Consider the following 57,671-nt stretch of genomic DNA (forward strand, 5'->3'; position numbering starts at 1 on the left):
ATAACAGAATACCCCGCCGCTTGGCTTCTCTGTGTGAAGCCGGAGCGGCGGGGTATTTTTCAATCGTATTATTTTTCTCCCATGAGACGCTGGAACCAGTTTTTCTTTTTCGGGGTTTTGTCCAGCGAACCGCGGATGCCGCGGACATCTGTGATGTAGAGGCCGCTGATGGTGGCTTTTACCTCTTTTTTCACAGGGATGATATTGAAGACATCCTTGTCTGCCACCAGGGTCATAACCTTTGGTCCTACTTTTGCTTTGACGATGGGAACTTTGAAGATTTTGCCGTACCAAGGGGTCTCTTTGGTAACGATATCCGGCAAACCGGAATCCTTCAGCTTCAGCATCTTCTTATCAATGACCAGCATGTTTACCTGCTGTTTGTACTGTTCGATCTGTGACTGCTGCTCGGCCTGTCTTTTCTCTGCTCTTTTGTTCAGCCGCCACATGATAATGGCTACGGCTGCTACGACTGCGGCTGCTATGATGATAGATATGATCCACCCCGGCATCGCATACTCCTCCTTTGATCCGCTTATTCGGTTAATAACTCAGATATTGTAGCATTTCTGGCTGTAAAACACAAGATAAACCAGGACATTTCACTTTCCATTCTTGGGGGAATATGGTATATTAGGACACAGTAATACTTACAGGAGACAATCATTATGAAAAAGAAGATAGCAGCAATCATGATCGCTGCGCTGGCCGGCACCATGCTTCTGGGCGGCTGCGGCAGCAAAAGCGCCGAAACCGGCAGCTCTTCCAGCGAAAGCTCGCTGAAAGAGGAGAACCGTACGATTAAAACCAGAGAACTTCTGAAGCTGGTGGACTATGATCCGGAAGATTATGTCAAGCTTCCGGAAGACTATATGAAGATGAAGGTTACCCTTTATAAGGATGATTACAAGGTGACCTCTTCTGATGTGAAGGACTACATCAAGTCCAATATTCTGACCCAGTATCCCAGCTATAATGTCAAGACCGGCAAAAAGACCGTGGCAAAGAAGGATGTGGTCAACATCGACTATACCGGCAAAATCAACGGAAAGACATTTGACGGCGGCAGTGCAAAGGATAAGTATGTTACCATCGGTTCCGGCACCATGATCGACGGGTTCGAAGACGGTTTAATCGGCAAGAAAGTAGGCAGCACCGTCAAGCTGAACTTAAAATTCCCCAGCGATTATTCCGTTAATAAGAGCCTGCAGGGCAAGAAGGCAGTATTTTCCGTGAAGATCAATTATATCGCCAAGGCCAAAAAAGTGACCTACAAAACGATGAATGATGCCTATGTAAAACAGAACTTCACTTCCTACGGATGCAGCACGGTAGAAGAACTGAAGAAATATGTCCAGCAGATACTGGAAACGAATACCACTTCCCAGGAGAGCTCCGACAAACAAAACAAAGTGCTAGAAAAACTGGTGGACGGCAGCGAAGTGGAAGTGCCGGCAGATCTGCTGAACAAGCGGATCGAACAAGAAATAAAAGCGCAAGAAGCTTACGCCAAGTCCGCGGATCAGACGCTGGAGGAGTTCCTGAAGCAGAATTACAGCATGACGGAGGAGCAGTACAAAAAACAGCTGAAATCTTCACTCCCGGATTATATCAAGAAGGAGCTGATCCTTCAGGCCGTAATCAAAGACCAGAAAATCACGGTGAATGGCAGCGATTACAATTCCTGGGTAACCAATTTCATGAGCAGCAACTATATTTCCTCTCTGTCCAAATTCTACAAAGAATATGAGGTATATGGCGGCAGGAACTATATCCTGATGCAGTACGCGGAGAGTCAGGCGTTATCCAAAGTAGTGGATTCCACCAGTTTTGTGGAAAAATTAGGATCTTCCAAGGATGATAAGAGCCAGTCTTCCGACAAGAAAACATCAGACAGCAGTTCCGCGAAGACAGAGTAAGGAGTGAGAAAGGAAATGGATTTCATCAATATCAGAACACTGTATCGTCATCCGGAGGATTATCTGGATAAAGAAGTCAGAATCGGCGGATGGGTCAGAAGCATCCGCAATTCCAAGACCTTCGGTTTTATTGTAGTAAATGACGGCACATTTTTTGAACCGCTGCAGGTCGTATATTCCGACAAGCTGGACAATTTCGCGGATATCGAAAAGATCAACGTAGGCGCTGCGATTATTGTCTCCGGCCGCCTGGTTGCCACACCGAAGGCAAAACAGCCCTTTGAAATTCAGGCTGAGCAGGTGCTTGTGGAAGGCCCTTCCTCTCCGGAATATCCGCTGCAGAAGAAGCGCCATTCCTTCGAATATCTGCGTACGATTTCCCATCTGCGGCCCCGCACCAATACCTTTGAGGCGGTGTTTCGGGTGAGATCACTGATTGCCTACGCGATCCACCGTTTTTTCCAGGAGCGGGATTTTGTCTATGTGCATACCCCGATTATCACGTCCAGTGATGCGGAAGGCGCAGGCGAGATGTTCCGTGTGACTACCATTGATCCGGATCAGGTGCCCCTGACCGACCAGGGAACCTGTGACTATTCCAAAGATTTCTTCGGCAAGCCCACGAATCTGACCGTCAGCGGACAGCTCAACGGTGAGACGTTCGCCATGGCCTTCAAGAATATCTATACTTTCGGCCCCACGTTCCGGGCAGAAAATTCCAACACGACCCGTCATGCGGCGGAATTCTGGATGATTGAACCGGAGATCGCCTTCGCTGATCTGGAGGATGACATGATTTTAGCAGAGCATATGCTGAAATATGTGATCCGATACGTTCTGGAGAACGCGCCGGAAGAGATGGAATTTTTCAATAAATTTGTGGACAAGGGTCTGCTGGAACGCCTGCACCATGTGCTGGATTCCGATTTTGCCCGTGTGACCTATACAGAAGCCGTGGAAATCCTGGAAAAACACAACGACAAATTCCAGTACAAAGTTTCCTGGGGCTGTGATCTGCAGACCGAACATGAGCGCTACCTGACTGAAGAGATCTACAAGCGGCCGGTATTTGTGACAGATTATCCGAAAGAGATCAAGGCGTTCTATATGAAGCTGAATGAAGACGGTAAGACCGTTGCAGCAATGGACTGCCTCGTACCGGGAATCGGGGAGATCATCGGCGGAAGCCAGCGTGAGGATGATTATGACAAACTGCTGGAACGTATCCGCGAGCTGGGACTGAAGGAGGAAGACTACGAATTCTACCTGGATCTGCGCAGATACGGATCTGCCCGCCATGCGGGATTCGGTCTCGGATTTGAACGGTGTGTCATGTATCTGACCGGAATGGGCAACATCAGGGATGTGCTTCCGTTCCCGCGCACCGTAAACAACTGTGAATTATAATTCAGACGTGACAAAACGGAAGGGGCTGTGTCTTTGCACAGTCCCTTTTTTTGAGGAGGACGGCAGCCGGACCGGACGGTTGGTCCCGGTCCGGCCGGCGAAGCCCGCAGGATAACCGGGCAGAGACAAAAAGGAGCTGGAGCAGCATGAAGGAAAAGTGGATACTCAGAAGAAAAGGGGCGGATTACGCCGCTTTGTCAGAAGCCCTGGGGGTGGATCCGGTGATTGTGCGTATTCTGGTGAACAAGGGACTTTCCAACACGGAGGAAATGAAACGGTATCTCTATGGAACCAGGGCAGACCTGTACGATCCGCATCAGATGACTGACATGGATCTGGCGGCAGACATCCTGGCGGAGAAGATAGAGGAGAAACAGCCGATTCGGATTATCGGCGATTACGATATCGACGGCATCATGTCCAGCTATATTCTGCAGCAGGCGCTGTCCCGCTGCGGCGCCCGGGCGGATGTGGCGATTCCGGACAGAAAAACAGACGGTTACGGGCTGAATCAGCATCTGATTGACCGGGCGGTCCGGGACAGAATCGATACGATTCTGACCTGTGACAACGGAATATCTGCCATGGAACCGATTGCGTACGCGAAACAGGCGGGAATGACGGTGGTGGTGACAGACCATCATCAGATCCCTTACAAAGAAACAGATGGACAGCGGGTGGAGCTCAGCAGTGAGGCGGATGCCATTGTAAATCCCCACCAGGCAGGGGATCCCTATCCCTTTGACGGGTTATGCGGCGCCGGCGTGGCATTCAAACTGGTGCAGGTATTGTATGAGCGAATGGGAATCCCAGTGGAAGAGGCGGATGAGTTTCTGGAAAATGCGGGATTTGCCACCATCGGAGACGTGATGGATCTGCGGGATGAAAACCGGATTCTGGCGAAAACCGGTCTGGAAGCACTGTCCCATACGTCAAATCTGGGTATGCAGGCATTGATTGCCCAGAATGAACTGGAGCATACGGAGCTGAAAGCGCATCATGTGGGTTTCCGGCTGGGCCCCTGCCTCAATGCCAGCGGGAGGCTGGATACGGCGGAACTGTCCGTCCGGCTTCTGACGAGCCGGAAAACAGCGGATGCGGTCCGGCTGGCGACAGAAATTGTCTCACTGAACAATGCCAGAAAATCCCTGACGGAACAGGCCGTGGAGCAGGCGGTGCAGATCATGGAACAGGAGGGGTATACGGAGGATCGGGTGCTGGTGATCTTCCTCCCGGACTGTGATGAAAGCCTGGCGGGGATCGTGGCCGGCAGGCTGCGGGAGCGGTATTTCCGGCCGGTACTGGTGATTACCAGAGGAGAAGAGTCGGCAAAAGGATCTGCCCGGTCCATTGAAGCCTACTCCATGTATGAGGAAATGAACCGGTGCCGGGAGCTGTTCCTGAAGTTCGGCGGGCATCCCATGGCGGCCGGATTTTCGATGGAAGAAGACAGGATCCCCGAGCTGCGCAGCCGCCTGAATGAACTGTGCACATTGACGCAGGAGGATCTGGTGCCGAAAATCTATATCGATGTGGATATGCCGGTGGACTATGTCAGCGAAGAGCTGGTGCAGCAGCTGGAACTGCTGGAACCCTTTGGAAAGGGCAACGAAAAGCCGGTTTTTGCGGATCGGAATCTGCGGGTCTGCTCGCTGCGGGTGCTGGGAGAAGCGCGCCGGGTCAATAAGCTGGTGATGGAATCTGCCGGACACAGAAAAATCAACGCGGTTTATTTCGGTGAAGAAGCGGAACTGCTGGAACCGATTCGTGAAAAATACGGCGAGGAGGCAGTTCGGGAACTGCAGAGCGGAAGCGTGCAGCGTGACATTCGCCTGCATATCTGCTATTATCCTTCTGTGAATGAATTCAGAGGGAACCGTACCCTGGAACTGATCCTGCAGTCCGTTTGCTAGATGAGCGGAGGATCCGACGGAAAGGAAGGAAAGCGATGGCGGCCTATGAGATTTTTTCTCATGTCTACGATACATTTATGGAGGATGTGCCCTATGATGCCTGGTGCAGACAGCTGCACCGGAAGATGCTGCAGTACGGCATCGATTCCGGACTGGTGCTGGACCTGGGCTGCGGTACAGGACAGATGACCCGGCGTTTTCGGGATCTCGGTTATGATATGATCGGCGCGGACCGGTCCGCGGATATGCTGGAAATCGCCATGGAGCAGGAGTACCGGAATCCGTCACAGGGGATACAGGAGAATCCGGCGGCAGCAGGCAGGATTCTGTATCTGAATCAGGATATGCGCGCCTTTGAGCTGTACGGTACGGTGCGGGCAGTGATTTCCGTCTGTGACTGCATGAACTACGTCACGGATCCGGAAGATCTGCTGCAGGTGTTCCGGCTGGTGAACAACTACCTGGATCCCGGCGGAATTGTGCTGTTTGATATGAATACCCCATATAAATACAGGCAGATCATCGGCAATGCCACAATCGCGGAAAATCGCGAACATGAGAGTTTTATCTGGGAGAATCATTTCGATCCGGCTGCGGGGATCAATCAGTACGATGTGACCTTTTTTATTGAAGAAGAGGAAGGGTGGTACCGCAGATATGAGGAGCAGCATATACAGAGAGCTTATGAAACAGCGGAAGTAGAGGCGCTTCTGACCAGGGCGGGGCTGGCGGTCCGGGAGGTTCTGGACGCGGAGGGTCTGAAGCCGGTTACCGCAGAGACGCAGCGCATTCTTTATCTTGCGCAGGAACAGCAGAAATAAATAGATAGATATAGAGAGGAACCAGAGGATGACAGAATACAGACACACAGATGCAGATTATATTGTGAGAGCCGTGGCATCCAATGACGAGATCCGGGCCTTTGCCATGCGGTCCACCGGTATCGTCGAAGAGGCAAAACAGCGGCATCAGACCCATCCCACCGTTACGGCGGCGCTGGGACGGCTTCTGACAGGCGGCGCCATGATGGGCGTTATGATGAAAGGGGAGAAGGATCTCCTGACACTGCAGATCAAGTCGGCGGGTCCCATCAAAGGCATGACAGTAACAGCAGATTCCCGGGGCCATGTGAAGGGATACGCGAATGTGCCGGATGTGGATGTGCCCCCAAGCCCGCAGGGCAAGCTGGACGTGGGATATGCCGTAGGTCCCGGCGAGCTGCAGGTTGTGAAAGATCTGGGACTGAAGGATCCCTATGTGAGTACGGTGCTGCTGCAGTCCGGTGAAATCGGCGATGATCTCACCTATTATTTCGCGGCTTCCGAACAGACCCCTTCTGCGGTAGGCCTGGGCGTGCTGATGAATACAGACAATACGGTAAAGACAGCCGGCGGTTTTATTGTGCAGCTGATGCCATCGGCCAGCGAAGAGACAGTGGCGGAGCTGGAGAAACGGATCAGCCGGGTGACGTCGGTGACAGACCTGCTGGACCGGCTGGGCACACCCGAGGCAATGCTTGAGGATATTCTGGGCGGCATGGGCCTTCAGATTACAGATACCGTGCCCGCGGCATTTACCTGCAGCTGTTCCCGGGCACGGGTGGAAAAAGTGCTGTACAGCCTGCCGAAGGAAGAGATTCGTGAGATGATTCAGGACGGTGAGAGTATTGAGATAAAATGCCATTTCTGCAATACGGCCTATGAATTTACAGTAGACGAGTTAAGTGAGGTGCTGGATCACCGGAAGGAATAGAGGCGGAAGCGGTCAGGACATCAGCATCTGGACCGCCTGATGAATCGGCAGCGCGTATCTGGAGTCTGAAAAACAGGAAGAATGAGAAACAAACCCGTGGGGCTCTTTCAGCACCATGGGTTTTTGCATGGAAAAAGAAGTCCCCGCATCTGTCTGGCTCAGCTGTCTGCCGGGAAGAATGCACAGGCGCCGGGCATCCACACGGAGAGAATTTTCAATTTCGGACACGGTGCAGCTGGCGGAAAAATCGTAGTCGCAGATCAGACAGAGACAGTTATAGCGCCGGACAAAGGCCTGGGCAAAGAAGGTCTGCAGCACCTGGCGGTCCTGCGGCAGCAGAACAAGGATTAAGTCTGCCTGGGCCAGCAGAGCATGGGTATGGGCAGAATTGCCGAAGCGGCAGTCCATACAGACGCAGTCCGTATAATCCTGAAGCAGACGAAAAACATAGTCCGTGTATTTCCGATAGGCAAAAAACGGTACCGGACTCCATAGGGCAAGCAGTTTTCTGCCGGATTCGATTGTATGAAAATGCATTGATGCAGCCTGAGATTGTCAGAAGAAAGAAAAAAGATAGGTGTATTGTAAAACGAAACCGGGAGAAAGTAAAGAAAAAACAGGTGTACTGCTTTGGAAAATCTGCCGGAATGGCAGAAACGTGCAGCGCACCTGTTTTGCGCGGATGTTCAGGCATCTGATGTCCGGGTGAGGGTTTTCGGAAGTTTGATGTGTACCTGATCAATCCTGTGGTTGGTCTTGGCGTTCACCTGAAGGAAGACGCCGTCCTTGTCGTAGAAGGCTTCGCGAATCCGGGGAATCCGGTCAAAATGCTCGATCATATAACCGCCGATGGAGTCATAATTTTCGGAAGAAAAATCGGTGCCCAGTGCTTCGTTGATGTCATCCAGGGAAACCGCGCCTTCGATGAGGTACTCATTTTCGGCAATCTGCTGGATCGGAACCGCTTCCTCCGCGTCATATTCATCCCGGATGTCTCCGACAATCTCCTCCAGCAGGTCCTCTAAGGTGATCAGTCCTGCGGTGGCGCCGTAGTCATCCAGAACAATGGCCATGTTGGTGGAGCGGGCCCGCATCTCAATCAGAAGATCAGAGGTGGATTTGTGCTCGAAGGTGAAGTAAGCGTCCCGGAGAAGCTGTTTTATGGAAAAATGGGTTTTGTCACAGAGCAGCAGATCCTTGACATTCAGGATACCTACTACGTTATCGGTGGAATCCTCGTATACCGGGATCCGGGTGTGCCGGCATTCCTTGTAGGTTTCCAGAATCTCGTCATAACTTGCGTCAATCTTAAGAAACGTCATGTCAATCCGCGGAATCATTACTTCCCGGGCTGTGGTATCTCCGAAATCGAACACATTGTTGATGAGTTCTTTTTCCTCTGTTTCGATGACGCCGTCTTCGTGGCCCACATTCATGATGGTGCGGATCTCGCTTTCCGTCAGGGCGCGTCTGCCTGCGCTGGTGTCTACGCCGAGGAGACGGAGGATTCCCTGGGACAGGGCGTTGATTACGAAGATAACCGGCGTGAGAATCCGCATCAGCGCGTAAATAATGGAAGCGACACGCATGGACAGACGCTCCGCCCGGTAGGTGGCGATGGTCTTAGGGGTGATTTCGCCGAAGATCAGGACCAGTATGGTCAGGATACCTGTGGCGATGCTGACGGCGACGCTGCCGAAAAGGCTCATGGCAATGGAAGTTGCCAGAGAGGAAGCGCTCAGATTGGCCACGTTATTGCCGATCAGGATGGCGCTCAGCATCTTTGACTGATGCTCCAGGAGCTTCAGGGTCAGGGCGGCCCGCCGATTGCCTTCTTCGGCCAGTGTGCGCAGCCGGATCCGGCTGACACTGATCAGCGCCGTCTCGGAAGCGGAAAAAAAAGCGGAGCAGCCGAGGAGGCAGATCAGGATAATGATTTTAAGTACCACGGTGGGGTCCAAAATAAATACACCTCGCTATGTAAAGTCAACAACAATATAGACCAATCCCCCTTGTTTTTCAAGTGGAAAGGGGTTTCTTTCTCAAAAAGAGTATGCTATACTTTCTAAGAATATGTAAGGAAAGGAGTTCCAATCGCATGAAACATATCAAAACACTGAACACCAGAAATCTCCAGAAATCAGTTAAAAAAGGCGGATGCGGCGAGTGCCAGACATCCTGTCAGTCTGCATGCAAGACTTCCTGCACAGTGGGAAATCAGAGCTGTGAGAATGTAAAATAATTCGTATGAACGGCAGACCGGCGCGCAGCGCCGGCCGATTCATGCATGGATTCTGTATCAGCAGAGGCAAGACTGCCAGTATGGCAGTCTTGAATTATTTTTAAGGAGGACGTTTGTTTGGTTCACCAGTACAGGAACAACGGATATAACATTGTCCTGGATGTACACAGCGGCTCGGTCCATGTTGTGGATGACGTCACTTATGATGTCCTGGCAATGTTTGAAGAATATACATATGAAGAAATCACGCAGGAACTGAAAGAGTCCTATCCGGAGGACGCGGTCCGGGAAAGCTATGAAGAGCTTCAGGCGCTGAAGGAAGAGGGCCTGTTATTTACCGAAGACGAATATGTGGATTATGCGGAGCGTCTGAAAGACCGTCCGACCGTAGTCAAGGCACTGTGCCTGCACATTGCCCATGACTGCAATCTGGCCTGCCGTTACTGCTTCGCGGAAGAAGGCGAATATCACGGCCGCCGGGCGCTGATGACAGAGGAAGTCGGCAGAAAGGCACTGGACTTTCTGGTGGCGAATTCCGGCATGCGGCGCAATCTGGAAGTAGACTTTTTCGGCGGCGAACCCACTATGAACTGGGATGTGGTCAAGGCGCTGGTGCGTTACGGCAGAGAGCTGGAGCAGACGCATGACAAGAAGTTCCGCTTTACACTGACCACAAACGGCGTACTGCTGAATGACGAAATCATGGACTTCTGCAACCGGGAGATGAGCAATGTGGTCATGAGCATTGACGGCCGTCCGGAAGTCAATGACAGAATGCGCCCCTTCCGCAACGGAAAGGGCAGCTATGAGCTGATTGTCCCGAAATTCCAGAAATTTGCGGACAGCCGGCAGCAGACCAATTATTACGTCCGGGGAACTTTTACCCACAACAACCTGGACTTTTCCAAAGATGTGCTGCACATGGCAGACCTGGGCTTCAAACAGATTTCCATTGAGCCGGTAGTGGCTTCCCCGGAAGATGACTACGCGATTCGGCCGGAAGATCTTCCGCAGCTTTTCAAGGAGTATGACAGCCTGGCCGCGGAAATGGTAAAACGAAACAAAGAGGGCCGCGGATTCAATTTCTTCCATTTCATGATTGATCTGGAAGGAGGCCCCTGTGTGGCGAAGCGCCTGTCCGGCTGCGGATCCGGCACAGAATACCTGGCGGTGACTCCCTGGGGAGATCTTTATCCCTGCCATCAGTTTGTGGGCAATGAGAAGTTCCGTATGGGCAATGTATGGGACGGCATCGAACGGACAGACCTGCAGTCGGAGTTCAAGGACTGCAATGTGTATTCCAAGGAAGCCTGTCAGAACTGTTTCGCGCGCTATTACTGCAGCGGCGGATGCGCCGCCAATTCCTATAATTTCCATCACACCATCAATGATGTCTATGAAGTTGGATGCGAATTAGAGCGCAAACGTGTGGAATGCGCCATTATGATCAAAGCCGCCATGGCGGATGCAGAGGAAATACAGGAACAGCACAATCCGTGAGCCGGGATCGCTCCGGACACCGGAAACAGCAGAAACAGAAGGAGAAAGTTATGAAAAAACGCGGCAGAAGTGTCGTTGTCTTTGCGATTTTCCTGGCGATTGTAGTCCTGTTAGGCTATTACGCCTTCGGGATCGTAAAAGGCACCAAAAACAAAAACACTGACGCTGGGGTTAAGCTGGGCCTGGATCTGGCAGGCGGTGTCAGCATCACCTACCAGGTCAAGGGAGACAGCAAGCCTTCCAGCGAAGACATGTCCGACACGATCTACAAGCTTCAGAAACGTGTGCAGAACTACAGCACGGAAGCACAGGTCTATCAGGTGGGGGATGACCGTATTACGGCAGAGATCCCCGGGGTATCCAATGCCACAGAGATTCTGGAAGAGCTGGGATCTCCCGGCAGCCTGAATTTTATGACCGAAGACGAAAAGGTCGTAATGACCGGCTCGGATGTGACGGATGCCCAGGCAGCCACCACGACCAACTCCAGCACAGGAGCCAAGGAATATGTGGTGGAACTGAAGCTGAGCAAAAACGCGGCCAAAACCTGGGCAAAAGTTACCAAGGAGAATGTGGGCAAAAGGATCATGATTGTCTATGATAAGGAGATTTTAAGCCAGCCCACAGTAGAAAATGAGATCACCGGCGGAGAATGCCAGATTACCGGCATGTCCAGTTATGAGGAAGCGGAAAACCTGGCATCCCAGATCCGCATCGGTTCCCTTTCCCTGGAACTGCAGGAACTGCAGTCCGAGGTGGTAGGCGCGCAGCTTGGTACCAATGCCATTTCCACCAGTATTATCGCGGCGGCCATCGGTATCCTGTGCATCATGATCTTCATGATTGCCGTATACTGGATTCCGGGACTGGCTTCTTCCATTGCGCTGCTGATATACACGGGCATCATCCTGGCGCTGCTGCATTTGTATGATATTACGCTGACGCTTCCGGGCATCGCGGGCATTATACTGTCCATCGGCATGGCGGTGGATGCCAATGTCATCATATTTGCCAGAATCCGGGAAGAGACGGCCGCGGGAAGGACCGTGGAACAGGCCACAAAGACCGGATTTAAGAAAGCCCAGTCGGCTATCATCGACAGCAACATCACCACGCTGATCGCGGCAGTGGTACTGGCAATCCGCGGATCCGGCAGTGTCCGGGGATTTGCGGCAACCCTCGCCCTTGGTGTAGTGGTGTCCATGTTTACCGCGCTGTTTGTTACCCGGTGGATTCTGAAAGCGCTCTACGGCATGGGCTTTCAGGATGTGAAGTTCTACGGAAAGAAGAAAGAGCGGAAACCCATCCGCTTTGTACAGAAGCGGGTCCTGTTCCTGGCGATCCCGATCTGCATTGTGGTATGCGGCATTGCGGGCATGGGCGTCCACAATGCCAAAAACGGCCATCCGTTTAATTACAGTCTGGAATTTATGGGCGGTACATCTACGACAGTGGCGTTTGACAAGGATTACACCCTGGCGCAGCTGGATGAGCAGATTGTTCCGCAGATTGAAAAAATCACCGGAGACGCCAATGTACAGGCACAGAAGGTGGAGAAAAGCAACTCCGTGGTATTTAAGACACGAACCCTGAGCCTGGACGAGCGCAACCAGTTCAATTCCATGGTGGAAAAGAACTACGGAGTCAAAGAAGCAGATATCACCTATAACAATATCAGTTCCACTGTCAGCAAGGAAATGCGTTCCGATGCGGTGTGGGCGGTTGTGATCGCGGTAATCTGCATGCTGCTGTACATCTGGTTCCGGTTTAAAGACGTGCGTTTCGCGTCTTCTGCCGTGATTGCACTGCTGCACGATGTATTCCTGCTGATTACGTTCTATGCCCTGTCCTGGACCACCGTCGGCACCACCTTTATCGCCTGCCTGCTGACGATTCTCGGCTACTCGATCAACTCCACCATTGTCATCTTTGACCGAATCCGGGAACATCTGAAAACAGACCGGATACGCACCAGACAGGATCTGGAATACATGGTGAACAACAGCATCACCCAGACCCTGTCCCGAAGCATCAACACCAATGTGACTTCGGTGATTACCCTGATTCTGCTGTGTATTATCGGCGTGTCCTCGATCCGGGAGTTTGCCCTGCCGCTGATCGTCGGGCTGGCAGCCGGCGCCTACTCCTCAGTGTTTGTCACAGGCGGACTCTGGTATACCTTCCGCGCCTTTACCGGCAAACACAGATACCCGTCCGGTAAGCTGACCTTGGGGCAGACAGAAGGGGCGTCTGCGGAAAGCGGAGCGAAACCGTCAGAATCGGATCCTTTGCCGAAATCGCCGAAAAAGAAAAAGAAGAAAAAGAAAAAGACACCGGAAGAAAAAACGGTAGTATAAGCATGGAGGTAATATATGCAGATCGAAGCAATTAAGAAAACTGATCCGGAAGTGGCGCAGGCCATCAGTGATGAGCTGAAGCGCCAGAATGAGCACATCGAGCTGATCGCGTCAGAAAACTGGGTCAGCGAAGCCGTTCGCGAGGCACAGGGCAGCATCCTGACCAACAAATACGCGGAAGGCTATCCCGGCAAACGGTATTACGGCGGCTGCGTGAATGTGGACGTGGTGGAAACACTGGCCATCGAACGCGCCAAAAAGCTGTTTGACGCCGGATATGTCAATGTACAGCCCCATTCCGGCGCACAGGCCAATATGGCGGTACAGTTTGCGCTGCTGCAGCCGGGAGATACGGTGCTGGGCATGAACTTAAACGACGGCGGTCACCTGACCCACGGAAGCCCGGTGAATTTCTCCGGAACCTATTTCAATATTATCCCTTACGGCGTAAACGAAGACGGTATTGTGGATTATGACGAACTGGAAAAACTGGCCCGGGAGCATCAGCCGAAACTGGTGATTGCGGGTGCCAGCGCCTACTCCAGAGTCCTCGACTGGAAGCGTTTCGCGGAAATCGCCCACAGCGTAGGGGCGCTTCTGATGGTAGATATTGCCCATGTGGCAGGCATGGTGGCAGCCGGCCTGTTCCCGAATCCGATCCACGATGCGGACGTGGTGACCACCACCACACATAAAACTCTGCGCGGTCCCCGGGGCGGCATGATTATGTGCTCGGAAGAATCCATGGAGAAGAACAAATTTAACTTCAACAAAGCGGTCTTCCCCGGAATTCAGGGTGGCCCGCTGATGCATGTCATTGCGGCAAAGGCAGTATGCTTCAAAGAAGCGATGAGCGATGAGTTTGTTACTTATCAGAAAAATGTGCTGGCCAATGCACAGGCACTGAGCAAAGGACTGATCAGCCGGGGAATCAAGCTGGTGTCCGGCGGCACAGAGACCCATCTGATGCTGATCGATCTGCGGGATCTGGACAAATCCGGAAAAGACGTGGAAAAACTGCTGGATCAGGCCAACATTACCGCTAACAAGAATACGATCCCGAATGAACCGCGTTCCCCGTTTGTGACAAGCGGAATCCGTCTCGGATCCCCTGCGGTTACATCCAGGGGCATGAATGAGGCAGACATGGATCAGATCGCAGAAGCAATCGCCATCGTGATCAAAGAAGGAGAAGCCGGTATCGACAAAGCAAAGGCGATTGTAAAGACTCTGACAGACAAATATCCGTTAGTATAGTGAGTAGAGTATAAGATACCGGGAAGAAGACAATGATTGATATCAAATTTTTAAGAGAGAATCCGGAGGCCGTAAAACAGAACATCCGCAACAAATTTCAGGATCATAAGCTGCCTCTGGTGGATGAAGTAATCGAATATGACAAAAAGGCCCGCGCCGCGCAGCAGGAGGCAGACGCGCTCCGAGCCAGACGGAACAAACTTTCCAAAGAGATCGGCGCGCTGATGGGCCAGGGAAAAAAAGAGGAAGCCCAGGAAATCAAGGCACAGGTGGCCCGGGACGCGGACCGCTTAAAGGAGCTTGAGGCAGAGGAATCCGAACTGCAGGCACAGGTAAAGGAACGGATGATGAAGATCCCGAATATCATCGATCCTTCGGTGCCCATCGGCAAGGATGATTCCGAAAATGTGGAACTGGAACGCTTCGGCGAACCGGTGGTTCCGGACTTTGAGATTCCGTATCACACAGAAATCATGGAGCGTTTCAACGGAATTGACCTGGATGCGGCCAGAAGAGTGGCCGGCAACGGATTTTACTATCTGCAGGGGGATATTGCCCGGCTGCATTCCGCGGTAATTTCCTATGCCAGGGACTTTATGATCGACCGCGGATTCACATACTGTGTTCCGCCGTTTATGATCCGGTCCAGTGTGGTCACCGGCGTTATGAGCTTTGAAGAGATGGATGCCATGATGTACAAGATCGAAGGCGAGGATCTGTATCTGATCGGTACCAGCGAACATTCCATGATCGGCAAATTTATCGACCAGATGCTGGAGGAAGACAGCCTGCCCCGTACCCTGACCAGCTATTCTCCCTGCTTCCGCAAGGAGAAGGGCGCCCACGGCATCGAAGAGCGCGGCGTGTACAGAATCCATCAGTTTGAGAAGCAGGAAATGATCGTTGTATGCAAACCGGAAGAATCCGCCATGTGGTATGACCGTCTCTGGAAGAATACCGTGGATCTGTTCCGGTCCATGGATATTCCGGTACGTACGCTGGAATGCTGCTCCGGTGATCTGGCGGACCTGAAGGTGAAGTCTCTGGATGTGGAGGCATGGTCCCCGCGCCAGAAGAAATATTTTGAAGTAGGCAGCTGCTCCAATCTGGGCGATGCCCAGGCAAGACGTCTCCGGATCCGTGTCAAAGGCAAAGACGGCAAATATTTCGCCCACACACTGAACAACACGGTGGTTGCGCCTCCGCGCATGCTGATTGCATTCCTGGAGAACAACCTGAACGCAGACGGAACCGTAAACATTCCGAAAGCCCTTCAGCCGTATATGGGCGGCAAAACCAAAATTGAGTAGCAAAGAAGCTGACAGCCCTGCCGCTCTCCTTCGGGAGAACGGTGCGCTGCCGGCTTCTTTTTTCGCGGAAAAGGATCCGGAAGTTTTTCTAAAAGAAAAAACCTCTGCGGAATGCGGCGGAAGAGATAAAAACTCGAGAATATAATTATTGAAAAAGCGTGTTGATTGTGGTAAACTTTCTTAGAAAATTTAAGAGGCGACCACTTCAAAAAAGAGAATTCCCTCTTTTTTTTTGCAAACTTATAAATAAAACATGCATAAAATGCGAATTCTTGTATAATTATGCAATGAGATCCTGGGCTAATGCATGTCTGCAGAAAGGAAAGGACGTTAAGCATCCATGAAAGCATTTCTAATCCTCGAAGATGGAACAGTGTTTACCGGTACGAGCATCGGATCCACCAGAGAAGTGATCAGCGAGATTGTATTTAATACATCCATGACTGGTTACCTGGAGGTTCTGACCGACCCGTCCTATGCAGGACAGGCGGTAATGATGACCTATCCGCTGATCGGCAATTACGGCATCACACCGGACATGGAGTCAGAACGTCCGTGGCCGGATGGGTTTATTGTACGGGAACTTTCCCGCATGCCGAGCAATTTTCGCTGTGAAGGGACGATTCAGGACTTCCTGGTGAAGTATGACATACCCGGAATCAGCGGAATTGATACCCGGGCACTGACAAAGATCCTGCGGGAAAAAGGCACCATGAACGGAATGATCACCACCGCGCTTCCGGAAGATGTGTCTGCCGTTCTTCCTGCGATACAGGCTTACCGTACCGGCAGGGAGGTAGATAAGGTCACCTGCAGGGGAAAAAGCGTGCTGAAAGGCAGCGGACACAAAGTAGCCCTGATGGATTTCGGCGCTAAGAAAAATATTGCGGCCTCCTTAAACCGGCGCGGCTGTGAAGTGACGATTTACCCCGCCCATACTTCCGCGGAAGAAATTCTGGCATCGCATCCGGACGGAATTATGCTTTCCAACGGACCGGGCGATCCGAAAGACTGCGCGGATATCATTGAGGAAATCCGCAAACTCTACGAATCGGATGTGCCGATTTTCGCCATCTGTCTGGGGCATCAGCTGATGGCTCTGGCGACAGGGGCGGATACCCACAAGCTGAAGTACGGACACCGGGGCGGCAACCATCCGGTGAAGGATCTATCCACCGGACGGGTATACATCTCTTCACAGAACCACGGATATGTAGTGGATACCGACACACTGGATCCGGCGGTCTGTGTTCCTGCTTTTACGAATGTGAATGATGGAACCAACGAAGGCGTACGCTACATCGGCAAAAATATTTTTACCGTGCAGTTCCATCCGGAAGCAAATCCGGGACCGCAGGATTCTGAATATCTGTTTGACCAGTTTATTGAAATGATGGGAGGAAACAAATAATGCCAAAAAATCCGGAGATTAAAAAGGTCTTAGTCATTGGTTCCGGCCCGATCATTATCGGACAGGCAGCAGAGTTTGATTACGCGGGCACCCAGGCCTGCCGGTCGCTGAAGGAAGAAGGCGTGGAAGTATGCCTAGTCAATTCCAATCCGGCGACAATTATGACAGATAAGCAGATCGCGGATCAGGTCTACATTGAGCCGCTTACCGTGGATGTATTGAAACAGATCATCTTAAAGGAAAAACCGGACAGCGTTCTGCCGACCCTGGGCGGCCAGGCGGGACTGAATCTGGGCATGGAGCTGGCGGAATCCGGCTTCCTGGAAGAAAACGGCGTAAAACTGATCGGAACTACGGCCGAGACCATCCGCCGGGCGGAAGACCGTCTGGAATTTAAGCAGACCATGGAAAAACTGAACGAGCCGGTGGCCGCCTCCCAGGTCGTGCACAATGTGGAGGATGGAATCCGGTTTACAAACACCATCGGCTATCCGGTTGTGCTTCGCCCCGCGTTTACCTTAGGCGGCAGCGGCGGCGGAATTGCCCACAATGAGACCGAACTGGTGAAAATCCTGGAAAACGGCCTGCGGTTAAGCCGTGTGGGCGAAGTGCTGGTAGAGCGCTGCATTGCCGGCTGGAAAGAAATCGAATATGAAGTGATGCGGGACGCGGCAGGAAACTGTATCACGGTCTGCAATATGGAAAATATCGACCCGGTGGGCGTACACACAGGCGACTCCATCGTAGTGGCGCCGTCCCAGACCCTGGGCAACCCGGAATACCAGATGCTGCGTACTTCCGCGCTGAATATTATCAGTGAGTTAAAGATCACCGGCGGCTGCAATGTACAGTATGCCTTGAACCCGGACAGCTTTGAATACTGCGTCATCGAGGTGAATCCCCGTGTCAGCCGTTCTTCGGCGCTGGCATCCAAGGCAACGGGCTATCCCATTGCGAAAGTGGCAGCCAAGATTGCCCTGGGTTACACACTGGATGAGATCAAGAACGCGATCACAGATAAAACCTACGCAAGCTTTGAGCCCATGCTGGATTACTGCGTGGTAAAGATTCCCCGCCTGCCCTTTGATAAATTCATTACCGCGAAACGGACCCTGACCACACAGATGAAGGCCACCGGCGAGGTAATGAGCATATGCACTAATTTTGAAGGCGCGCTGATGAAGGCCATTCGTTCGCTGGAACAGCATGTGGATTCCCTGGTAACCGATGAGTATTCCGGCCTGTCATATGAAAAACTCATGGAACGGCTGGCAGTGGTGGATGACAGGAGAATCTGGGTGATCGCGGAAGCAGTCCGCCGCGGGGTTTCCTACGACAAAATCTACGAGATTACAAAAATCGACCGCTGGTTCATCGATAAAATAGCCATCCTGGTGGAGATGGAAGGCCGTCTGCGCAGCGAAGAGCTGACACCGGAACTGCTCCGGGAAGCGAAACGCATCGAATTCCCGGACGGCGTCATTGCCTCCCTGACAGGCAAATCAGAAGAAGAAGTCAGACAGATGCGCCATGCCAACGGCATCACTGCATCCTTCAAAATGGTGGATACCTGCGCAGCGGAATTTGAGGCAGCCACACCCTACTACTATTCCTGCTATGACGGTGAGAATGAGGCCATGGAAACGCATCCGAAAAAGAAAGTGCTGATTCTGGGATCCGGCCCCATCCGCATCGGCCAGGGAATTGAGTTTGATTTCTGCTCGGTTCACTGTACCTGGGCTTTTGCGAAACGCGGCTATGAGACCATTATCATCAACAACAATCCGGAGACGGTATCCACAGATTTTGACATTGCGGACAAGCTGTATTTTGAGCCGCTGACCCCGGAAGATGTGGAAAATGTGGTAAATATCGAAAAACCGGATGGCGCTGTCGTGCAGTTCGGCGGACAGACTGCCATTAAACTGACCGAAAGCCTGATGAAAATGGGCGTGCCGATTCTGGGGACCCGGGCAGAGGATGTGGATGCAGCGGAAGACCGGGAGCTCTTCGATCAGATTCTGCAGAAAACCGGTATCCCACGGGCGGCCGGCGGTACGGTATTTACTTCCGCGGAGGCAAAAGAAGTAGCAAACCGTCTGGGTTATCCGGTATTGGTGCGGCCTTCCTATGTACTGGGCGGCCAGGGCATGCACATTGCCTTTAACGATGGTGAAATCGTGGAATTTATTGATGAGATCAACAAGATCGCCCAGGATCACCCGATTTTGATTGATAAATATCTGATGGGAAAGGAAATTGAAGTAGATGCCGTCTGCGACGGCACCGATATCCTGATTCCGGGTATTATGGAGCATATCGAGCGTACCGGCGTGCATTCCGGAGACAGTATTTCCGTATATCCGGCGCCCACCATCAGCGAAGAAGTCAAAAAAACACTGGTGGACTATACCGGACGCCTGGCACAGGCGCTCCACGTGGTGGGACTGATCAACATCCAGTTTATCGTGATGCATGACGAGGTATATGTGATCGAGGTAAATCCCCGTTCTTCCAGAACGGTACCTTATATCAGCAAGGTAACCGGTATTCCCATCGTCGATCTGGCAGCACGTGTCATTATGGGTGAGACCATACGCGGCATGGGATATGAGCCGGGACTGGCACCGGAGGCGGATTATATTGCCATCAAGATGCCCGTCTTCTCCACAGAGAAGCTGCGGGGCGCAGAGATCAGCCTGGGACCGGAGATGAAATCCACCGGCGAATGTCTGGGCATTGCAAAGAATTTCAACGAAGCGCTGTACAAGGCATTTCTCGGCGCCGGCGTCCGTCTGCCGAAATACAAGCAGATGATTATGACGGTCAGAGACGCGGACAAACCGGAGGCAGTGGGAGTCGCAAAGCGGTTTGAAAAGCTTGGCTACCGGATCTACGCCACCAGGAGTACGGCCCGTTATCTGCAGGAGCACGGCGTGGATGCCCGTCAGGTAAACAAGATCTCACAGGAATCTCCTACGGTAATGGACCTTCTGCTGGGACATAAAATCGATCTTGTCATCGACACACCGACCCAGGGACGGGACAAGAGCCGGGACGGATTCCTGATCCGGCGTACGGCTATTGAGACGGGAATTAACTGCCTGACTTCCATGGATACCGCGAACGCCCTGGCCCGCAGCCTGGAGACCGCGCAGGATTCCATGACCATGATTGATATCGCAAAAGTAAAAAATCTGTAAGCAGAGCGCAGCAGAGCCGCCGGAGTTTCCCCGGTGTCTCTGCTGTATTTTTTATGGCCCGCTGCGGCATCTGACTGCAAAATATAAGAATCTTCTCATTTCATATAAAGAAACACTCAGCGAAAGTAAAAAAGCAGGTCTGGCACACATATTGCAAATGCGCTTAAACACTGGAAAAATCGATTTTGTACAGGATTAAGTTCAATAAAATCATCTTGTACAATTGCAATAAGATAGGGAAAGTGGTATTATTATTTCCAGATAGAATGTTAAATAATTATCAGAGTTTGCATGTGATCTCTTGAAACTAGTTAACAAAAAGCAGGCAGAATATTGCCGTTTCTTATTCGATTTTGCCAAAAGTCGAGTTGCATATTTGCGGTTGAAGTGGTAGTATTTATATGTCTAGCGTTGGTCTGTGCTGCAAAGTGCGGATCAGGTAAAAAGTTCAAAAAGGAGAGAAGAATAATGGCAAACAAAGTTGTATTAGCAGGCGCATGCCGTACTGCTATCGGTAAAATGGGTGGACAGTTTGGTAATACTCCGGCAGTAGAGCTGGGATCTGTTGTTATCAAAGAAGCAGTGAACCGCGCCGGCATCAAACCTACCGATGTAGATGAGGTAATGATGGGCTGTGTTATCCAGGCTACCCTGGGACAGAACCCGGCACGTCAGGCGTCCGTAAAAGCCGGTATCCCGGTTGAGACACCTGCATTTACCCTGAATGTAGTTTGCGGTTCCGGTCTGAAATGTGTGAACGAAGCAGCCAACATGATCATGGCTGGCCAGGCAGACGTAGTTGTTGCAGGCGGTATGGAGAGCATGTCCATGGCACCTTTCGCACTGCCGAAAGCACGTTTCGGATACAGAATGTTCAACAATACCTTAGTTGACTGCATGGTTAACGATGCACTGTGGGATGCATTTAACAACTATCATATGATGATTACCGCAGAGAATATCTGCGATCAGTGGAAACTGACCCGTGAGGAACTGGATGAGTTCGCAGCAGCTTCTCAGCAGAAAGCAGTAGCAGCTCAGGAGAACGGCGCATTCAAAGATGAGATCGTTCCGGTTCCGGTTAAGAAGAAAAAAGAAACCGTTATGGTAGATACCGATGAGGGACCTCGTCCGGGCACAACCGCAGAAAGCCTCAGCAAGTTAAAATGCTGCTCCGGCAAAGAAGGCGGACTGGTTACAGCAGGTAACGCTTCCGGTATCAACGACGGCGCTGCTGCAGTCGTTCTGATGAGCGAAGAGAAAGCAAAAGAGCTCGGCGTAAAACCGATGGCTACTTTCGTAGCAGGCGCACTGGCTGGCTGCGATCCTAAGATCATGGGTATCGGACCTGTTCCGGCTACCAAGAAAGCATTAAAGATCGCCGGCCTTACAATGGATGACCTGGGACTGTATGAAGCAAACGAAGCATTCGCTGCTCAGTCTGTTGCAGTAGGCAAAGAGCTTGGCTTTGACCCTGCAAAATTAAACGTAAACGGCGGCGCAATCGCGCTCGGACATCCGGTTGGAGCTTCCGGATGCCGTATCCTTGTAACACTGCTGCATGCGATGGCTAAGAGACCGGAAGTAAAATACGGTCTGGCTACTCTGTGCATCGGCGGCGGCATGGGCTGCGCTACCATCGTAGAAAGAGCATAATTTCATTCGAATCAGAATGTAAGATACGATTCAGATGACAGAACGGGGGAGTCCTGACCCGGGCTCCCCTTACTCTGAATCCTGCAAAGTATACAGGATCAGCGCTTGTTCGGTGAGGATAAGAATTTATTCTGTCATAGGACGGAATCCTGCGGGATTCCGTATTATGAGAGCGTAGGTTTGTTCCGGTTGCATTTAACTGCCTCCGCAGTTAATGATATATGACTTTAAAAAAATTTATATTTTAAGGAGGACTTCAGAATGAAAGTTGGAGTAATTGGCGCAGGAACAATGGGCAGTGGTATTGCTCAGGCATTTGCAACAACCGAAGGATATGAAGTATATCTGTGTGACATCAATGATGAATTTGCGGCAAATGGCAAGAAAAAGATTGAGAAATCTCTTACCAAATTAGTAAGCAAAGGAAAAATGGAAGAAGCTGCAAAAGATGCAGTTCTTGCAAAAATCACTACAGGTACCAAAGATATTTGTACAGAGGCTGACCTGATCGTTGAGGCAGCTCTGGAAGTAATGGAAATCAAACAGCAGACATTCAAAGAGCTGCAGGACATCGTTCCGAAGACCTGTATGTTCGCAACCAACACCTCTTCCCTGTCCATCACAGAGATCGGCGCTGGTCTGGACCGTCCGGTAATCGGCATGCATTTCTTCAATCCGGCTCCTGTAATGAAACTGATTGAGGTTATCCAGGGCGGAAACACACCGGATGAGATGAAAGACAAGATTGTTGAAATCGCAAAGGCAATCGGCAAGACTCCGGTAGAAGTAAAAGAGGCTCCGGGCTTTGTAGTTAACCGTATCCTGATCCCTATGATCAACGAGGCAGTTGGCATCTACGCAGAAGGCATCGCTTCCGTAGAGGGTATTGATACCGCTATGAAACTGGGCGCAAACCATCCGATGGGCCCGCTGGCTCTGGGCGATCTGATAGGTCTGGATATCTGCCTGGCTATCATGGATGTTCTGTACAATGAGACCCATGATTCCAAATACCGCGCACATGTACTGCTTCGTAAGATGGTACGTGCCGGCAAGCTGGGCCGCAAGACCGGAATCGGTTTCTACGATTACAGCAAATAAAACCGCAGACACGGTGGATACACAGGACAGAGGGTTTTCCCTCTGTCCTTTTTTACGTGCGCCCGCCAGGGAATCTGAAGCAATCAGCCGCCTCCAACCCCTATTTACGCAGAATTTACATACACTATAGACAGACGGAAGAGCTGTTTTGTACAATTGATCCATAGCAGAGAAATGAATGAAGCAGAGCCGGCAAGAAGCCCGTGTGCTGACGGACTGTGGATGCTGCCGGAGAAAGAACAGTGGGAGATTGCAAATGAGTCTGATCTATATTGTGGAAGATGATACCAATATCCTGGAGATTGAAGAATTCGCGCTGACCAGCAGCGGCTATGAAGTCCGCGGCTTCGGAAATGCCAATGATTTTTATGAAGCACTGAAGGAAGACCGGCCTTCTCTGGTGCTTCTGGATGTGATGCTGCCGGATGAAGACGGACTTGAGATCCTGGAGAAATTAAGAAAATCCAGGGAAACGGTCATGATACCGGTGATTATGGTGACCGCCAAAACCACAGAAATCGACAAAGTCCGAGGGCTGGATATGGGGGCGGACGATTATATCAGCAAACCCTTCGGCGTCCTGGAACTGATCGCCAGGGTAAAGGCCCTGCTTCGCCGCAGTTCCGATGTGCTGGACACTTCGTACTATGAGTTTGAGGATATTGTCCTGGATGACAAAAAACATGAAGTACAGACCGCAGAGGGAAAAGTGGAACTGACCTTTAAAGAGTATCAGCTGCTGAAAATGCTGATGCAGTATCAGGGCATGGTGGTGAAACGCAGCCACCTGATGGATGAAATCTGGGGCACGGATTTTACCGGTGAGTCCAGGACTCTGGACATGCATATTCGTACCCTGCGAAAAAAACTGGGAGATTCCGGCAGGTTTATTCAGACCGTGCGGAATGTGGGATATGCGTTAAATCACACCGATGAGGCATAGGATGGACCGATGAAAACAAACAGAAGATACCGACAGGAAAATCACAGCGTGGGACTGAAGCGGAGGATCAACCGCAGATTTATCGGCATCGCGCTGCTGGCGATTGTGCTGACACTTTGCATGTCTTCGGTGGTGTATTTTCGCTATATCAGAAATCTGGAAATCTCCAATCTGCGCAATCAGATGGAAATTCTTTTGCAGTCCGGAAAACTGGATCACGGGATTCAGGCGGAAGAACTGAACAAACTTTACGGGATGGAGACCAGAAACCTGCGCCTGACCATTATCAAGCAGGACGGCACCGTACTTTATGACAGTGAGGCGGACTCCGCCAAACTGGAAAACCATCTGACCCGTCCGGAGATCCGGCAGGCAATTTCCAGCGGTTCCGGTTCCGATGCCCGCCGTTCAAATACAGTGGGGGCGATTTCTTTTTATTACGCGAAACGCATGAGCAATGGCAATATTGTGCGGATTGCCACGGAGATCGGATATCTGTGGAATATTCTTGTGATTCTCATGCCCAGTATGTTTATTATTTTTGTTGTGATCTGGCTGATCTGCCTGTTTCTGGGATATGGGATGACGAACCGGATTCTTCGTCCCATCCGGACACTGGCGTCGGACCTGGACGATGCGGAAAAGATTGAAACCTATGAAGAAATCCAGCCTCTGATTGAAAAAATTTCCACACAGCATCAGCAGCTGAAAAAAAGCGCGCGAATGCGTCAGGAATTTACCGCAAATGTTTCCCATGAGCTGAAGACACCGCTGACTTCCATTTCCGGATATGCGGAGCTGATTGAGACTGGATTGGCTTCCGGAAAAGATATCAAACGGTTTTCCCGGGAGATCTGCAAAAATTCCGAGCGTATGCAGGGACTGATTACAGACATTCTGCATCTGTCCGAACTAGATTCTTCGGATGGAGAGATTGAAAAGACGCCGCTGGATCTGAAAAAGCTGGCGGAAGATACCAGAGATCTGCTGCAGATGACTGCCGAGCAGTATCAGGTGGATGTCATCGTAGACGGAAAGCCGCAGATCGTTGCCTGCAACCGACGTATGATGGACGAATTGGTCTACAATCTGTGCGACAATGCCATTCGCTATAATGAGCCCGGTGGAAAAGTGTGGATTCACACGGGAGAGACAGACGGAAGGGCCTATCTCGCGGTGCAGGATACAGGCATCGGGATTCGCGAGGAAGAACAGGACCGGATTTTTGAGCGGTTTTACCGGGTGGATAAGAGCCGTTCCCGTCAGACCGGCGGCACGGGCCTGGGGCTTGCGATCGTCAAACATATCGCGGCCCTGCATCGGGCAGAGATATTGATTGACAGCAAACTGGGCGTTGGAACCACGATAGAGATTCGTTTCCCCTCACAAAAAGAAGGGAGAAAGAGCTGAAAGATACAGAGAAAAGGCATGCAGCTTCTGGCCGGCAGGGATCAGGGATCCCGGGTCAGATACAGCATGCCTTTTTCTTCATCGATCCGGCCTTCCGGAAAGAGTCCTCGCTGTATCATGCGGCGAAGCTGTCGGCAGGTGTTTGCGGCGGGTTCCCCGCAGGATTCTGCCAGTTCTGCTATGGGCAGACAGACGCGGGGGCCGATTTTGCTGATATAGGTATAAAATCGAATGTACCAGCGAAAGCGCCGCCAGCCCAGGACAAAGAGCAGGATACCGACCGGAAGCAATACCGCCAAGATCCGGACCGCGGTAAGGGCATAGGCGTTGAGGGGATGAGAAATCTGAAACACCGCCAGAAAGACCAGACCGGCAGCGGAGACGCAGGCGGCGGTCAGGCCGGTGGCAACCAGCAGAGAGACAAATACACTCTTTTCCGGTGCAATCGGGTAGGGCAGCGTACTGCGCAGATCCGGCTCCCGGGGCTCAGCTTCGTCGGCTTCCGGCCGGGGACTTTTATATGGAAAAAACGGGTGAAATTTCATGACAGTTCCTCCTTCGGGCACCTTCTGCAGGCGCGACTGCTGAACAGTTTACTCATTATAGATGTTTTTTGTGAAAAATACAATGGACATCCCGGCCGGTGATCGTGTTCATCCCGGAGGATTTGTGCTAAACTGTTGGTGTAGATTGATGAAACAAAAGAGAGGTTGCAGAGGTATGTATCGAGATATTGCAAAACTGATTATGTACGGAGATATCAGCAAGGATACGGTTTTGTATCAGATGGGGGAAATCTTCAGAAAATTCGAGACCCGGGAGGTGTCCAACGCGGCGCTGACCCGGGAAGTCTATACGGCCGTCAAGCATCTGCTGACGGTGGCCACGGATTATGGTTTTGATAAAAATCTGTGGCACAACTACCTGACCTATTTCCTGATTATGAATGAAAATCCCTTCAGCATTACCTGTGAAAAAGTAGGGGCAAACGACGGCAGCGTGAATCATTTCGCGAAAAATGATTTCCAGGTGTTCCGCCGGCTGTTTGACTATGACTTTTCCGAAATCGAGCAGGAACTGCAGATCGACTGCTTTTCACAGATTTCTGACTACCATGCCATTGAGAAAAAGGAACTGATGTACAACCGCAACGTCAGCGAAAAAGTCCAGGCACTCAGCCACCGGCTGGAGCAGGCAGCGGACGACGAGGCATTTTTCCGTGAAATGACAGGATTCTATCATGATTTCGGCGTGGGAATGTTTGGCTTGAACAAGGCATTCCGGATTCAGGACCGCCAGGATGGCGCCCTGGAATTTCTGCCCATCAACAATATGGATACGGTTATGCTGGATGACCTGATCGGCTACGAAATCCAGAAAAAGAAGCTTACCGACAATACAGAAGCCTTTGTGGAAGGCCGCAAAGCCAATAATGTGCTGCTGTTTGGCGACAGCGGCACCGGCAAGTCCACCAGCATCAAAGCCATTGTAAATGAATACTATCCCCGGGGTCTGCGTATGGTGGAGATCTACAAGCATCAGTTCAAGGATCTCTCCAACGTGATCGCGGCGTTAAAAAACCGCAACTACCGGTTTATTATCTATATGGATGACCTGTCCTTTGAGGACTTTGAAATTGAATACAAGTTTTTAAAGGCAGTGATCGAAGGCGGCGTGGAAACCAAGCCGGACAACATCCTGATCTATGCCACATCCAACCGCCGGCATCTGATCAAGGAGAGCTGGAACGACCGGGACGATATGGAGAACACCGGCGGCGGCATGCACCGTTCCGATACCATGCAGGAGAAGCTGTCACTGGTGAACCGGTTTGGCGTGACCATCAATTACTCCAAACCATCCCAGAAGGAATATTTCCAGATCGTTACGGAGCTGGCGCGCAAACAGGGCGTGCATATGGAGGAAAAAGAGCTCTGCGCGGAAGCCAACAAGTGGGAACTGTCCCACGGAGGCATTTCCGGCCGTACGGCACAGCAGTTTGTCAACTATCTGCTGGGACAGCAGAAATAGCATAAAAAACACAAGACAAGGAGAGGGTGACTATGAAGATCGAATTTCTCGGCGCGGCGCATGAAGTGACGGGCAGCTGCCATTACCTGAGTATTGGGGATTACAATGTACTGGTAGACTGCGGCATGGAACAGGGGCCGGATATTTATGAGAATCAGGATATCCCGGTGAATCCGTCATCGATTGACTATATCTTTGTAACCCATGCCCATATTGACCATTCCGGCCTGCTGCCGCTGATTACACAGCGGGGCTTCCGAGGCAGGATTTTTGCGTCGACCGCTACCGCGCAGCTGTGCAATATCATGCTGAAAGACAGCGCCCACATTCAGGAGACAGAGGCGGAATGGAAGAACCGCAGGGCAAGACGTGCCGGCAAACCGGAAGTTGTGCCGATGTACACCCTTCAGGACGCGGAGGCAGCTCTTCGGCTGTTTGTTCCCTGCTCGTATGATCAGAAAATCGAGGTTTGCGACAGCATTACCATCCGTTTCCGGGACGCGGGGCATCTGCTGGGATCGTCTTTTATTGAAATCTGGGCGAAAGAGAACGGCGAGGAAGTCAAGCTGGTCTTCTCCGGCGATCTGGGCAACGGCAACCGAGCCCTGATCCGTGACCCGGAAGTGCCGGAATCCGCAGATTATCTGGTGATAGAATCCACTTACGGAGACCGGATCCATGATACGCCGCCGGACTATGCGGTGGAACTTGCCAAAGTCATGAGCAGTACTTTCAGCAGAGGCGGCAATCTTGTGATTCCCGCGTTTTCTGTGGGACGTACCCAGGAGATGCTTTATTATCTGAGGGAAATCAAACAGAAGGATCTGCTGCCGGGATATAGAAATTTTGAAGCATACGTGGACAGTCCGCTGGCCATTGAAGCTACACATATTTTTAATGAAAACGTGCTGGAATGCTTCCGGGAGGAAGACAAGGCCATGATTCAGCAGGGTGTGAACCCGATTATGTTCAAGGGGCTGAATACAGCCGTGACCAGTCAGGACTCCATGGCCATCAATATGGTGCAGAAACCCCACGTCATCATTTCCGCTTCCGGCATGTGCGAAGCCGGCCGGATCCGTCACCATCTGAAGCACAATCTGTGGCGGCCGGAGTGCACGATTCTGTTTGTGGGATATCAGGTGCCCGGTACACTGGGTTACAACCTTCTGCATGGAGCAAAGGAAGTCAAGTTGTTCGGCGAGAAAATCCACGTAGCCGCCCAGATTGTCAACCTGCCCGGAATCAGCGGACACGCGGACCGCAATCACCTGACGGAATGGGTGCGCGAGATCGGACAGAAGCCGAAGCATATCTTTGTGGTCCACGGGGAAGACAAAGTCACGGACAGTTTTGCCGAGTATCTGGCAGGAGTGACCGGCATTCCGTGTACAGCGCCTTACAGCGGCGATGCCTATGATCTGCTGACGGATACCTGTATCGCGGTAGGCGACCGCAAACGGATCGAAAAGAAGAAAAAGAAACGCAGCACTGCGGTACAGGATCGTCTGCTGGCAGCTGCCGAGCGCCTGCTGGCCATTGCGGGCCGATCCAGTGAACTGGCAAACAAAGACCAGGCCAAATTCGCGGATCAGATCAATGCGCTATGCGATAAGTGGGATAAGTAAAATGTAACAAAGCGTAAGGAATTTTTAACATATTATTCATACTAAAATGGTACACTATTCAATATGCAGCAGATTGTTAGAAAGGATTCATGAGAGGTAGAGAGTTTTGAAACACACAGAAAGGAAAGATGTGCTCCGTCTGGCAGTGATTGTGGCGGCTGTGGTGGTAATCTGCGTGATTTTTCATGCAGCCGGCAAACGTCTGAGCCGGACACCGGTCATCAAACTGTCCGGGAAAAAGACTGTGCAGATTACAATGGGTACGGATTATGATGATGATGGAGCCACTGCGACTCTGGGAGACAAAAACATTACCGGCCGCATTATAAAGACTGACAATCTGAATACAGACAAAGTCGGAACTTACCAGATCACCTATACGGTAAAACGTTTCAAGCAAAGCTATTCCGTGACCCGGACCGTGAAAGTGATCGATAAGGAAAAACCGGTGCTTACGCTGAAGGGATCCGCCAGCCAGACGGTGACACTGGGGGAAAAATACGAAGACCCGGGGTATACCGCCACGGATGATTCCGACGGTGATGTGACAGCGAAGGTGAAGGTCAGCGGATATGTGGATCCCTATCTGGCAGGGGACTACCGGCTGAAGTATCAGGTCTCGGACCGTTCCGGCAATACGGCCACCGCGGTGCGCAGGATCAAAGTCAAAGGACCGGCGAAAAAAGACGGAAAGAGCATCATATATCTGACCTTTGATGACGGACCCAGCACCAAGGTTACGCCGAAAATCCTGAATACACTGAAAAAATATAACGTAAAGGCCACCTTTTTTGTGATTAATTACGACAAGGAGACGCTGCCGATCCTGAAACAGGAGGTTTCTGACGGCCATACGGTGGCTGTGCACAGCTATACCCATGATTACGCGAAGATTTACCAGTCGGTGTCCGCGTTTATGGAAGACAACCACAAGCTGCGGGACAAGCTCACAAAAGATACGGGCATCAAGCCCACACTGATGCGGTTCCCCGGCGGAAGTTCCAATACCATCAGCCGCAGATACCACAAGGGAATCATGAAGAAGCTGGTGGAAGAAGTTACGGAAGACGGATACAATTATCTGGACTGGAATGTGGACTCCACGGATGCCTCCGGCAATAATGTTCCGGTGTCAAAGATTGTCAGCAGCGTGACCGGCGAATTGGAAAAAGGACGGAGCAACGTGGTCCTGTGCCATGATACCAATGCAAAGGAAACGACTGCAAAGGCCCTGCCGAAGATCATAAATTATGGTTTGAAACACGGATATACGTTTGCGGCATGCAGTGATGATATGTATATGGCGCATCAGAATGTACTGAACTGATGCTTTTCGGTTTCTGCGGGAAGTTCGCGGAAAACAGCAGCAAAGGCTTTGCCGGAAGATTACGAAAGAAATGAGGCGCGGTTCCCGCCAAAAATGGGGAACCGGCGCCTCATTTGCCATACTCAGCGCTCCTGAATAATCTGAATGTCCAGACCGTCAGGATCTTTGATAAAAAAGAAGCTGGTGCGGGGATTGGGAGATATGACGGATCCCGGCTTGTATCCCAGTTCCTGCATGCGGACAAAAGCGGCATCCAGGTCATCAGTGCGGAAACCGATGGAGATGCCGCCGCCGTAGTAGAGTCTGCCGGCGGTATGCACCAGTTCGATATTGACGGATCCGGTGTCATCACTTAAAAATACGATGGCGTGATCCGGCTGGTCTCGGAGATCCCGGACAATACGCAGTCCCAGGATGTCTTGATAGAAGGAAACAGATTCGTTTAAATTTTTTACCATGATCGTTGTGTGAGCAATCTGCATAAAAACACACCTTCCTTTCGACGGTTTTATGTTAGTTTTCCTGAATTCAGTGTGACATAATTTCTGCTGTTTCGCAAGTGAAATTCCCTGCGGAAACAGGGAAATTTGCAGGAACCCGTGTTTTATGGTAGAGTGTACTCCATAGGAATCGATCAGAAGGAAGAGGGATAAAATGAAAGATTTGCTGGATTCCCACACACATTCGATTGTGAGCGGCCATGCATACAGTTCTATGAATGAGATGATCGCGGCAGCCGTGGAGAAGAAGCTTTCTCTGCTGGCGATTACCGAGCATGCGCCGGCCATGGATGGATCCTGTCAGAAGTTGTATTTTAAAAATCTGAAGATCCTTCCGCGGAAGCGGGGGGACTTGTGGACGCTTTTCGGTGCAGAATTAAATATCCTGAACAAAGAGGGAGAAGTGGACCTGGACGGGGATGTGCTCAAGGAAGTGGATGTGGCCATTGCCAGCATACATCCGCCTACCTACCATTCCGCATCCAATGCGGAGGACAATACGACCGCCTATATCCGTGCCATGAGCAATCCCTGCATCAACATCATCGGCCATCCGGACGACGGCAGATATCCGGTGAATTACGGGGAACTGGTGCGTGCGGCCAAGGCTTACCATGTGCTGCTGGAAGTGAACAATTCTTCTTTCCTTCCCACCAGCAGCCGGACAGACACAAGAGACAACTGCAGAGCCATGCTGGAGGAGTGCATGCGCTATCAGGCGCCGGTGATTATCAATTCCGATGCCCATGCGGATTTTCAGGTGGGGGCGCATGAGGAAGCGTGGAAATTGATCCATGAGATGGAATTTCCGGAGGAACTGATCGCCAATACCAGTCTGGATTTGTATTTTTCCTATCTGAACTACAATCCGCTGTTTACCTTATAAGGAAATCCTTTACTTTACAACTTTAATATGCTAAAATTTCATGCAGGAGGCGTAAAGGATGAGCAAAACAGTTAGAACCGAGGCGGTAGCCCATTTGTTTGACGCGATTCTTTCCTTGAAAAACCGGGAAGAGTGCTTTACTTTTTTTGAAGATGTATGTACCATCAATGAGCTGCTGTCATTGTCTCAGCGGTTTGAAGTGGCTTATATGCTGCGTCAGAAAAAGACGTATCTGGACATTGCAGAGAAGACCGGGGCATCCACTGCGACCATCAGCAGAGTGAACCGGTCGCTGAATTACGGCAACGACGGGTACGATATGGTATTCGCCCGGATCAGCAGGGAAGACCTGCAGGAAGAATCCCACGGCGAGTGACCGTAGAGCAGAATGTGCACAGAAAGAAAATGGAGAAGCTGTCAGACTGGCAGCTTCTCTTTTATGATACCGGAGCATGTTCCGGAGACATTGAAAAAGGAGAACAGAATTGAGCAAATACGATATGTTGAATCCGGAACAGCGGGAAGCGGTATTCTATACGGAAGGCCCGCTTCTGATCCTTGCGGGTGCCGGATCCGGAAAAACCAGAGTGCTGACCCACCGCGCGGCCTATCTGATCGAAGAGAAGGGGGTAAATCCTTACCACATCCTGGCGATTACATTTACCAACAAAGCAGCGGGTGAGATGCGGGAGCGGATTGATGACATGGTGGGATTCGGCGCGGAGAGTATCTGGGTGTCCACTTTTCACTCCTGCTGCGTGCGGATTCTGCGCAGGTACATTGACCGGATCGGCTATGACAACAATTTTTCCATTTATGATGCGGATGATCAGAAGCATGTGATGAAAGAGATTGTCAAACGGCTGAATATCAACACCAAGATGTATAAGGAGCGGGCGTTTTTAAATGCCATTTCTTCCGCGAAAGATGAGCTGATCGGACCGGAGGAATACAAAAGCCGGACAGGCGGCGATCTGCCCAAAGAGCAGACCGCGCGGGTCTACCGGGAATATCAGGAAGTACTGCGTAAGAATAACGCACTGGATTTTGACGACTTGATTTTCAAATGCGTGGAACTGCTGCAGAAGGATCCCCAGGTGCTGGAATCCTATCAGGAGCGTTTTCAGTACATTATGGTGGATGAATACCAGGACACCAATACGGCGCAGTTTCAGCTGATCCGTCTGCTGGCAGGCAAATACCGGAATCTCTGCGTGGTAGGAGATGATGACCAGTCCATTTACCGGTTCCGGGGAGCCAACATTCAGAATATTTTAAGCTTCGAGGAGCAGTATCCGGATGCGAAAGTCATTAAGCTGGAGCAGAATTACCGCTCCACGCAGAATATTCTGGATGCGGCAAACGCGGTGATCAAAAACAACAGGGGACGGAAGGACAAGGCCCTCTGGACAGAAGAACAGGGCGGGGAAAAAGTGCATTTCCAGCAGTTCGAAACAGCTTATGAGGAAGCGGATTTTATCGCGGGAGATGTGGCCCGGCTGGAACGGAAAGGAATCTTTGACTACGGGGAAAGCGCGGTGCTGTACCGCACCAATGCCCAATCCCGTCTGCTGGAAGAGAAATTTGTCAGCAGAAACATTCCCTATCGGATCATCGGCGGCGTGAACTTTTACTCCAGAAAAGAGATCAAGGACATTCTGGCGTATTTAAAGACCATCGACAACGGCAGCGACGATCTGGCGGTGAAACGGATCATCAATATTCCGAAGCGGGGCATCGGCGCCACCAGCATCAACCGTGTGCAGACCTATGCGGATGAACAGGGCATCAGCTTTTTCGAGGCCTGCCGCATGACCGAGCAGATCCCGAAGATCGGCAAGGCAGCAGGGAAAATCCAGGGCTTTGTCAACCTGATCCGTGTCCTGCGGGCGGAAATCCCGGAACTGGGCATTCAGCGGGTGACGGAGAAGCTGCTGGAAGAAACGGGCTATGTGGAGGATCTGAAAGCAGAGCATGACGAAGAAGCAGACGCGCGGATTGAGAATATCGATGAACTGATCAGCAAAATCGCGGATTATGAGGATACGGCGGAAGAGCCGACACTGGGAGAATTCCTGGACGAAGTGTCACTGGTGGCGGATATTGACAGCCTGGAAGATGACAAGAATTATGTCACGCTGATGACCCTGCACAGCGCCAAGGGGCTGGAGTTCCCCAATGTGTATATGGCAGGCATGGAAGACGGACTTTTTCCGAGCTATATGACCATTACCGCGGACGATCCCACAGAGCTTGAAGAGGAACGCCGGCTGTGTTATGTGGGAATCACCCGGGCGAAGAAACGCCTGACGATGACGGCGGCCCGTACCCGGATGCAGCGGGGAGAAATGCAGTATAACCGTACCTCACGGTTCCTGAAGGAAGTACCGGAAGAACTTCTGGAAGGTCAGCTGGTGAAACAGAAGGAACGTCCCATATATCAGCAGGCCAATACCGGATACGCGGCAGCCCGCAAGGCGCTTCACGGCAAGGATTCCTATGCGGCCATGCGGCCCCGGAAGGAGTTCGGCAATGCGTCGGAAATCCCGAAGCCGGCCTATCAGGTGGGAGACCGGGTTCGTCACAAGAAGTTCGGGGACGGTACGGTGACTGCCATGACAGCCGGCGGCCGTGATTATGAAGTAACGGTGGATTTTGATACAGCCGGGACGAAAAAAATGTTTGCGCTGTTTGCAAAGATGGTGAAACTGTGATACACTTTTTCTAGTATAAAATGTGAAAAGGAGCATGACTATGAAAAACATTGATGATATTCAGAGCTTAGCGAAATTTACCAACATCATCAGAAAAGATGAACAGAAATCTGCAGTCAAAAAAGTGATCGTAGCAGCAGGAGTACTTGCAGTCATCGCAGCAGTCGCATTTTGCATCTACAAGTTCTTCGCTCCTGATTACATGGATGACTTCGATGACGAATTCGAGGATGATTTCGATGACAACTTCTTCGATGACGAAGAAGAGGAGAAGGAATCCGCATTCGTAGATGACGAGGCAGAATAATAGAGCCCTTCTTTAAGAATGAGGCCTTCATTCCGGAAAAGAGCCTGCCTTAAAAAGAGAGGCTTTCATTTCAGTGTTTGAATAGGACAAGAATCACCCGCCCGGTATTATGTGCTGGACGGGTTTTTTCCGGTTATGATTCCGCTGGCCGACGGTTTTCCGACCGTCGTTTTCGTAAAAAACAACTGCCGTGCTCCGCAGTGACAGCAAAGGAAAGAATATATGAAAAAAGGTGAAATCTACAGCGGTCTGGTGACGGATCTTGCGTTTCCGAACAAGGCAAATGTGCATATTACAGAACCGGAGGAGGGAGATATTCAGGTCAAGAACCTGCTTCCCGGCCAGAAGGTATCCGTACGCCTGACCAAAAAAAGAAAAGGAAAATATGAAGGCCGTCTGGTGGAACTGCTGGAACGGTCCGCAGACGAACTGGAGACCGCCGGATGCCCCCATGCAGGTATCTGCGGCGGATGCGTCTACCAGACCCTGACTTACGAGAAAGAACTGGAACTGAAGCAGTCACAGGTACTGCGTCTCCTTGCGCCGGTTCTGCCGGAAGCCGAGACACTCTTTGAGGGCATCTATCCAAGCCCGAGAAAAGACGGCTACCGCAACAAGATGGAATATACCTTCGGAGATGAGTACAGGGACGGTCCGCTGGCGCTGGGACTGCACAAACGGGGGGCATTTTACGACATTGTTCCGGTAACCGGCTGCCGGATCGCAGACGGGGATTTCGCGGCGATTCTGTCGGCAACCAGGGACTATTTCAGCGAGCTGGGAGTCCCGTATTACCACCGGATGCGCCACGAAGGCTATCTCAGACACCTGCTGGTGCGCAAGGCGGCCCGCACCGGAGAGATTCTGACGGATCTGATTACTGCTTCTCCTGCGGGACTTTCGGGCCGGGATGGAGCAGAGCAGGGAAAAGAGACGGCGGAAGCGGCAGACGGGACATGGGACGGCGCGCGTCAGCCCATGAATGGGAGCGAACAGCCGGAGAACGGCGCAAAAGGCACTGACGGCGGCTGCGGACTGTCGGAAGAGGAACTGCTGGAAGGATGGAAAGAACGCCTGCTTTCCCTGAATTTGGAGGGGACATGGCAGGGAATTCTTCACACCCGCAACGACAGCCTGGCGGATGCAGTCAAGGATGAGGGGACACAGGTGCTTTACGGAACAGATGCATTTACCGAGCAGTGCCTGGGCCTGCGGTTCCGGATTACGCCGTTTTCCTTTTTCCAGACCAATTCCCTGGGTGCGGAAGTCCTGTATGATACCGCCAGATCCATGATCCGCGGCGCGCTGGGTGACGGCGGCAAAACCGTATTTGACCTGTACAGCGGCACCGGGACGATCGCGCAGATGCTGGCGCCGGTGGCCGGCTCCGTTATCGGCGTGGAGATCGTGGAGGAAGCGGTGGAAGCGGCCCGGGAAAACGCGGCGCTGAATCATCTGACCAACTGCCGTTTTCTTGCGGAAGATGTGCTGAAAGCGCTGGATCAGATTGAGGAAAAGCCGGACGTGATTGTGCTGGATCCGCCCCGGGAAGGGGTCCATCCAAAGGCGCTGAAAAAGATTATCGCCTATGGGGCGGAATCTATCCTTTATATTTCCTGCAAGCCGACCAGCCTGGCCAGGGATCTTGTGGAGCTGCAGTCCGGGGGATATGCAGTGAAGCGGCTGTGCTGTGTGGATATGTTTCCGGGGACGGGGAACGTGGAAACCATTGTGTTGCTATCACGCACCAACTCGTAGAAATCGCTGAATTCAAGCACTTTTTCGAGCATTTCACCTTCGACAAAACGGCTTGGTCTGACCGCGGAAAACGGGTGGAAAAGTACATCACAGTGGTGATAGCTTTAGACCTCGTTACAGTAGCAATGTAAAACCAGATTCAGAACAGACAAATATACATAGTCATTAGAGGACGTTAGTTTACTGGCATTTCCAGTAGATTGGCGTCCTTTTTCTTTGCAGAAATTTAGGAAAGAAGGGAAAGACGATGGCATTCGATTATTTCTACGGACAGGAAGATGCGGAGCAGTTTCTGTTCTACCGGATCCCGAAGACATTGATCACCGGCGAAGAATTCCGCGAAGTTTCCGTTGAAGCAAAACTTTTATACGGGCTGATGCTGGATCGCCTGTCCCTGTCGATGAAAAACGGATGGTTTGATGATCAGAACAGAGCATACATCATTTACACAGTGGAAGACATCATGAGCGATCTGCAGTGCGGTAACCAGAAAGCGGTGAAGCTGCTGAGTGAGCTGGAGAAAAAGGCAGGACTGATCAGGCGCAAGCGGCAGGGACTTGGAAAGCCGTCTCTGACCTATCTCATCTTTGGACTCGTCTGCACAAACTTTGGCGAAGCATGGCGGCTTGCGGAGGGAGCGGATGCATCTGAAAAGACAGCGTCATTGATGACGAGAGCCCGATAATGAAAAAGCCCTCTTCCTGCAGCGCATGTGCACCTATGCCGCAGGAAAAGGGCATGAAAAAGCCAGGGACTGATCGCGTGTCAGTTCCTGGCTATGTAATGGTCAGTATTCAGTTTTATCTTTTGCCTCTTCATCGTCCAGTCCGGACGGAGGAATGGCAAAGGCATGCAATTGACCGGAGAGTCATACAGACCATCCTAAGTTTTTTTCTTTGTCTTTTCTGAGTGAGCACCCTTTCGGATGCTCTGTTCGTCATGCAGTTTTCAAGGTACTGTTCGTATCAGTACTGGCAGATACGATGGTGTTAAAGAAGTCTCACTTGTTACTTTGCTTATTGACTTTCTTTAATAGTTAGTCTGTTTTATGTCTGCCCGATTGATTGCCGGTGTCTCAACGCGCTTCGCCAGATACAGGCAGTATGCTGCAGATACGACGACGATCACGATATGCAGGATCAAATTCACAAGCTGAGAGCCTTCGTCGGATGCGAAGACAGATGTTACATCGATGAAACTGTGCGCCAGGATCCCGGGCAGAAGGCTTCCGCTCTTGTAAAACACGAGCGTAAAGACAAAACCCATGGCAACCGCGAAAACCACCTGGGTGAGGGTGGCAATCAGTTCATGTCCGGTAAAAAGATTTATAATATGCCCCATCCCGAAGGTGACGGATGAGACGATGACAGCCGCTGTGACGCTGCCGTCCTTCAGCATGGCCTTGAACAGGAAGCCCCGGAAGATCAGTTCCTCTGCAAATCCGACCAAAGCCATGGATACTGCGGCATAGATCAGTCCCGGCACAGGATAATCAGGCTGAAATCCGCCGAAGAGATTCATACAGGATAGGAGCCACAAAGGAATGAACCACAGCATGGCTCTGCTGTTCTTCGCCCAGTCGGCCAGGCCGTACTTTCCCATGAGTCCGTTCTTTTTCACAAACAGGAAAATCGCTGCGGATATCACGATCAAGCCCAGCATGTGCCACAGCGAATCGAGGCCGAAATTGTTTTGCAGCGTCCCCATGCCCACCGCGTAGATCACGATCCACAGGATCGCAAAGGTGATCTCACTTTTTTGATACAGCTTCGCCATTTTGATTACTTCCTCTCTCTAATCCTTCTGCAATCATTATTAATGCGCTTCGAATGGCATCAGAATCATATTTCATTCCATTATTTGCAATCAGACTTGCATAACCATGAACAACGGCTACCAATGGTTCAAAAAAAACTGCCGCTTCTTCTATTGTCAGTCCTTCTTCCGAACTGACTGTCGCAAGCACATCAGCTGCTTCCGGTGCCTGAATCAGGTCCTCCAGGCTAAGGCCGGAAAAACGGCCTGATTGAAAGAGAAAACGGAACAACTGCGGCTCCTCTTCAGCAAACCGGATATATCGGATCCCCATTTCCAAAAGATCTCCGGATGCAAGTATATATTCACTGTGAAATGCATCTGCTTTCCGGTAAGTCAGATCTTTCAAGATGTCTGTATCCGGAAACTGATACATAATCGGCTGCGTAGAGCACCCCAGAAAAGACGCCAGGTTTCTCACGGTCAATGCTTCATGGCCCTGTTCCCGAATTAACCGGAAGGCGCCGTCGATCATAGCTTCTTTTGTCGTCGTTGGTTTCTTAGGCATAGGAGTCACCTCATAATACTATAACAACTGTTATTGTATTTCAGATTATCTCTTCTGTCAAGAACCACTTCAATACTTTCAGGCATACAATAGCCGGGGGCTGTTATAAACACAGAGATCCATGAGGTCGTGCGCTCCTTCAACCTGACGCCGGAGGAACTGCGGGAATTTCTGCAGAGCCGAAAGAGCAATGCTCCGGCAAAACTTCCTGAGCCGGCATCATCAGAGAAAAGCACAGCGACAGAATAGGAGGCCGATTATGAGGAAGCGTAATTTACTTGCAGCACTGCTGGCAGCGATGCTCTGCTGCGGACTCTGTTATACAACTGCATTTGCGCAGACAAATGAACCGGAAGCAGCGCCGGCAGAAGAACTGGTTACCAAGGGAGAGACAGAGGAGCCTGAAGAGTTTCCACCGCTTACACCAGAAGGAAACCTGACGCTGGTGGATGATGAGGATGCCAAGGCAGTTCAGAAAGCCATGAATGAGCAGAAAGCGCAGACGACACAGGCGGAAGAGACGGTAAAACCGGAGAAGGAACCGGAGAAAGAGGCTACAGAGCAGGAAGTGGAGGCTCCGAAAAAGAAGCAGACCGGGAGTCTGTTTGCGGCGGCCGGTGTGCTGATCATTGTCATTGGCGGCACAGGGATCTGGATCTTCCTGCAGGCAAAGAAGAAAAAGAAGCCAGCGGATCAGCCGAATCCGGATGCAGATTATCGAGAGGATGACGATGGATACGATATCCCTGAGGAATCTGAAGAAAAGGAAGCGGAAGACTTCAATGATGAGGAGGAATAAAAAGATGGGTGAGCAGAATAGAAATTATGGACAGATCAAAGAGATCACCCTGCATTTTGGAAAAGGAACAGTGGAGCCCTTCACGGCAAAGGACGGCAGGGAGATGCTGAAGATCGTGATCCCCAATGCGGACCACAGTGATCATACTCCCTGGGCAAGCTTCGTGCTTCCGGCAAAAGCGGTCCATGAGAATCAGTACGGTAAAGCGCTTTGGACAAAGATTCCTGCCGATGGGCACACAACTCTCACTAAGCCGTTTCTTGCCGGTCAAAGTGAAGACGGCAGGAATATCTGGAAGGATGAGAAGACAACTGTCAGTAATCGTGAATTGAATCCATGGTCGAGTTCTACAAAAAGGATCTGGTCCCGAAATACGATATTCCGGGGATTTGATCCGGCGGGCAGCACATGCTGCCCCCCATACATCTGAAACAGGCCGAAAGGCCTTCTTATATTGACAAGCAGGGCAATTCAGAGTAAACTGCGAGCACAGGTGCGAAACTTAAAAAAAATTTCAATTTCGGAAGTGACGGTATGAAATATATTGAAAGACCAGAATATATGCAGCGGCTTCTTGATCTTATGGGGACCCCGGATATCAAGATCATTACCGGAGTGCGCCGCAGCGGCAAGTCTGAATTGATGAAAGCTTATATCCGCAGAATCAGAGAGATGCAGCCAGAGGCCAACATTATCTTTGTGGATTTCTTTGACCTGAAATATGAAGGATTAAAGGAATATCATACTCTGTATGATTACATTGAAAGCCATTATGCGGCCGGAAAACAGAACTATGTATTCGTGGATGAAGTGCAGCTGTGCGATAGATTTGAACTTGCGATCAACAGCCTGCATTCTTCCCGGAAATATGATCTGTATATCACCGGTTCCAACGCGTTCCTTCTAAGCTCCGATCTGACGACGCTGTTTACAGGGCGCTATATTGAGATCCATGTTTTCCCGTTCAGCTTTGCGGAATTCTGCCGCTACTATGCAGAGGAACAGGACAAAGCAAAGCTCTTTGATGAATATGTGATCAAGGGCGGTCTGGCGGGCTCCTATGAATACCGTACGGAGAGAGATCGGACAAACTATATCAGAGACGTGTACGATACGATCATCAACCGGGATCTGGTCACGAAATATCATCTGCCGGACACAACGATGCTGGAGCATCTGGCAGAGTTCATGATGGATAACGTATCCAATCTGACATCCCCCAACAACATCAGTGATACACTGACGGCAAATGCGGTTGCGACCAATCACAAGACTGTCGGAAACTATATCAGATATCTGTGCGATGCGTATGTTTTCTATGGAGTACGCCGATATGACATCCGTGGAAAGAAATACCTGAAGACTTCTGTGAAATACTATCTGAGTGATACCGGCATACGCTTTGCCAGACTTGGCAGGCGGAATCTTGATTATGGCCGGATGTATGAAAATATTGTCTGCATCGAACTGATGCGGCGTGGCTTCGAGGTTTACGTTGGAAAGCTGTATCAGAAAGAAGTGGATTTTGTTGCAGTCCGCGGCGATGAAAAGATGTATATCCAGGTAAGTGACGATATATCGCGGCCGGAGACCTTTGAACGTGAGTATGATCCCCTGCTTAAGATCAAAGATGCGTATCCCAAGCTTATTCTGGCCAATACCAGGCATGAGACCTATGACTATGAAGGTATCAGGATTCATAATTTATCAGACTGGCTGCTGAAGATTGAATAAAGGCAGCAAGAGAGTGATGGAATTAAGCAAATCGTTGTTTATAGAGGTGTTGAACTTGGATATTAGAAGAACAAAATCGTATTATGAACAGATAAGCAATCATGACTTATGCGACTGTACATATTGTCAAAACTATGTCCGTGAAATCAAAGCAACCTATCCGGAAATTGCTGAATATCTTTTTTCGTTAGGAATTGATATAGAAAAACCGTTTGAAACAATGCCTCTTGAACCAGATGAAACGGGGTATATCGAGTATATATCTGCCCAATATATCGTTTGTGGAGAGCCTGATGATTTTGTCAAAACAGTCATAGGTTCTGTAAATGTGGATGTCGCTGGTGCTCATCCGTCAACACAGATAAATGAAGCTCATTTCGTTATTGAAATATACCCTGTTCGGTTAAAGTGGGTAATGTAGACAAATTCCCGTTTGCAGATTCGGCTTCAAAGTACACACTGCGTATGTAGCAGAAGTAAAGAGGGCCTATGGGCTTCCTATGTATGATGCTCCCAACGCGGTAGAAGAATTTTTGTTTTGAAATATCTGAAATACGCAGAGCGACTGACATCTGCTTTGGCAGTCATTTCCTCGATACTTATTGTTTCAATAGATGTTTTTTTCATAAGCTTGAGCAGGACAGTTCCCATAGATTCTTTTAAATATGCGGTTGCAGCTGTTGTTCTGCGTATGATGACAGCTTCTTATCAGAGCATGTGTTCATATTTATATATTGACAAACGTGAATATGTAAGATAAACTGTACCCAGCACGGAGGTGACGGTCATGGGACTCAGAGAAGATGTAAAAAAAATAAAGGCACTCACAGATGAGAACCGACTCGCCATTATGCTGGCCCTCCAGCACGGGGAGAAATGCGGCTGTGATCTGCTGGAGGAGCTGAATATCACACAGCCGACGCTTTCCCATCATATGAAAATCCTTGCAGACAGTGGACTTGTGGATTATTACAAAGAGGGAAAATGGATGCATTATTCCATCTCGGCAGATGGCGTCAGGAAGTTCCGGGAAATGATTGCATCCTACGCGAGATGTGACTGTGAAACAGACAGCAGCATATCCTGCGGATGCAAGGGAAAAAAATAATTCCGATCTTTTATTGACAGGCAGTCCTTCGGGAGTGCCTGTATAAATCCTGAATATATAGATGTATTTCAATATATCAAATTAACAGAGGTGAAGTGATGAGCAATCAAAACAAAGGCATAAATACATTTCAGAAGTATCTTTCCGTGTGGGTGCTGATCTGTATGGCCATAGGAGTAGCGGTCGGACATTTTATTCCGGCCATTCCTGACACATTTGGAAAGTTTCAGATTTCCGGGATTTCGATTCCTGTAGCTGTTCTGATCTGGGTTATGATCTATCCAATGATGATGAAGGTGGATTTCCAAAGTATCCAACAGATTGGAAAGAATCCGAAAGGGCTTTTGGTCACCTGGGTGATCAACTGGCTGATCAAGCCCTTTACCATGTATGGGATCGCGTATCTGTTTTTGTTTGTTGTGTTTCAGACGTTCATTTCACCGGAACTGGCAACGGAGTATCTGGCCGGCGCGGTGCTTCTGGGCGCGGCTCCATGTACGGCGATGGTATTTGTGTGGAGTACACTTACCAAAGGAAATCCGGCGTATACGGTCGTGCAGGTGGCAACCAATGACCTTATTATCCTGGTGGCTTTTGTGCCAATCGTAAAGTTCCTTCTGGGCGTTTCCAATGTGACAGTTCCATATAGCACACTGTTTGTCAGCATTTTTCTGTTTGTCGTGATTCCGCTTGCGGGCGGTATCTTAACCAGGATGGCAGTCGTAAGGCGCAAGGGCACAGAGTACTTTGAACGTACGTTTATCCACAAGTTTGACAATGCGACGACGGCAGGCCTGCTGCTGACACTGGTAATTATCTTCAGCTCCCAGGCAGAGGTGATTCTGTCCAATCCGCTCCATATTCTTCTGATCGCGGTGCCGCTGATCATTCAGACTTTCTTTATTTTCTTTCTGGCTTATGGAGCATGCAAGCGATTGAAACTGCCGCATACGATTGCGGCTCCGGCAGCGATGATTGGCGCGTCAAATTTCTTTGAACTTGCGGTAGCTGTGGCGATCGCGCTTTTCGGAACGACAAGTCCGGCTGCGCTTGCCACGACGGTAGGCGTCCTGACGGAGGTGCCGGTGATGCTGATGCTCGTGCGGATCGCGAATAAAACGAAGGGAAGGTTTTGAAAGTAAAGGAAGTAGGAAACGCTTTTATAATGTCTGGGGAAATCTTGCAAAGGCTTTCCGCTGCAGGCAGAAAGATTTAAAACAGAGTTTGCATTTTTCGGGAGAAAGGAAGGAACTATGACACTTCAGGATGTAAATAAACAATCAGCAGAAATAAGAAAACGGTATCATGAGTTGGAAAAACAGATACATGGTTCGACATGGTCGGTAGAGGAAGATGCTTTGGCTTTTTTGACCGATGCGGCCTTAGTTGGCCGGTTGGTAATGGACAGGCAGGGGCGCTGGCCAAGTGACGATAGGGGGATGCTCCCTTCAAAAATCGGTGAATGCGTCTGGTGGCTTTCTGTTCTTGCGGAAAGAATGGAGTTGAGTTTTGAAGATTGTGTAAAAAATTTTCTTGAAGAGAGGCTTTCTTCTCTCACATGACGGATTTTACTTTTTGTGGAGATGAGAAACCTCATATGTGGTAGAAGGAAGTCATACTATATTTGCAGAGGCTCATACATGACAACTATGGTGAGCCGCCATCCTGAGCTGCTGCGGTAAGAAAAACGGCGTCTGAAGAAAAAATCCTTCAGACGCCGTTACTTGTTGTTTTGGATATTTTACATTTTATGGGCGTGCGGTCAAAGGCAGATAGTGAAGGAATTGACATCCGGCTGGTGATTGCCATATCAGCAGTGCCATAATTCATGAACTTGTGCTACTATTTAAACAACAGAACGCGAAAAGGAAAGACCGTTGCAGGTGAGCAAGGGCAGAAGGGGCCGATCATGGATTTACAGATTTACCGATATTTTGTAGTGGCAGCGGAGTGTCAGAATTTTACGCAGGCAGCGGAAAAATGTTATATTTCGCAGACGGCAATGAGCCAGAACATGAGTAAGCTGGAGGGAACCCTCGGCTTCGAACTGTTCCGCCGGGAAAAAAGGCATGTTACACTGACACCTGCGGGAAGAGACTTTTATCGGCATACAAAAATCATGCTGTCGCGATTTGACAAAGCAGTGCAGCATAGCAGGGCAGTTGCTTTTGGAAATGAAGGAACCATAGACATCGGTTTTCCGAGCTGTGTGGATTCCCTGGTGGTAATGCCGAGGCTGCAGGGGTTTGCAAGACGTCATCCGGATATTCACCTGAACATTCTTTTGATGGATCCGGTAGACCTGCAGCACAGCCTTGACAATGAGATGGTGGATCTGATTGTAACGTGGAAGAACAAGATGGAATTTGAGGAGCCGGTACAGGAACAGTTCGTCGGATGCTTTCCGCTGATGGCGGTTGTTGGAAACAACCATCCGTATGCAGGAATGGGGAAAATTGCCCCGGAGCTTCTGGAGACGCAGGAAGTGATGATGATCGAATGGAAGGAAAGCAGTGACAGTTATGACAGTTATTATAATCTCTCTTCCAGCTGGAAGCAGCTGGGTGTGGAACCGGCGTCTGTAGTGCTGTTCAGCAAGATGGAAAACCTTCTGACCCAGCTTCAGATTCAGGAGTCCATCGCATTGCTGCCGAGCTATGTGGCAGGCAATTCCACCGGGACCATTCGTTTCCTGGAACTGGAAGTGGAGCCGGAAAAACAGCCGCAGATGGAGCTGGTTAGCGTATATCATGAAAAACAGCTGAATCCGGCGATGATCTTTCTGATTTCCGCATTATCAGATGAAACGATTCCGCTGCAGGGATAAGAAAACATTCTGTTCCCCTCTTCTTTTTATCAAAAGTTTTGCTTATGTATTCAGCAGAATTACCTGTTTTACAGGAGCAAAGCATGTGCCTATAATTTAATTGTACTTAAAAAAATACATTTTTTACAGGCACAGGAGAAGGTAGAGAGAAGGGGATAGTGCGATGGGAGCACAAAACAGAAGCAAAGGTTATCGATGGGTTATTCTGATACTGTTTGTATTTGGAACAATGGTCCTGAACTTTGGAAGTCTGATATTTGCATCCAGACCTATGGATGTGGAGAAAATGTACGGAATTACGCAGGCGCAGCTGACAGCTGTTGCAACGGTCAGTCAGCTGCCCGGCGCCCTGTTCAGTGTGGTTTTGGGAAATTACATGGATCGGAAAGGCGTACGAAAGGTTACAGCTGTTATGCTGGCACTTGCTGCGGTCTGCATGATCTGGCGTGCATTTGCGGGAAATTTCATACTTTTGTTTATTCTTACATTTGCGGCAGGCGCGTTATATCTCCCGATTAATGTGGGGGCGCCGAAGAGCATTGGCGCATGGTTTCTGCCGGAACAGATGGGAACCGCAATCGGTATTTACGGGGCAGCAGCGGGCGTAGGTACTACGCTTGCGTTTGGTATCGGTAATCTGTTCCGTTCTACCAGAAACGCATTTATTTTTATTGCAGTACTGTATGTAGTCATGTTTGTGCTGTGGCTGATTCTTGGAAGAGAGAATCCGGTGCCGGAAGGCATGGAAGGCAAGGAAGCGCCGCGGGCGCCGAAAGGAGCCTTCCGGAAGGTGGCACGGAGCAGAAATATGTGGATGGTACTGATCTGCGGCGGCCTTGCGGTAGGCGCGGCGCTTCTGCTGAACACATATCTGGTAGCGGCTTTTATCGGAAAAGGACTGAGTCCTTCCGCATCCAGTCTGGTGGCGACACTTCTGAATATTTCACTGGTCATCGGCGGAGTATTATCCGGCATGCTGGTTTCAAAGGTCGGCCGTTTTAACATTCCGTATTTTTTCATCTGCATACTGGGCGGCGTTTTATATTTTATCGCATATCTGGCGCCGATTGGCCCGCAGACCTTTGTACTGGTTATTCTGGGCGGACTGATCGTATCCGGATCCATCGGCGTAAATATGGCAAGAATTCCGCTTTTACCGCTTACCGGAGATTTCGGCCCGGAATGTGTCGGAACCGCATCCGGCATGAACAATACATCGGTGGGTGTCTGTGCATTCGTGCTGCCGACGATTGTAGCCACCTGTCTCCAGAATAATTACACGGGAATCTTCCTCATTTTCCTGATCTTTATGATTATCTGCGCGGTTGTGGGAGGCATTCTGCTTCCGGAACTTGGTGTCAGGGGAAAGCTCGCCGGGCAGGCATCCGGTGTGAAGGAAAATGCTGAAGGAAGGTAAACAGCGTATAGAAGGCAAATTAACGACGGCAGAAGACTGGGGAAAGAATCAGCTTCTGAAATACATAGAATATTCAAATATACCTGAAAGGAGCTTATATCATGGGAAGAATGGATGAAAAAATTGCGGTTGTTACAGGCGTAGGTTCAGGCATCGGTCAGGCAATTGCCACGATGTTTGCGGAAGAGGGGGCAAAGATCGTCGGCGCTGACTTTGACGCGGCAGCAGGACAGAAAACCATTGACGCGATCTGCGCAAAAGGCGGCGAAGCTGTCTTTGTAGAAACAAATCTTCGGAAAAAAGAGGATGTGCAGAGGCTTCATGATGTGACGATGGAAACCTATGGCGGAATTACTACGCTGGCAAACTGCGCAGGGGTTCTGGTACATGGCGGTTTCCTGGATCATACCGACAAAGACTATGATTTTATCAGTGAGACCAATTACCGGGCATATATCTGGACCATGCAGGCGTTTCTTCCGGAAATGGTGAAAGAAAACAGCCATGGCAAGAATTCCGTTCTGAATATTGCATCGATCTCATCCATCAAACCGGAAAGCGGCGCATATTTTTACGGCGGATTTAAGGCAGCAGTGGATCTGACCACCCGAAATCTCAGCAGGGAGTTTTCACCGCAGGGTGTGCGCCTGAATGTGATCTGCCCCGGACCGGTAATGTCCCATATGACACCGAAAGAGGTGCTGGACAGCAAGGAAATTCAGGATGAAATGTGCAAGACCGTATGTTCCATCGGAAGGCTGGGGCAGCCGAAGGATATTGCCTATGCAGCTACCTATCTCTGCTCGGATGAAGCGACCTGGGTAACCGGCGCGCACTTTGTGATCGACGGCGGTGCCTGCATGATGGGATAATCATCCGGATCAGTAACGTGTTTTGCGGTTCCCGGGAGATGGAGACGGACGGCTCTGTCTCCTGGGAGCTTTGCATATAAAAAAGAGGAGAAATGGTATGGCTCTGGACGCAATGGAACACAGGGGAGGAACTCCTGAAATGAAGGGAAAATTCGGCAATCATATCGTACAGTATTCTCCGGAGTATTCCCTCTGCGCCGGCTGCGAAAGCTGTTCGATCATCTGCGGGCTGACGCATGACGGATTTACGGGACCGGAGAACTGCCGCATCAAAGTGAATCTCGGGACCAGATCTATGATGCATCATATTCTGGCATGTCAGCAGTGCATCGATCATCCCTGCTACAATGCATGCCCGAAAAAAGATCAGGCGATGTGCATCGATCAGGAAACAGGAGTGGTATACATAGAAGAAGCGGAATGCGTGGGCTGCGGTCTCTGCGCCCGGGCCTGTGTGTTTGAACCTTCCAGGATTTCCATGAAGAAAAATCATGACCGGAAAAAATGGAAAGCGGTGAAATGTGATTTATGCCGGGGCCGAAAGGAAGGGCCGGCCTGTATCGAATACTGTCCGGTCCGCTGTCTCGGACTGAGTGAAGACTCTCTGTTTATCGAAGGGGAAGCCTCCCGGCCTGATGCGGCAGAAGGAAAACTGACAGGAGGTGGTGCAGATGCCGAATTATGATATCAATGATATTTTAAATCAGCCGGACAATCAGATGCATTTATACGGATACTGCGGGAAAATTGTCCGCATCAACCTGACAACGCAGAAAATCAGTTATGTAAATACCTACAAATATGTGCCGAAATATATCGGCGGAAGGATCCTGATAAACCGGATTTTCTGGGATGAAGTGAAACCGGGAGCCGGCGCGTTTGACGAAGAGAACAAGTTTATCTACATGACCGGCCCTTCGACAGGAACAGGTATTCCGGCCAGCGGGCGAAGCGCTGCCTGCAGCGTAGGCGCCAGTATCAATCCGGAGCAGTACTGCTGGGGCAATATCGGCGGATGGTTTGCCACGGAGCTGAAATATGCCGGGTATGACGGCTTTATTATTGAAGGAAAGGCGCAAAAACCGACCTACCTGAAAATCGAAGATGACAAGATAGAATTTCTTCCTGCGGATGATCTCTGGGGACTGCGTGTTCATCAGACCCAGCAGAAGCTGGAAGAGGAACACGGGCATTTCTTTAAATCAATGGTCATAGGACCGGCAGGCGAAAATCTGGTCCGCATCGCTACCATAACCACCAGCAATGACTGTGTATTTGGAAAAGGCGGGTTCGGGGCAGTCTGGGGCAGCAAAAACCTCAAGGCGGTCACCGTTCATGGAACGGGAGTGGTGGCTCCGGCTGACATTGAGCATCTGAAATACCTCCGTCTGCATATGAACCATCCGTACATGCGGCCGTCGCCGGTTCTGCACTGTGATGAGATCGGCGTGCCCGGGGCAGAGTTTAAAGTGAAGTATGACCGCGGAAATGTGGCCTGCAGCCCCGGGTGCAACCAGCACTGCAACGCGCTTCTGCTTAATGGGAAAAGCGCCTTTGGAAAAGAGCGTCAGAATCATATTGAGAAATGTGTCAGCATCTGCACCTTTGTCTATCAGACAGATATTCCAGGAAGTGTGGGAATGTTCTGGCCCACAAAACAGAACTATGTTGCGCCCTGTAAGCTCCTGAGCAGAGAGTTTCCGGAACCGGATTTTTCTGATCCGGATTTTGAGGGACAGGCCCAGGTAATTCCGCCGGATATCCTGAATTTCTGGAGCGCGGATTATGACCGGGGAACCATTGTCAACGATCTCTGCAATGAATATGGAATCGATAAGTGGGAAGTGGTCATCTGGATAATGACCTGGCTTTCCATGTGTAAGCAGGAACATCTGCTGGATGACACCGATCTGGGCTGCGGCATGCCGGTAGATGTGGAAAATGAGCAGTTCATGCGGACGTTTCTTACCAATCTTGTGTATCGGAAGGGTAGATACGGGGATCTTTTTGCGGAGGGAATGTCAAGAGCCATCCGGAGGCTTGGATACGACCGTTTCAGTGAAAGCATCTATCATAACCGGTATTCCCAGGTGCTGAACAACCAGAGAATCGATCTTCCCGTGAGCCTGGAGGCGGCCTGGGGACAAGCTGTGCACTGGCAGGGCAGAGGCTATGAAGGGGCCATTGACAAACCCACCTGGCTTGCGATGAATCTGATGGATATGCTTTCCACGCGGGATGCGCTGACTGTAGAGCATTTTCACTGCAAATATGAATATCATGACAAGGCGCTGAAGGATCCTTATCACTGTCCGGAAGTAATTGACGCAGTCAATCACAGCCAGAACTGCGCGGATATCAAGGACTCCGTGATGAGCTGTGAATGGCAGAGTCCGGATTTGTGGTGGCCGTCGATGGAAGCTGAGATGTACAGCACGGCTACCGGTTATCACATGTCAGCGGAAGAACTGAATGACGCGGCCAGTCGTTCCAGACTGCTTTTCCGGGCGATCCTGATCCGCAATTACGGACGGACAAGACGCAAAGAAATGGAACAGATCTGGCGGATCATCCGTGTCCCGGATTCCTGGAATGAGATTGCGGACTGGGAACAGTGGAATGAATTTGTGGACATGTATTATGAAAGCAGGGGCTGGGACCTGGAAACCGGCTGGCCTTACCGCGAGACCTACGAAAAATACGGACTCAAGGATGTGGCGGATGAAATGGAGCAGCTGGGATACCTGCCAAAGCGACCGGAAAAACGCTGGCATGATTACGGGGAAGCTCCATTTGTACAGTTCGAAGAGAACCGGAAAAAAGAAGGGGCAGCCATTGAGTAGAAACACGTATTTGTAGTCAAACGGTGCGAAAGCGACAGCAGAATGGAGTAGAGAGATCCATGAAAGAGATGAATTGTGAAACTGGGGAAGTGCTGCAGCGAAAAATGCGCTGCAGTACCCTGACAGAAAAATACAATGCGCTTCCGGCTTCCAGGCAGGAAGAACGGGCAGCGCTGCTGAAAGATATTCTCGGAAGCTGCGGGGATCAGGTGCTGATCAAATCGCCGTTTTACTGTACGGATGGAATACATATCCATGTGGGCAGCAGCTGTGTGGCTAATTTCGGCTGTGTATTTCAGGATGCGGAAGAAATACGCATTGGCGACCGCTGTCTGATCGGGCCTTATACCTGCATTTATACGGTGAATCATGACCTGGACGCCTGCAGGCGGGCACAGAAGATGATTCGTGCGCTTCCGGTGACGATCGGGGATGATGTGTGGATCGGCGGAAACTGCGTGATCCTTCCCGGCGTAACGATCGGGGATCGGGCAGTCATCGGCGCCGGAAGCATTGTCACTCATGATATTCCACCCGGAACACTTTGGGCGGGGAATCCGGCAAGGAAGCTTCGGGATCTGGAGTAAAGATATTTTTCTTTCAAAAGTGGGACATATCCAAACAGCAGGATGTCATTTCTTTTTGTCCCGATCTCCTGCACCTGTGGTAGAATGAAGTCATACTATGTTTACGGAGGCTCATACATGACAACAATACTGCTGGTGGAAGATGACCCATCCATCGTAAAATCACTGAAGGAATTTCTGTCTGTGCAGGATATGCAGGTGACCTGTGCTTCCGGGCAGAAGGAGGCCTTCCGAAAACTGGAACAGGCGTCCTATGACCTGATTCTTTTAGATATCACGCTTCCGGACGGAAGCGGGTATTCCATCTGCAATGCGGTGAAGGAGACCTATGGGACACCGGTGATTTTCCTGACGGCCTCCGGGGATGAAAACAGTGTGGTGACAGGATTTGATCTGGGCGCCGATGACTATATTGCAAAGCCCTTCCGGCCGCGGGAACTCCTTTCCCGAATCCGGAATGTGCTGCGGCGCTGCCATCCGGAGACCAATATCCAGCGTGTCAGGGATCTGACCGTAGACCTGGACGGGGCCCGGGTATCGAAAAACGGACAGGAGATTCTGCTGTCGGGAATGGAGTACCGGCTTTTGGGAATCTTTCTGGACAACCGGGGCAGGATTCTGTCCCGGCAGCAGCTGCTGGAGGCGGCCTGGGATTTTGCGGGAGATTTCGTAAATGACAACACCCTCTCTGTGTATATCAAAAGACTGCGGGAAAAGATTGAAACGGATCCCCAGAATCCGGTGATTATCACTACTGTACGCGGCCTCGGCTATCGAATGGACTGAAAGGAGAGGCAGTATGGGAAAAGGCGTATCCGTCTTCAGCAGCCGGCGCAGCCGGATGACACTGCTTCTGCTGCTTCTCATTGCGGCCGGGAGCACGGGAATCCTGCTGGCTTTCTGCCGCAAGCCGCTTCCGCCGGTGATTGCAGCGGCGGCCGGTGCAGGAATGATTCTGGTGTGGTACTTTTCGGTCAGACATTTTCTGACAGAAGTGTCTGCGTTAAGCACAAATGTGGACCAGGTGCTCCGGGGAACATCCGGACTGTCCATCCGGAATTCGGAGGAAGGAGAACTGTCTGTTCTGGCGGGAGAGCTGGAGAAGCTGACAGTTCAGCTGAAAACAGAAGCAGATCAGCGGGCAGAGGAAAAAAGGAAAATGAGCCAGGCCATGGCGGATATTTCCCATCAGCTGCGGACGCCCCTGACCGCCATGAATCTGAACGCGGATCTCCTGATGCGGGAGGAACTGCGGCCGGAGGCACGCAGGCAGCAGCTTCACGAAATCCGGAGAAGTCTGTCACGGATGGAAAACCTGGTGGAAGCGCTGTTAAAATTTGCCAAACTGGACGCCGGAACCATTACATTCCGACAGGAACCGGTGGATGTCCGCAGAATGGTGGAAAAGTCGGCGGAGGCGCTGCGGATTCCGATGGAATTAAAGGGACAGGAACTGGAGATCGCCGGGGATGCTGTCTTTTGCGGCGACATGGAATGGAGCGCGGAAGCAGCAGGCAATATTCTGAAAAACTGTATGGAACATACGCCGGAAGGCGGGCGGATCTGTGTCAGAATCACGGATTCTCCCATTGCCGCAGTGATTGTAATACGGGATTCCGGCGCCGGACTTCCGGCTGCGGATATTCCCCGGATTTTTGAACGGTTTTACCGCGGACGGAATTCCTCGCCGGAAAGTGTAGGAATCGGCCTGGCACTGGCGAAGGAGATCATCAGCGGGCAGAACGGGACGATCCGGGCAGGAAATTCCAGGGATCCCGGGGAGCCGGGTGCGGTATTTACCATCAAATTTTACAAAGAAGTAGTTTAACGGAAATCGCGTGCACGAAGGAAAAAGAGCAGAAATCGCGTGCACGAAGGAAAATGAAAAGAAACCGCAGCGCGCGAAGGGAAAGTGACATTTCGGTGACAGAAATTCTTTTGTTCTGTCACCGGGGTGTCATTTTTATTTTATAAAATAAAGACAGAACAGAGAACAGGATTTCTTTCAGCGGATAGCTGCCGCGGAAAGCAGGCAGCAGAATGGATCCGGAAAGAACAGGTATAGGAAATAAGGAGAAAACGGATATGGAAATACTTCGCGCGGAAAATCTTTCCAAGGTATACGGCAAAGGAAACAACCGGGTGACGGCGCTGGACAACGTCTCTTTTTCCATTGAAAAGGGGCAGTTTGTAAGCATTATCGGACCCTCCGGCTCCGGAAAATCCACGCTGCTGCACATGCTCGGCGGTGTGGACCGCCCGACGGCGGGAAAGATCTTCTTAAACGGGCAGGATGTCTACGCGAGAAATGATGAGCAGCTGGCGATTTTCCGCCGCCGGCAGGTGGGGCTGATCTACCAGTTTTACAATCTGATCCCGGAACTGGATGTGGAAGAAAACATTGCACTGCCGCTGCTGATGGACGGCAGGACGCCGGATCCGAAGGCGCTGGAAGAGATGATCGAGACACTGGGGCTGAAAGAAAGAAGGCACAATCTGCCCAACCAGCTGTCCGGCGGGCAGGAACAGAGGGTTTCCATCGGCAGGGCGCTGATTACAGCGCCTGCTGTCGTGCTGGCCGATGAGCCGACGGGAAATCTGGATTCGGTAAACAGCCAGGAGATCATTAACCTTCTGAAAGCGTCCAACCGGCGTTTCAATCAGACACTGATTGTCATTACCCATGATGAAGAGATTGCCCTTCAGGCAGACCGGATGCTGGTCATTGAAGACGGCAGGATCGTAAAAGATGAGAGTTTAAGGAGGTAGGCATGGGGATTTTTCATAAACTTTCCCGAAAGATGATGCGGGTAAACCGTGTTCGGACCATTGTGACAATCATTGGGATTGTCCTGTCCATGACGATGCTTACGGCTGTGATCGAAGGCGCCTGGAGCGGCATCAATTACCTGAAGGAAATGGAAATTTACCAGACCGGCGCCTATACCTGCATTGCCCATGATCTGACGGAAGCAGAAGCGAAAAAGCTGACTTCTCTGGATGAAGTCAGGGCCAGTTCCCTGCTGCGGGAAGTGGGCTGGGCCCGAATACAGTCGAAAAATGAGTACAAACCCTACCTGCGGATTGCATCCGCAGACAGCGAAATCACGGATCTGATGGCGGTGCATATTTCAAAGGGAAGAATGCCGCGGAATACTTCTGAAATTCTGATCCCGGATCATCTTGCGGCCAGCGGTTCCGTGAAGCTGCATGTGGGAGATACACTGCGCCTGAAAACGGGACAGCGGGAGGCAGACGGCCGGATACCGGAGACGAATGCCGAGCTGAAAACGGAAGAAAATACAGCTGAGGTAAAAAGCAGGGAAACGCTGGTGCATGCTTCGGTCCATACCTATCGGGTGGTCGGGTTTTACGCAAGGCCTTCGCGGGATCTGGAGGATCTTTCCTGCCCGGGGTATACCGCACTGACGGTGAAAGATCCGGGAAACGGGCGTGTGACGGCGCTGATTACCGTAAAACACCTGCAGAACATCAAAGCCTGGATGAAGCAGAATCCGGAATTTTTTCAACAGGCCAGTGTTCATCAGGATCTGCTCCGCCTGTACGGTGTCTTCGGAAACGACAGCTGGCGGCTCATGCTGTACGGGCTGGCGGCGGCGCTGATTCTCCTGATTGTGTTTGGATCCGTATCCCTGATTTACAATTCTTTCTCGATTTCTGTCAGTGAACGGACGAGAAAATACGGGATGCTGCGTTCCATCGGCGCCACAAGAAGGCAGATCCGGGCCTCAGTATTCTATGAAGCGCTGCTGTCCGCAGGGATCGGTATTCCGCTGGGACTCGTGACCGGCTGCGCAGGAATCGGAATCACCCTGTATCTTCTGCAGGATAATTTTTCCGGATTCATCAGCGGCAGAACGGGGGCAGCCGTACCGGTGAAGATACATCTGGTGCTGTCGGCCGGAGCCCTTCTGCTGGCGGCTGCCATCTGCCTTCTGACCGTGCTGCTGTCTGCCATGGTTCCGGCCCGGCGGGCAGTTATGCTTTCCCCCATAGAAGCCATTCGTCAGACCAGGGACATTCGCCTGCGGCCGCGGGATGTAAAAACCGGGAAACTTTCCGGACGCAATTTTTCCCTGCGGATGGCAGGAAAGAATTACCGGAGAAACCGCAGGCGGAGCAGAACCACGGTGTTTGCGCTTTTTGTCAGCGTGGTTCTGTTCATAACGGCATCCTCTTTTTCCGCCTATCTTTTGCGGATCACAGAAGTACAGACGGTTTCCGGCGCGGATGTGGCTGTGATATATCAGCCGAAATCATCCGTTTCTGCGGAACAGGCACGGTGGAAGAAATACCGGGGGATCACCGGGGTAAAAGAGGCGGCAGCAGAGATCGGGATGAATAACGTGGATCGTTTTTATACGGACAGAAACAATCTGTCGGAGGATTATCAAAAGTTTAATCAGGATTTTTCAGAAGAAAGTACGTTCAGCGGGAACCTGAGCTTCCTGGATGATGATACGTTCCGGAAACTTCTGGAGGAAAACCATCTGTCCGTGCAGGAATATATGAATGTCCGGGCGCCGAAGGGCCTGCTGGTGAATCAGGTGTTTGCGGCAGTGGATGGAAAGGACCGCTTGCTTCCGCTGATGAAAACAGATGCTTTTCCGGTGAAAGTGACAGCTGAGCGGGTTACAGAGTACAAAAAAGACGGCAGTGAGGTAAGGAAAAAAACAGAGCTTACCGTCGGAGCGGCGATCGGGAAGAAGCCCTGGTTTGAGCAGAATGCTTCCGCTATTTATTACCCGGTTTCTGCTATGGACTCCCTGCTTGGGAAAGACGGCGGAAAGGAAATGCATGAGGCAGGCATGAGTCTTCTGGCCTTCCGGAGTTCGGATCATGGACAGACGGCGGAGGAGCTGAAAAAACTCATAAGCGATGCTGACGAACAGGGGAATGTCCAGGATATTGCGGCAGAGCAGGAAAGCAACCGTATGCTGATTACAGTGGTCAATGTATTTGCCTATGGCTTTATCATTCTGATTTCCCTGATCGCGGTCACCAATGTGTTCCACATCATGTCGACAGGCATCATCCTGCGCAAACGGGAGTTTGCCATGCTTCGGTCCGTGGGAATGTCACGGAAAGGACTGGTGCGGATGCTGCGGGCGGAATGCGCCGGATACGGGATCCGTGCGCTGGCATGGGGCCTGCCGGTTTCTGTAGTCTGCAGTTATCTGATTTACCGTGTGGTAGTTACAAACCATGCGCTGACAGGCATCACATTTTTCATACCCTGGCATGGCATTCTGATTGCGGTGCTGGCAGTTTTCGCCGTGGTGTTTATCACCATGCGGTATGCGGAACGAAAGATTTCCAGGGAAAATCTGATTGACGCGCTGAAGAACGAAACCATCTGACCGGCAGCAGGATTCCTGTATTCCACATATTCAGAACAAACTTTATATACTGAGAACAGCAGGCAGACATTACGGTATAAAAAACCGGAGGTCTGCTTGCGCTTTTTTTGTATGCAGAGTATGATAGGAGCGAATTGAATTCATACCATTCAGGTATGTATTAAACCATAAATTACGTTATGAATAAAAAAATATGACTTTTACAGGCAGGGGGGAAGGATATATGAACAGAAAAAACAGGAAACTGCCCGCGGCGGCAGCCTTGCTGACAGCAGTTATGCTGGGTTCCGGCATGGCAGGAACGGTGCCGGCAGCAGCCGCGCAGACAGAACCGTCGGCAGCTACGCGGGCCACAGGAGCTGCTTCCGCGCAGCAGCTGTGCAGACAGCTGAAAGAGGCGAAAAGCAGGCTGCACCAGCTGGAAAAACAGACCGCAGCTTATAACCGGGGCAGCATCGGCTTTTTTGAAGAAATGAAGAAACAGGGATCTGCGGACGCGGCTCAGGCGCTGCATCTGCTGGCTGACGCCGAATATAAGGACCGGATCCGGACAATCGATAAGGGCGCCTCTGTAAAAGAGGCATCGGTGGATGCCACCTCTTTAAGAAATATGCAGAGGACGTTTCAGTATATGCGCTATTACAATAATCTGCGGCGTTCTCTGGGACTTTCGGAACTGAAGGTCTCCCATTCGCTGATGGCGGCAGCCCAGGCAGACGCGGATTTTTCTGATACCGTAATCAGGCATGCGATGCAGTTTGGCTGTGTTCTGGGAGAAAATGCAGCCTGGAACTATGGGAGCAACCCGTTTCTCCAGTGGTATGATCAGGAAAAGGAAGAATTTGACCGTGTGGCCAGGCGCCTCGGACAGAAAAAGCCCTTGACCGGGAAGGCGGCCTTTGACTATTACAGGGAGCACGCTGTGGAAATTAGTGCGAAGGTGGAAGCGGATAAGAAGCAGATCGGACATTATATCAATGATATCAATCCGGCCGGCACAGTGATGGGGTTCGGCATTACAGACCGGGGAACGATGTATGGCTGGACCACCTATGTCAGAACCTATACCATTGCGAAAGACACGGAAGCGTATACGGTAGATGCCTACGCCTCCATGCTGAATGCCTATGTCAGGAAAGTGACAGGCGCGGTTCAGGCCTGTAAGAAACAGAAGAAAAAGGTGGATGCCCTGGAAAAGAAACTGTCGGATGCTTCGAAGTTTGCTCTGAAAGGCGGTTCGAAAAGCCA

Annotated in this window: 49 protein-coding genes and 1 pseudogene (1 of these 50 only partly in view); 43 read left to right on the forward strand and 7 right to left on the reverse strand. The window is 50.8% G+C overall.

The features are described from left to right. Positions 1–68: 68 nt before the first annotated feature. Entirely contained in the window at positions 69–512 is a 444-nt protein-coding gene (locus tag CXIVA_RS08440; RefSeq protein WP_013977594.1) for a hypothetical protein, read from the reverse strand. A 156-nt stretch (positions 513–668) separates the two neighbouring features. Here CXIVA_RS08440 and tig point away from each other — a divergent pair, with 156 nt between their 5' ends. From tig to hslO, 5 genes are all read left to right on the forward strand, one after another. Then, the gene (tig, locus tag CXIVA_RS08445) at positions 669–1,919 is read left to right on the forward strand and encodes a trigger factor (RefSeq protein ID WP_013977595.1); all 1,251 of its coding nucleotides are present in this window, start codon (positions 669–671) and stop codon (positions 1,917–1,919) included. A 15-nt stretch (positions 1,920–1,934) separates the two neighbouring features. Continuing rightward, on the forward strand, positions 1,935–3,326 hold the full coding sequence (asnS, locus tag CXIVA_RS08450; RefSeq protein WP_013977596.1) for an asparagine--tRNA ligase: 1,392 nt from the start codon (positions 1,935–1,937) through the stop codon (positions 3,324–3,326). Positions 3,327–3,472: 146 nt separating this feature from the next. Beyond that, positions 3,473–5,239 carry a single-stranded-DNA-specific exonuclease RecJ gene (recJ, locus tag CXIVA_RS08455; protein ID WP_013977597.1) on the forward strand — a complete coding sequence of 589 codons (1,767 nt, stop codon included), beginning with the start codon at positions 3,473–3,475 and terminating at the stop codon, positions 5,237–5,239. A gap of 35 nt (positions 5,240–5,274) precedes the next feature. Beyond that, positions 5,275–6,060 (forward strand): class I SAM-dependent methyltransferase, encoded by a 786-nt coding sequence (locus tag CXIVA_RS08460; RefSeq protein ID WP_013977598.1) that lies wholly within the window; start codon positions 5,275–5,277, stop codon positions 6,058–6,060. A 28-nt stretch (positions 6,061–6,088) separates the two neighbouring features. After that, positions 6,089–6,991 (forward strand): Hsp33 family molecular chaperone HslO, encoded by a 903-nt coding sequence (hslO, locus tag CXIVA_RS08465; RefSeq protein WP_013977599.1) that lies wholly within the window; start codon positions 6,089–6,091, stop codon positions 6,989–6,991. A 12-nt stretch (positions 6,992–7,003) separates the two neighbouring features. Here the strand turns inward: hslO and CXIVA_RS08470 are convergent, their stop codons facing one another. Together CXIVA_RS08470 and CXIVA_RS08475 are read right to left on the reverse strand one after the other, a co-directional pair. Next, positions 7,004–7,528, reverse strand: a complete 525-nt coding sequence (locus CXIVA_RS08470) for a hypothetical protein (RefSeq protein ID WP_013977600.1) — start codon at positions 7,526–7,528, stop codon at positions 7,004–7,006. 149 nt (positions 7,529–7,677) lie between these two features. Next, positions 7,678–8,952 carry a hemolysin family protein gene (locus CXIVA_RS08475; protein ID WP_013977601.1) on the reverse strand — a complete coding sequence of 425 codons (1,275 nt, stop codon included), beginning with the start codon at positions 8,950–8,952 and terminating at the stop codon, positions 7,678–7,680. A 137-nt stretch (positions 8,953–9,089) separates the two neighbouring features. On the opposite strand from CXIVA_RS08475, the gene scfA reads away from it, so the two are divergent. The 11 genes from scfA (at position 9,090) to CXIVA_RS08530 (ending at position 25,381) form a co-directional block, all read left to right on the forward strand. Beyond that, positions 9,090–9,233 carry a six-cysteine ranthipeptide SCIFF gene (scfA, locus tag CXIVA_RS08480; protein WP_013977602.1) on the forward strand — a complete coding sequence of 48 codons (144 nt, stop codon included), beginning with the start codon at positions 9,090–9,092 and terminating at the stop codon, positions 9,231–9,233. A 117-nt stretch (positions 9,234–9,350) separates the two neighbouring features. Further along, complete coding sequence (gene scfB, locus CXIVA_RS08485) at positions 9,351–10,733, forward strand: thioether cross-link-forming SCIFF peptide maturase (protein ID WP_013977603.1); 1,383 nt, start codon at positions 9,351–9,353, stop codon at positions 10,731–10,733. Positions 10,734–10,783: 50 nt separating this feature from the next. After that, positions 10,784–13,090 (forward strand): protein translocase subunit SecDF, encoded by a 2,307-nt coding sequence (locus CXIVA_RS08490; RefSeq protein ID WP_013977604.1) that lies wholly within the window; start codon positions 10,784–10,786, stop codon positions 13,088–13,090. Positions 13,091–13,105: 15 nt separating this feature from the next. After that, on the forward strand, positions 13,106–14,347 hold the full coding sequence (gene glyA / locus CXIVA_RS08495) for a serine hydroxymethyltransferase (RefSeq protein WP_013977605.1): 1,242 nt from the start codon (positions 13,106–13,108) through the stop codon (positions 14,345–14,347). Between the two features lie 32 nt (positions 14,348–14,379). Next, positions 14,380–15,657 (forward strand): serine--tRNA ligase, encoded by a 1,278-nt coding sequence (gene serS, locus CXIVA_RS08500; protein ID WP_013977606.1) that lies wholly within the window; start codon positions 14,380–14,382, stop codon positions 15,655–15,657. A gap of 340 nt (positions 15,658–15,997) precedes the next feature. Beyond that, the gene (locus tag CXIVA_RS08505; protein WP_013977607.1) at positions 15,998–17,068 is read left to right on the forward strand and encodes a carbamoyl phosphate synthase small subunit; all 1,071 of its coding nucleotides are present in this window, start codon (positions 15,998–16,000) and stop codon (positions 17,066–17,068) included. Further along, positions 17,068–20,271, forward strand: coding sequence for a carbamoyl-phosphate synthase large subunit (gene carB, locus CXIVA_RS08510; RefSeq protein ID WP_013977608.1), 3,204 nt, complete (start codon positions 17,068–17,070; stop codon positions 20,269–20,271). The genes CXIVA_RS08505 and carB overlap by 1 nt, the downstream gene beginning before the upstream one ends. A 468-nt stretch (positions 20,272–20,739) precedes the next feature. Next, positions 20,740–21,927: an acetyl-CoA C-acetyltransferase gene (locus CXIVA_RS08515; RefSeq protein WP_013977609.1), complete on the forward strand. Its 1,188-nt coding sequence runs from the start codon at positions 20,740–20,742 to the stop codon at positions 21,925–21,927. Between the two features lie 261 nt (positions 21,928–22,188). Beyond that, positions 22,189–23,028, forward strand: a complete 840-nt coding sequence (locus CXIVA_RS08520; protein ID WP_013977610.1) for a 3-hydroxyacyl-CoA dehydrogenase NAD-binding domain-containing protein — start codon at positions 22,189–22,191, stop codon at positions 23,026–23,028. A gap of 256 nt (positions 23,029–23,284) precedes the next feature. After that, the gene (locus CXIVA_RS08525) at positions 23,285–23,971 is read left to right on the forward strand and encodes a response regulator transcription factor (RefSeq protein ID WP_013977611.1); all 687 of its coding nucleotides are present in this window, start codon (positions 23,285–23,287) and stop codon (positions 23,969–23,971) included. Positions 23,972–23,980: 9 nt separating this feature from the next. Further along, positions 23,981–25,381 (forward strand): ATP-binding protein, encoded by a 1,401-nt coding sequence (locus CXIVA_RS08530; protein ID WP_013977612.1) that lies wholly within the window; start codon positions 23,981–23,983, stop codon positions 25,379–25,381. A 41-nt stretch (positions 25,382–25,422) separates the two neighbouring features. Here CXIVA_RS08530 and CXIVA_RS08535 read toward each other — a convergent pair whose 3' ends face one another. Next, positions 25,423–25,926 (reverse strand): hypothetical protein, encoded by a 504-nt coding sequence (locus tag CXIVA_RS08535; protein WP_013977613.1) that lies wholly within the window; start codon positions 25,924–25,926, stop codon positions 25,423–25,425. 175 nt (positions 25,927–26,101) lie between these two features. On the opposite strand from CXIVA_RS08535, the gene CXIVA_RS08540 reads away from it, so the two are divergent. The 3 genes from CXIVA_RS08540 to CXIVA_RS08550 all read left to right on the forward strand — a co-directional run bounded on the left by CXIVA_RS08540 (position 26,102) and on the right by CXIVA_RS08550 (position 30,367). After that, positions 26,102–27,412 (forward strand): ATP-binding protein, encoded by a 1,311-nt coding sequence (locus CXIVA_RS08540; protein WP_013977614.1) that lies wholly within the window; start codon positions 26,102–26,104, stop codon positions 27,410–27,412. Positions 27,413–27,444: 32 nt separating this feature from the next. Continuing rightward, positions 27,445–29,040, forward strand: coding sequence for an MBL fold metallo-hydrolase (locus CXIVA_RS08545; RefSeq protein WP_013977615.1), 1,596 nt, complete (start codon positions 27,445–27,447; stop codon positions 29,038–29,040). Positions 29,041–29,146: 106 nt separating this feature from the next. After that, positions 29,147–30,367 carry a polysaccharide deacetylase family protein gene (locus tag CXIVA_RS08550; protein ID WP_050979232.1) on the forward strand — a complete coding sequence of 407 codons (1,221 nt, stop codon included), beginning with the start codon at positions 29,147–29,149 and terminating at the stop codon, positions 30,365–30,367. A 122-nt stretch (positions 30,368–30,489) separates the two neighbouring features. Here the strand turns inward: CXIVA_RS08550 and CXIVA_RS08555 are convergent, their stop codons facing one another. Then, positions 30,490–30,849, reverse strand: coding sequence for a VOC family protein (locus CXIVA_RS08555; protein WP_013977617.1), 360 nt, complete (start codon positions 30,847–30,849; stop codon positions 30,490–30,492). Between the two features lie 172 nt (positions 30,850–31,021). On the opposite strand from CXIVA_RS08555, the gene CXIVA_RS08560 reads away from it, so the two are divergent. The 6 genes and pseudogenes from CXIVA_RS08560 to CXIVA_RS08585 form a co-directional block, all read left to right on the forward strand. Further along, positions 31,022–31,753 carry a phosphatase gene (locus CXIVA_RS08560; RefSeq protein WP_013977618.1) on the forward strand — a complete coding sequence of 244 codons (732 nt, stop codon included), beginning with the start codon at positions 31,022–31,024 and terminating at the stop codon, positions 31,751–31,753. 58 nt (positions 31,754–31,811) lie between these two features. Continuing rightward, the gene (locus CXIVA_RS08565; protein WP_013977619.1) at positions 31,812–32,129 is read left to right on the forward strand and encodes a YerC/YecD family TrpR-related protein; all 318 of its coding nucleotides are present in this window, start codon (positions 31,812–31,814) and stop codon (positions 32,127–32,129) included. A 109-nt stretch (positions 32,130–32,238) separates the two neighbouring features. After that, positions 32,239–34,467 carry a DNA helicase PcrA gene (gene pcrA / locus CXIVA_RS08570; RefSeq protein ID WP_013977620.1) on the forward strand — a complete coding sequence of 743 codons (2,229 nt, stop codon included), beginning with the start codon at positions 32,239–32,241 and terminating at the stop codon, positions 34,465–34,467. 40 nt (positions 34,468–34,507) lie between these two features. Continuing rightward, a complete protein-coding gene (locus CXIVA_RS08575) occupies positions 34,508–34,774 on the forward strand; it encodes a hypothetical protein (protein WP_013977621.1) in 267 nt (88 codons plus the stop codon). 222 nt (positions 34,775–34,996) lie between these two features. Further along, entirely contained in the window at positions 34,997–36,532 is a 1,536-nt protein-coding gene (locus CXIVA_RS08580; RefSeq protein ID WP_013977622.1) for a class I SAM-dependent RNA methyltransferase, read from the forward strand. A 247-nt stretch (positions 36,533–36,779) separates the two neighbouring features. Further along, a pseudogene (locus CXIVA_RS08585) lies at positions 36,780–37,115 on the forward strand (replication initiator protein A); the annotation flags it as partial. A gap of 446 nt (positions 37,116–37,561) precedes the next feature. On the opposite strand, the gene CXIVA_RS08590 reads toward CXIVA_RS08585, so the two are convergent. Both CXIVA_RS08590 and CXIVA_RS08595 read right to left on the reverse strand, forming a co-directional pair. Next, on the reverse strand, positions 37,562–38,308 hold the full coding sequence (locus CXIVA_RS08590; RefSeq protein ID WP_013977625.1) for a CPBP family intramembrane glutamic endopeptidase: 747 nt from the start codon (positions 38,306–38,308) through the stop codon (positions 37,562–37,564). Further along, on the reverse strand, positions 38,283–38,822 hold the full coding sequence (locus CXIVA_RS08595; protein ID WP_050979233.1) for a TetR-like C-terminal domain-containing protein: 540 nt from the start codon (positions 38,820–38,822) through the stop codon (positions 38,283–38,285). The genes CXIVA_RS08590 and CXIVA_RS08595 overlap by 26 nt, the downstream gene beginning before the upstream one ends. A gap of 292 nt (positions 38,823–39,114) precedes the next feature. Between CXIVA_RS08595 and CXIVA_RS08600 the strand changes: the two genes are divergently transcribed. The 18 genes from CXIVA_RS08600 to CXIVA_RS08685 all read left to right on the forward strand — a co-directional run. Beyond that, positions 39,115–39,654 (forward strand): DUF4366 domain-containing protein, encoded by a 540-nt coding sequence (locus CXIVA_RS08600; protein ID WP_013977627.1) that lies wholly within the window; start codon positions 39,115–39,117, stop codon positions 39,652–39,654. 4 nt (positions 39,655–39,658) lie between these two features. Beyond that, on the forward strand, positions 39,659–40,084 hold the full coding sequence (locus CXIVA_RS08605; RefSeq protein WP_013977628.1) for a hypothetical protein: 426 nt from the start codon (positions 39,659–39,661) through the stop codon (positions 40,082–40,084). Positions 40,085–40,188: 104 nt separating this feature from the next. Continuing rightward, entirely contained in the window at positions 40,189–41,388 is a 1,200-nt protein-coding gene (locus CXIVA_RS08610) for an ATP-binding protein (protein WP_013977629.1), read from the forward strand. 16 nt (positions 41,389–41,404) lie between these two features. Further along, positions 41,405–41,809, forward strand: coding sequence for a hypothetical protein (locus CXIVA_RS08615; RefSeq protein WP_013977630.1), 405 nt, complete (start codon positions 41,405–41,407; stop codon positions 41,807–41,809). A 366-nt stretch (positions 41,810–42,175) separates the two neighbouring features. Further along, entirely contained in the window at positions 42,176–42,496 is a 321-nt protein-coding gene (locus CXIVA_RS08620; RefSeq protein WP_013977632.1) for a metalloregulator ArsR/SmtB family transcription factor, read from the forward strand. Positions 42,497–42,591: 95 nt separating this feature from the next. Next, the gene (arsB, locus tag CXIVA_RS08625; RefSeq protein ID WP_148267808.1) at positions 42,592–43,632 is read left to right on the forward strand and encodes an ACR3 family arsenite efflux transporter; all 1,041 of its coding nucleotides are present in this window, start codon (positions 42,592–42,594) and stop codon (positions 43,630–43,632) included. 117 nt (positions 43,633–43,749) lie between these two features. Continuing rightward, positions 43,750–44,058, forward strand: coding sequence for a MazG-like protein (locus CXIVA_RS08630; RefSeq protein ID WP_013977634.1), 309 nt, complete (start codon positions 43,750–43,752; stop codon positions 44,056–44,058). 347 nt (positions 44,059–44,405) lie between these two features. Continuing rightward, on the forward strand, positions 44,406–45,323 hold the full coding sequence (locus CXIVA_RS13475) for a LysR family transcriptional regulator (protein WP_013977635.1): 918 nt from the start codon (positions 44,406–44,408) through the stop codon (positions 45,321–45,323). A 163-nt stretch (positions 45,324–45,486) separates the two neighbouring features. Beyond that, a complete protein-coding gene (locus CXIVA_RS08640; RefSeq protein WP_013977636.1) occupies positions 45,487–46,740 on the forward strand; it encodes an MFS transporter in 1,254 nt (417 codons plus the stop codon). Between the two features lie 101 nt (positions 46,741–46,841). Continuing rightward, positions 46,842–47,612, forward strand: a complete 771-nt coding sequence (locus CXIVA_RS08645; RefSeq protein WP_013977637.1) for an SDR family oxidoreductase — start codon at positions 46,842–46,844, stop codon at positions 47,610–47,612. Between the two features lie 97 nt (positions 47,613–47,709). Beyond that, complete coding sequence (locus CXIVA_RS13480; RefSeq protein ID WP_013977638.1) at positions 47,710–48,297, forward strand: 4Fe-4S dicluster domain-containing protein; 588 nt, start codon at positions 47,710–47,712, stop codon at positions 48,295–48,297. Further along, positions 48,284–50,455, forward strand: a complete 2,172-nt coding sequence (locus CXIVA_RS08655; RefSeq protein ID WP_013977639.1) for an aldehyde ferredoxin oxidoreductase N-terminal domain-containing protein — start codon at positions 48,284–48,286, stop codon at positions 50,453–50,455. The genes CXIVA_RS13480 and CXIVA_RS08655 overlap by 14 nt, the downstream gene beginning before the upstream one ends. Before the next feature lie 59 nt (positions 50,456–50,514). Further along, positions 50,515–51,042: a sugar O-acetyltransferase gene (locus CXIVA_RS14500; protein ID WP_013977640.1), complete on the forward strand. Its 528-nt coding sequence runs from the start codon at positions 50,515–50,517 to the stop codon at positions 51,040–51,042. A gap of 117 nt (positions 51,043–51,159) precedes the next feature. After that, positions 51,160–51,828 (forward strand): response regulator transcription factor, encoded by a 669-nt coding sequence (locus CXIVA_RS08665; protein WP_013977641.1) that lies wholly within the window; start codon positions 51,160–51,162, stop codon positions 51,826–51,828. 13 nt (positions 51,829–51,841) lie between these two features. After that, positions 51,842–52,870, forward strand: coding sequence for a HAMP domain-containing sensor histidine kinase (locus tag CXIVA_RS08670; RefSeq protein ID WP_013977642.1), 1,029 nt, complete (start codon positions 51,842–51,844; stop codon positions 52,868–52,870). A 257-nt stretch (positions 52,871–53,127) separates the two neighbouring features. Further along, complete coding sequence (locus CXIVA_RS08675) at positions 53,128–53,811, forward strand: ABC transporter ATP-binding protein (protein WP_013977643.1); 684 nt, start codon at positions 53,128–53,130, stop codon at positions 53,809–53,811. A gap of 2 nt (positions 53,812–53,813) precedes the next feature. Continuing rightward, positions 53,814–56,423: an FtsX-like permease family protein gene (locus CXIVA_RS08680; protein ID WP_013977644.1), complete on the forward strand. Its 2,610-nt coding sequence runs from the start codon at positions 53,814–53,816 to the stop codon at positions 56,421–56,423. Positions 56,424–56,646: 223 nt separating this feature from the next. Beyond that, positions 56,647–57,671, forward strand: partial view of an Ig-like domain-containing protein gene (locus tag CXIVA_RS08685; protein ID WP_013977645.1) — the 5' portion only. Its footprint extends 565 nt past the window's final position; 1,025 of the gene's 1,590 nt are visible here — the first part of the coding sequence; its start codon is at positions 56,647–56,649; the stop codon falls past the right edge of the window.

It is taken from the genome of Clostridium sp. SY8519, from assembly GCF_000270305.1.
Taxonomy (GTDB): Bacteria; Bacillota; Clostridia; order Lachnospirales; family Lachnospiraceae; genus SY8519.

Bases quoted from the DNA above. Each gene is read 5' to 3' on its own strand.
- CXIVA_RS08440 (WP_013977594.1), bottom strand. From the start codon at position 512: ATGCCGGGGTGGATCATATCTATCATCATAGCAGCCGCAGTCGTAGCA.
- tig (WP_013977595.1), top strand. From the start codon at position 669: ATGAAAAAGAAGATAGCAGCAATCATGATCGCTGCGCTGGCCGGCACC.
- asnS (WP_013977596.1), top strand. From the start codon at position 1,935: ATGGATTTCATCAATATCAGAACACTGTATCGTCATCCGGAGGATTAT.
- recJ (WP_013977597.1), top strand. From the start codon at position 3,473: ATGAAGGAAAAGTGGATACTCAGAAGAAAAGGGGCGGATTACGCCGCT.
- CXIVA_RS08460 (WP_013977598.1), top strand. From the start codon at position 5,275: ATGGCGGCCTATGAGATTTTTTCTCATGTCTACGATACATTTATGGAG.
- hslO (WP_013977599.1), top strand. From the start codon at position 6,089: ATGACAGAATACAGACACACAGATGCAGATTATATTGTGAGAGCCGTG.
- CXIVA_RS08470 (WP_013977600.1), bottom strand. From the start codon at position 7,528: ATGCATTTTCATACAATCGAATCCGGCAGAAAACTGCTTGCCCTATGG.
- scfA (WP_013977602.1), top strand. From the start codon at position 9,090: ATGAAACATATCAAAACACTGAACACCAGAAATCTCCAGAAATCAGTT.
- CXIVA_RS08490 (WP_013977604.1), top strand. From the start codon at position 10,784: ATGAAAAAACGCGGCAGAAGTGTCGTTGTCTTTGCGATTTTCCTGGCG.
- glyA (WP_013977605.1), top strand. From the start codon at position 13,106: ATGCAGATCGAAGCAATTAAGAAAACTGATCCGGAAGTGGCGCAGGCC.
- serS (WP_013977606.1), top strand. From the start codon at position 14,380: ATGATTGATATCAAATTTTTAAGAGAGAATCCGGAGGCCGTAAAACAG.
- CXIVA_RS08505 (WP_013977607.1), top strand. From the start codon at position 15,998: ATGAAAGCATTTCTAATCCTCGAAGATGGAACAGTGTTTACCGGTACG.
- carB (WP_013977608.1), top strand. From the start codon at position 17,068: ATGCCAAAAAATCCGGAGATTAAAAAGGTCTTAGTCATTGGTTCCGGC.
- CXIVA_RS08515 (WP_013977609.1), top strand. From the start codon at position 20,740: ATGGCAAACAAAGTTGTATTAGCAGGCGCATGCCGTACTGCTATCGGT.
- CXIVA_RS08520 (WP_013977610.1), top strand. From the start codon at position 22,189: ATGAAAGTTGGAGTAATTGGCGCAGGAACAATGGGCAGTGGTATTGCT.
- CXIVA_RS08525 (WP_013977611.1), top strand. From the start codon at position 23,285: ATGAGTCTGATCTATATTGTGGAAGATGATACCAATATCCTGGAGATT.
- CXIVA_RS08530 (WP_013977612.1), top strand. From the start codon at position 23,981: ATGAAAACAAACAGAAGATACCGACAGGAAAATCACAGCGTGGGACTG.
- CXIVA_RS08535 (WP_013977613.1), bottom strand. From the start codon at position 25,926: ATGAAATTTCACCCGTTTTTTCCATATAAAAGTCCCCGGCCGGAAGCC.
- CXIVA_RS08540 (WP_013977614.1), top strand. From the start codon at position 26,102: ATGTATCGAGATATTGCAAAACTGATTATGTACGGAGATATCAGCAAG.
- CXIVA_RS08545 (WP_013977615.1), top strand. From the start codon at position 27,445: ATGAAGATCGAATTTCTCGGCGCGGCGCATGAAGTGACGGGCAGCTGC.
- CXIVA_RS08555 (WP_013977617.1), bottom strand. From the start codon at position 30,849: ATGCAGATTGCTCACACAACGATCATGGTAAAAAATTTAAACGAATCT.
- CXIVA_RS08560 (WP_013977618.1), top strand. From the start codon at position 31,022: ATGAAAGATTTGCTGGATTCCCACACACATTCGATTGTGAGCGGCCAT.
- CXIVA_RS08565 (WP_013977619.1), top strand. From the start codon at position 31,812: ATGAGCAAAACAGTTAGAACCGAGGCGGTAGCCCATTTGTTTGACGCG.
- CXIVA_RS08575 (WP_013977621.1), top strand. From the start codon at position 34,508: ATGAAAAACATTGATGATATTCAGAGCTTAGCGAAATTTACCAACATC.
- CXIVA_RS08580 (WP_013977622.1), top strand. From the start codon at position 34,997: ATGAAAAAAGGTGAAATCTACAGCGGTCTGGTGACGGATCTTGCGTTT.
- CXIVA_RS08590 (WP_013977625.1), bottom strand. From the start codon at position 38,308: ATGGCGAAGCTGTATCAAAAAAGTGAGATCACCTTTGCGATCCTGTGG.
- CXIVA_RS08595 (WP_050979233.1), bottom strand. From the start codon at position 38,822: ATGATCGACGGCGCCTTCCGGTTAATTCGGGAACAGGGCCATGAAGCA.
- CXIVA_RS08600 (WP_013977627.1), top strand. From the start codon at position 39,115: ATGAGGAAGCGTAATTTACTTGCAGCACTGCTGGCAGCGATGCTCTGC.
- CXIVA_RS08605 (WP_013977628.1), top strand. From the start codon at position 39,659: ATGGGTGAGCAGAATAGAAATTATGGACAGATCAAAGAGATCACCCTG.
- CXIVA_RS08610 (WP_013977629.1), top strand. From the start codon at position 40,189: ATGAAATATATTGAAAGACCAGAATATATGCAGCGGCTTCTTGATCTT.
- CXIVA_RS08615 (WP_013977630.1), top strand. From the start codon at position 41,405: ATGGAATTAAGCAAATCGTTGTTTATAGAGGTGTTGAACTTGGATATT.
- CXIVA_RS08620 (WP_013977632.1), top strand. From the start codon at position 42,176: ATGGGACTCAGAGAAGATGTAAAAAAAATAAAGGCACTCACAGATGAG.
- CXIVA_RS08630 (WP_013977634.1), top strand. From the start codon at position 43,750: ATGACACTTCAGGATGTAAATAAACAATCAGCAGAAATAAGAAAACGG.
- CXIVA_RS13475 (WP_013977635.1), top strand. From the start codon at position 44,406: ATGGATTTACAGATTTACCGATATTTTGTAGTGGCAGCGGAGTGTCAG.
- CXIVA_RS08640 (WP_013977636.1), top strand. From the start codon at position 45,487: ATGGGAGCACAAAACAGAAGCAAAGGTTATCGATGGGTTATTCTGATA.
- CXIVA_RS08645 (WP_013977637.1), top strand. From the start codon at position 46,842: ATGGGAAGAATGGATGAAAAAATTGCGGTTGTTACAGGCGTAGGTTCA.
- CXIVA_RS13480 (WP_013977638.1), top strand. From the start codon at position 47,710: ATGGCTCTGGACGCAATGGAACACAGGGGAGGAACTCCTGAAATGAAG.
- CXIVA_RS08655 (WP_013977639.1), top strand. From the start codon at position 48,284: ATGCCGAATTATGATATCAATGATATTTTAAATCAGCCGGACAATCAG.
- CXIVA_RS14500 (WP_013977640.1), top strand. From the start codon at position 50,515: ATGAAAGAGATGAATTGTGAAACTGGGGAAGTGCTGCAGCGAAAAATG.
- CXIVA_RS08665 (WP_013977641.1), top strand. From the start codon at position 51,160: ATGACAACAATACTGCTGGTGGAAGATGACCCATCCATCGTAAAATCA.
- CXIVA_RS08670 (WP_013977642.1), top strand. From the start codon at position 51,842: ATGGGAAAAGGCGTATCCGTCTTCAGCAGCCGGCGCAGCCGGATGACA.
- CXIVA_RS08675 (WP_013977643.1), top strand. From the start codon at position 53,128: ATGGAAATACTTCGCGCGGAAAATCTTTCCAAGGTATACGGCAAAGGA.
- CXIVA_RS08680 (WP_013977644.1), top strand. From the start codon at position 53,814: ATGGGGATTTTTCATAAACTTTCCCGAAAGATGATGCGGGTAAACCGT.